Here is a 56,410-nt window from a genome sequence, read left to right as displayed (position 1 = left end):
ACCGACTGGCTGATCTCGAACCGCTCGACCAACGCCTTGCGGTTTTCCAGATCGTCAACCACCTGCGCCTTCACCCAGTCGAGGCCGGCCTTGGCAACCCATTTGTAGGGGCGGTCGAGATAGCGCGCGTGTTCGCGGTAAAGCTGGACAAAGGCGGTGATGATCTCGACCGCCTCATCCTCGGAGGCTGTGGAGGCGAGATGCTCGGTTTCCTTCAGCTCCATGCCAGCGGCGCCAGCGACACTGATCTGATAGCCGCTATCGACGCAGATCACGCCCACATCCTTGCAGGTGGCCTCGGCGCAATTGCGCGGACAACCGGAGATGCCCAGCTTCACCTTGTGGGGCGTCCATGACCCCCAGAGAAGCTTTTCAAGACGGATGCCCAGACCGGTCGAATCCTGCGTGCCAAAGCGGCAGAACTGCGCGCCGACACAGGTCTTTACCGTGCGCAGCCCCTTGGAATAGGCGTGGCCCGAGACGAGGCCAGCCTCGTTCAGATCGGCCCACATTTGCGGCAGGTCTTCCTTTCGGACGCCCAGAAGATCGATGCGCTGCCCGCCGGTCACCTTGACCATGGGCACATTGTACTTCTCGGCCGCATCCGCAATGGCACGCAACTCGGCCGGGGTTGTCACGCCGCCCCACATGCGCGGGACAACCGAATAGGTGCCATCCTTCTGGATATTCGCGTGGTTGCGTTCGTTCACGAAGCGCGACTGCCGATCATCCTTATATTCCAGCGGCCATTCCGCCAGCAGATAGTAGTTCAGCGCAGGGCGGCAGGAATAGCAGCCGCCGACCGACGTCCATCCCAGTTCCTGCTGAACCGCAGGAATGGATTTCAGCCCCATGGCCTTGATCAGGCGCCGGACGTCCTCATGGCTGTGATCGGTGCATTTGCACATGCCCTGCGGCTTGGCCATCACAAAGCCATCGCCCAGCGTGGCTTTCATCACCTGCTCGACCAGCCCTGTGCAGGTGCCGCAGCTGCTGGATGCCTTGGTCTGCGCGCGCACCAGATCGAGTGTCGTGGCACCACCCAGAACTGCATCCACGATCTTGCCCTTGCAGACGCCGTTGCAGCCGCAAATCTCCGCCTCAGGCGGCAATGCTGCAACGGCCGCCATAGGGTCCAGCTTTTGGCCCCCCTGGAATGCCGGGCCAAAGATGAGCGTGTCGCGCATTTCCGACACGTCGGTTTGGTCCTTCATCAGGCCGTAGAACCAGTTGCCGTCGGCAGTATCGCCATACATGACGACGCCAATGATGCGGTCGTCCTTCAGGACGATGCGCTTGTACTGGCCGCGCCCCGGATCGCGAAAGACAATGTCCTCGCGATCTGGCGCGTCGGCGAAATCGCCCGCACTGAAAAGATCGCAACCGGTAACCTTGAGCTTGGTTGCTGTCTGTACTGGGCGGAACACGGCCTCCTCGCCCAGAAGGGTTTTGGCAAGGATCTTGGCCTGATCATAGAGCGGTGCAACCAGGCCGAAGAGCTGGCTGTCGTGTTCGACACATTCGCCCAGCGAGAATATGTTCGGGTCCGAGGTGCGCATCGCATCATCGACAACGATGCCGCGATTGACCTCGAGCCGGGCATCGGTGGCGATGCGGGTTTCCGGGCGGATACCCACGGCCATGCAGACCAGATCGGCCGGGTAGATCGTGCCGTCGTCCAGTAGCACCGCCTCAACCCGTTCCTTGCCGAGGATCGCCTTTGTTGCGCCCTTGCAATGCACGGTGATCCCGCGCTTTTCCAGATCGCGCTGCAGAAGATAGCCGGCCGAGGGGTCAAGCTGGCGTTCCATCAGGTGACCCATAAGATGGATCACCGTGACCTTGGCCCCACGCGCAGCCATTCCGGCCGCGGCCTCAAGCCCCAGAAGGCCGCCGCCGATCACGACGGCATTCTGGCCCGCCACACCGGCCTCGATCATGGCGTTGGTGTCTTCCAGATCGCGGTAGGTCACCACGCCCGGCAGCTCTTTTCCGGCAACCGGGATGATGAAGGGGGCCGATCCGGTGGCGATCACCAGCTTGTTGTAAGGCACGCCGCCATGGTTGGAAAAGACGATCCGGTTTGAGCGGTCGATCTTGACGATCGACTCGCCGAAGCGGCAGTCCACGGCATGTGCGGCGTACCAGTCGTCATCATGGGTGACGATCTGTTCATAGGTCTTTTCGCCCGACAGCACCGGTGACAGCATCAGCCGGTTGTAGTTGCCGCGCGGTTCGGCATTGAACAGCGTCACCTCGAACCGGTCCGGCGCAATTTCGAACAGGTGTTCCAGCAGTCGGCCCGAGGCCATGCCAGCACCAATGACGACGAGTTTCTCTTTCATCTTCGGGACTTTCCTGGTGATGAACGGGTCAGGCCGTCTGCATCGTGGATTGCGCGGCCATGCGGCGAACCGACAGGTGCATCCAGACCAGCGAGACAATGACGATCACGAACAGCGCCATGAAGCAGCTCGACCACATGCCGGTTGCGTCCTTCAGCCAGCCAAAGGCCAGCGGCAGGACAAAGCCGCCAAGCCCGCCGATCATGCCGACGAGACCGCCCACCGCACCCACGTTCTGCGGGTAGTAGACCGGGATGTGCTTGTAGACGGCCGCCTTGCCGAGGCTCATGAAGAAGCCGAGCACGAAGGCCACCCCGATGAAAACGATGGGGGTGATGATCTCGGTCGAGGGGATCGACAGGATGGCTGTGGCCACCGCGCAGACCGCGAAGGTCCAGTACATCACGGTGCGGGCACCAACCTTGTCCGAAAGTACGCCGCCATAGGCGCGGAAGATCGAGCCGGGGATCGAGTAGGCAGCGCCAATCATGCCGGCGGTCTTGATGTCAAAGCCATAGACGCCGATCAGGTAGCGCGGCAGCCAGAGAGACAGCGCGACAAAGGCACCGAAGACGAAGAAGTAGTAGAGGGCGAAGCGCCAGACCCGCAGGTCACGCAGCGGCGCGAATTCGGCGGCGAAGCTGCGGTTCGACACCTGGCCGGCGGCGCGCGCCTTGTGGACCGGATCATCCTCGGTCAGGAACCAGAAGGCGACGGCAATCAGCAACAGGGCCACGGCCCAGGTCTGAGCCAGTGCCTGCCAGCCAAAGGCGACCATCACGAAGGGCGCCACGAACTTGGTGACGGCGGCGCCGACGTTGCCCACGCCGAAGATGCCGAGTGCCGTGCCCTGCCGGCTGGCCGGGAAAAAGCGCGAGACATAGGCCACGCCGACAGCGAACGATCCGCCCGCAATGCCAACCCCAAGGGCGGCAATCAGGAACTGGGTATAGGTTTGGGCGTAGGACAGCAGGAAGGTCGAGATGGCGGCCGCCACCATGGTCGCCACATAGACGACGCGGCCACCCAGACGGTCTGTCCAGATGCCCAGCAGAACACGGATCAGCGATCCGGTCAGGATCGGCATGCCGACGAGCAGGCCGAACTGGGTCTCGGTCAGGCCCAGATCCTCGCGGATCTTCAGGCCGAGGATGGAAAAGATGGTCCACACCGCGAAACAGGTGGTGAAGGCGATGGTGGACATGGCGAGCGCACGATTGGCGGTGCGAGAGTCGGGGGTTGGTACGGCGGACATGGTATCTCCAATGGCAGGGCTATGGGCGTGCTATGGGGAAACGCGTTCGGCAGATGATGCTGTCAGGAACGCGAGGCTCCGGGTTCCCGCGGCTTCGCGGGCATGACGCATCTTTGCGTGCCGGGCAGACGGGCGCCGTTGCCCGCTGATATGTCGATTGTTAGCGCCGCATCCGTCTGCGGCAAGTCGCGCCCTTGTGCTGCGCCGCCGCATCGCTCGCGCAGCACAAAGCTTTTGCCGTTGGCGCCGGATATGCTGCTTTTTTAGTCAGCGATCGAATGGTGGCTCGAACATATGGCCGTCAAAAAAGGCATCCGGGCGAAGAATCATACGCCCATGTTCCGACGCCACCGCATGCGGGTGGGTCAGTGTGCCCTCGACCTTGGCCGAGGCGCCGGGAAGATCAGCCCCGGCCTGGCGCAAATGCTGGCGGTACAGGTCCGTGCGGAAACAGGCCATTGCCTGACGCATCGCCGGATCAACAGGCAGACCATGGCGGAGCGCGATACGGCGCGCGATCAGCGCGGCAAGGCTTTTCCAGGGAAATGTCGCCGCGCCCGAATGAAAGGCGATGAAATCCGGTGCGACACGCAACTCCCCGGCCGGGCTGACGAGCATGCGTCCGGTCAAGCCGCGCTCGGTCAGCTCGGACGAGAGATTGAGGTAGGCGCCCTGCGACAGGATTTCAGCGGCTGTGCCGCGGTTTTCGGCAACATCCAGCCAACGCCCGGCACGCCAGACCGCGCGCATCAACCGCCCCGTTACTTCAGGCTGGTCCTCGGCCATCGATTTGCGCAATACCAGCCCCTTTTCGGGGGGCGAGGCCCAGATCGCGCGGCCGGGTAGCAAAAGTGAAGCGATGCCGCGTTCCACAGCAAATGAGGCCCAGGGCTCACCCACACAAAACGCATCAACCTCGCCCGCCTCCATGGCATCAGCCATCATGGGCGGCGGCACGGTAACAACCTCCACCCCATCGGCAAAGCCGCTGGCGCCCAACCAATGCCAGACCAGCTCGGCCTGGGTGGAGAATGGAAAGGGAACGCCCACGCGCAAACGCCCACCGGTCGCGGCGCATAGTGCCAGTCCGGCCGAATGGGCGTCGGCAAAGTCGAACGCAAAGCCATTGTTGCGCAGCTTTTCCGCAATCGCCTCGGACACTGCGACGGCCTGACCGCCAACCGACAGGAACATCACCAGATCGAACTCAGGCAGTGCAGGACCAAGACCAAGTCGCTGGGCAATCGGCATCGGCACCAGCATATGCGCCGCATCGATCACGCCTGCACCCAGCAGATCGCGGCTCTGTGCCCAGGCACCAACACGGACGAGATCGAGCTCCAACCCCTCTTCAGCGGCGAAACCCAGCTCGTGCGCCACGATCAACGGGGCGGCATCGGTCAGCGGCACATAGCCAAGGCGCAGGCGGACCAGGTTCATGTCAGAAGCCCCGCCGCCAGAACAAGCTGCTGGGCAATATCGGCCACGCGCTTGCCCTGATCCATCGCGGTCTTGCGGAGCAGCGCATAGGCCGCCTCTTCGTCAATGCCGCGTGCCTTCATCAGGATCGCCTTGGCACGATCGATGATCTTTCGCTCTTCCAGCGCGGCCTTGGTTGCAGCAAGCTCGGCGCGCATCCGCTGAAACATGTGGAAACGTGCGATGGCGGCATCGAGTACCGGCTTGATCCGCTCTGGCCGCAATCCGTCGACAACATAGGCCGACACCCCGGCCTCAATCGCCGCGCGCGTAAGCTGCTCATCCGACCGGTCGACAAACATCGCGACCGGGCGCTCGGTCGGTCCGGATGCGACTGCAATCGCTTCAAGGATGTCGCGCGAAGGGTTGGCGAGGTCGATCAGAACGATATCGGGCCGATGCTCGGCAATCCTGCGGGCGAGGCCGGACTCATCGGCAATGACCTGGATGTGATAGTCGCCCGCCTCGCGCAATCCATCAACGATACGGATCGCGCGCTCATGGTCGCGTTCGACAACGATGATCGACAGGCGTTTGTCCATGATTCCCCCGGTGCGACCCTTGGGTTCCCATTCACCGACCGGCCGCAGCAAGGCCGCTTGCCGCAGATCACGACAATCTGGCCAAACACTGCCCGAATATCAGACGAACTTCACAAGTTTGCCCGAAATACAGACACGTCGTGCATGAGTCATGTTGCGGTTTGCATCACATGTGCGGTCACCGCCGCGTAATAGACCGCGCTCGCCGCCAGAACGAAGACGTGCCAAAGCGTGTTGTGAAACGGCAGGCGCTCCATCAAGTAGAAGAGCGTGCCGATGCTATAGATCAGCCCGCCCAACACCACCAAGGCAAACACCGGCGCAGACATCGTAGCAAAGACCTGCCAGCCACCAACCACCCCGGCCCAGCCCATGCAGAAATAGAGCGCAAGTCCCACCCAGCGGAAACGGTAAGGGGCCGCGATCTTGAGCGCTGCGCCGGCCGTCGCGGTGATCCATAGGACAGCCGCCAGAACCAGCCCGGTTCCTGACAACAGGATGAACGCGGTGTAGGTCCCGGCAATCTTGAAGTAGATCGCCGAATGGTCCATCCGCCGAAGCAGTCCGGTCCAGCGGTCGGACCTGTTCATGTTGTAAAGCCCCGAGGCCAGAAGCATTGCAATGAGGGTCACGCCATAGATCGCCGTTCCGGCAATCGCCGAAGGATCGCCGCGCTTCAGCGCGGTCAGGGTGATCAGCACCGGAACCGAAGACAGGGCCGCGACGACCCCCAAGACATGCACGACGCCGTCGCTGACGAGTTCAGGCGTGGAATAGGTGGCACGAGAGGCAAACAAGGATCTCATGGCAAACGCTCAGGGGCGACTCAGGACAATCGGGATCAGTATCCCTGCATCATAGCACTGGTTTCGTCACATTCGCGCGACGCAATCGGAAACCGATTGTTCAGGATGCGGGCTTTGTCAGCCGTTTGACATTGGCGCGGGTCCGCCGCCGTACAGGCTTGAGAGCAGCCATCGCGACCGATGCGGCGCCACCGCCCGACATCATCGCGCGGCTTGCCGCTTTGGAGGCCTGCATCATCGCCTCGGCCTTTTCCTGCACCATTCGCGTGGGCTCTCGTGGTGACATGGGCACAAGACCCGCCATGCCGAACATCCGCATCGCGATCACCATCTGCGCCTCTGCCAGCATCATGCCGGTTTCCTGCGCGAGCCGCGCTGCCTGAAAGGGGGTCAAAAACATCGGCGCGTCCTCAATGGCTTCGATTTAGAACATGTCAAAGCTATCTCTGGAACAAGCATTACCTTAGGTAAGTTCGACTTTAGTCGTAGATCAGTTCAGCGAAAGGCCACCTTCCTGCTGCAGAAAGCCTATGATTTCGGCAATGCCTGCGTTCTGCCGCAACCGGGCCATGACATAGGGCCGCACGCCACGTGCATTGCGTGTATCGGATTCGAGTTGCGCAAGATCGACGCCGACATGGGGCGCGAGATCCGTCTTGTTGACCACCAGAAGATCCGACCGCGTCAGCCCCGGCCCCTTCTTGCGCGGAATGTCCTGCCCGGCGGCGGTATCGATCACGTAGATTGTCAGGTCGGCAAGCTCGGGGCTGAAGGTCGCGGCAAGGTTGTCACCGCCCGATTCGATCAGGATCAGATCCAGATCCGGAAAGCTCGCCCGCAGATCGGCCACAGCGGCAAGGTTGATCGAAGCATCCTCGCGGATCGCCGTATGTGGGCAGCCGCCGGTTTCGACCCCGCGGATGCGGTCAGAGGGCAGAACCTGTGCGCGCGTCAGGTAATCGGCATCCTCGCGCGTGTAGATGTCATTGGTGATGACAGCCATCGAGCAGCGACTCGCCAGTGCCGCGCAGAGCTTTTCGGTCAGCGTTGTCTTTCCGGCGCCCACCGGACCACCAATACCGACACGCAGGGGACCATTGGGGCTCGTCATGTGCGAAAGATCCTGACTTCTAGGGTTTCATGGCGCATCGCGGCAATGTCTGCGCCGGGGGTAAAGGTGCCAAGGTCATCAAGCGTCGCCGCAGCCGCGAACTCGGCAAGCGTGGTGACAAGGGGGGCAAGCCGCGCCAGCATCACTTGCGATTCCGACTGGCCCAGCGGCAGAAACCGCGTTGCAGCCGAGATCATCTGCGCAGCCGCCCCTTGAAGGAACAGCGCAATCACCTCGGTGTCGGGCAGCGACAGCACCCGCGACGCGACGCCAACGGCCACTGGATAGGGGCGGACGGGCACGACCTCGCTCGACATTGCCGCCATCAGCGTGGTGAAGGCGCGCCCCTGTTCCATCAACTCCAGTTCGCGCTCGGCAGAACTTGCATAGGCGAGGATCAGGTCCGAGAGCATCTCAGGCTCATCACCTGCCCTTGCGCGCGCCAGAAAGATCGCGTCCATTCTGGGTGTGCCAAAGGACAGGCAATCGCGCACCCATTCATCAATCTGGTCTGCCGTTCGAACCTGACCCATAGCCATCGGCTGCTCCAGCCCCTGGCTATAGGCAAAGCCGCCGATCGGAAATGCTGGCGAGAGCCAATGGGCCAGCTTGAGCCGGTCTTCAGCCGTGGAAATGGACATGTCCGTGCCCGTGGCTGTGCCCGTGATCATGGGCGTGATCGTGACCCCCGTGATCGTGACCCATGGTACGCCCATGCCCATAGGCACCGCCCTCTGGCCGGAACGGGGCATCACAGATGATGAGTTCGGCACCAAGACCGGTCAGCATCTTTTCCAGCACATGATCGCGCCGGATCACCAGATGGTCGGCCTCGATCTGGCAGGGGGTATGTCGGTTGCCGATGTGCCACGCCAGACGCGGCAGGTCGCCCCGCACCTGCACCACCGGCTCTTTCGCCGCGATGACAACGACGAGGCGCCCGTCCGACAGCTTGAACGCGTCGCCCTGGTCAAGGCTTGTCGTCTCGGTCAGATCGACCAAGAAGCTGCTGCCGTCTTCGGCCACCAGACGCTTGCGGCGCAAGAAGCGCGCATCGTAGCCGAGAGTGACGCGCCCATCAGCCTTCAGCCACTGGCCCGAGCGCAGGATGGCGCGTGCAACGGGTTGGTTCATAGTCGTTTCCCCGGATCTCAGAACAGGAAGTACCGCTGTGCGAGCGGCAGTTCGGTTGCGGGCTCGCAGGTGACAATCTCGCCATCCGCGCGCACCTCATAGGTTTCAGGGTTGACCTCGATCAGGGGCGTGGCCGCATTCAGACGCATATCGGATTTCCCGATATTGCGGGTGTTTTCGGCCGCGTAGAGACGCTTTTGCAACCCCAGCGACGCACCAACCCCACCCGCAAGGGCCGCGCCGGACAGGAAGGTGGCGCAGCTTTCGTGACGCGCACGCCCCAATGCGCCAAACATCGGGCGCGAATACATCGGCTGCACCGGGATCGATCCGTTGGGGTCGCCCATCTGTGCCAGAACGATCATTCCCCCCATCAGCACCATGTCGGCCTTTGCGCCAAAGAAGGCGGGCGTCCACAGCACCAGATCGGCGCGCTTGCCCACTTCGATACTACCGATATGGCGTGACAGTCCGTGGGTAATGGCCGGGTTGATCGTGTATTTGGCAATGTAGCGGCGCACGCGGAAATTGTCGTTGGCGCCGGTTTCCTCAGCTAGCCGGCCCCGTTGAATCTTCATCTTGTGGGCCGTCTGCCAGGTGCGCGTGATCACCTCGCCGACCCGACCCATGGCCTGACTGTCGGAGGAGATGACCGAGAACGCCCCCATGTCATGCAGGATATCCTCGGCCGCGATCGTCTCTTTGCGGATGCGGCTTTCGGCAAAGGCCACATCTTCGGGGATCGAGCGATCCAGGTGATGGCAAACCATCAGCATGTCGAGATGCTCTTCCACCGTGTTCCGAGTATAGGGCATCGTCGGGTTGGTGGACGAGGGGATGACATTCTGGCTGCTGACCACGCGCATGATGTCGGGCGCGTGGCCGCCGCCTGCGCCTTCTGTGTGGAAGGCATGGATCGTCCGACCCTTGATGGCGGCAAGAGTGTTTTCCACAAAGCCGCTTTCGTTCAGCGTGTCGGTGTGGATCATCACCTGCACGTCCATGTCATCGGCGACCGTCAGGCAGCAGTCGATGGCTGCAGGAGTGGTGCCCCAATCCTCATGCAGTTTCATGGCGCAGGCACCGGCCTTGACCATCTCGACAAGCGCCTCGGGCAGGGACGCATTTCCCTTGGCCGAGACCCCGAAGTTCATCGGGATTGCATCCAGCGCCTGCAACATGCGCCCGATGTGCCAGGGCCCCGGTGTGCAGGTGGTGGCGAGCGTGCCATGCGACGGGCCAGTTCCACCACCCAGCATGGTGGTAATGCCCGAATGCAGGGCGTCTTCGGCCTGCTGGGGGCAGATGAAATGGATATGAGCATCCATGCCGCCCGCAGTGATGATGCGCCCCTCACCCGCGATCACATCGGTCGAGGGGCCGATGATGATGGTCACATCAGGTTGGACATCGGGGTTTCCGGCCTTGCCAATCGCGGCAATGATGCCATCGCGCAGGCCGATATCGGCCTTGTAGATGCCAGTATGATCCACGATCAGCGCATTGGTGATAACAGTATCCACCGCGCCGCCTGCGCGGCTGATCTGGCTTTGGCCCATGCCGTCGCGGATGACCTTGCCGCCACCGAACTTGACCTCTTCCCCATAGGTGGTGAGGTCACGTTCAACCTCGATGATCAGGTCGGTATCACCAAGGCGAAGCCGGTCTCCGGTGGTTGGACCGTACATCGCGGCATAGGCGGGGCGGGAAATCCGGGTTGCCATTCAGAGATCCCCCATGACTTTCTGGTTGAAGCCGAAGACGCGCCGAAGACCCCCGAAGGGAACCAGACGCACCTCGCGCGACTGGCCGGGCTCAAACCGCACGGCCGTGCCAGAGGCAATGTCGAGCCGCATGCCATGCGCCGCCACGCGGTCAAAGCTAAGACCCGGATTGGTCTCTGCGAAATGATAATGGCTGCCGACCTGGATCGGGCGGTCGCCGGTATTGGCAACCATCAGCGTGATCGCCTCAAGCCCGGCGTTCAGGGTAATCGTGCCATCGGCGGGGAAGATTTCACCGGGGATCATGGCACCCTCACATCATCGCAAGGGCAAAGCCGGCGACGGCTGTCAGCCCACCGATCACGCGCGGCAGGGCGCCCTGTGCCAGACGGCCAAGCGCGACACCTGCCATATGCAGCCCCATCGTCGTCAGAACAAAGCCCACCGCATAACTGCCAAGCCCGCTGGCGGGGCCCTCGACACCATGTGCGTGGCCGTGAAACAGGCCGAAAAGCGCAACAAAACCCATGGCGGCGGCCAGACCCGGCCGCAGCGCCAGCGCGGTCAACACGCCGAGTGCGACAACCGAGGCGAGGATCATCGGCTCCACCCCCGGCAGCGGCGCGCCCGCCGAGCCCAGCAGGCCACCCAGAAGCATGGCAGAGACAAATGCAGCCGGAAGTGCCCACATCGCACGGCCTCCGATCACGGCCGCCCACAACCCCACCGCAACCATGGCCAGCAGATGGTCCGCGCCAAGCGCGGGGTGGGTCAGGCCCGACAGGAAGGGGTGGTCGCCCGCATGCCCGGTATGGGCAAAGGCCGTACCCGGAACCAGCAGAAGGGGAAGCAGCACGCGTTTCATGTTGGCCTCTTAGCGGATGGGATGGTGGACGGTGACAAGCTTGGTGCCGTCCGGAAAGGTGGCCTCGACCTGAACCGAATGGATCATCTCGGGCACGCCGGGCATGCATTGATCGATGGTGATGACATGCGCGCCCGCCTCCATCAGATCGGCAACGCTGCGCCCGTCGCGGGCACCTTCGACCACGAAATCCGTGATCAGCGCCACGGCCTCGGGGTGGTTCAGCCTGACGCCACGGGCCAGTCGGTTGCGCGCGATCATCGCGGCCAGGCTGACCATCATCTTCTCGCGTTCACGCGGGGTCAGGTTCATGGGATATCTCCGTTCATCTGCCAGGCCCGAGGCACGGGCCGGCCACGCAACTGGGAAAGGATCCGGGCAAGCTGGACCTTCATTGGCCAACTGTCGCGCGCAGTCATGCGCAGGATCAGCCGGCCATTCCATGCCGATAGCGCACCCTCCACGCCATCGGCGGCAAGCAGCGGGCGCAGGGCCCCCGTCGCATCCTCGGCGCCTTGGGCGACAAGCGCGATCACGGCATGACAGCGGGCGTTTCCGAGAATCGCCGCGCTGCCCTGCCGGGCAAGGGCGCCTGCGTCGACCATCAGGCTATCGGCCCAGACAATACGCCCGTCCCGGAACACCCGGCGGCGGTCGCGCAGGCGCAACTGCGCCGGGAACTCTCCCATCGCGTGGCGCCCGAGGACGATCATCTCGCAAAGCAGGGTCGATGCGGTTCCGGCAAGGTCAATCCGGGTGTCGCGCGCCAGTACGCTGCCTTCGTAAAGCAGCGTCTCTTGCGGCAACCAGTCAAGATGCGCCCCCGGGGCGACTTGCATCTGCACCGTAACCTCGGCCATTTGCCCCTGCGATGCATAGGCGCGCTCGGCCGTCTGGGTCGTGGCGGCAAGCCGCAAGTCTGGCGCCAGATCCAGGGCATATTCCAGCCGATCGCCGCCGGTCAGCCCGCCCGAGGTATTCAGGAAAATCGCCGCGTCAGGCATGCGTCCCGGAAGGAACGCCTTGGCCGAGCCGGATTGTCGTAGCCCCCGAACCGCAGGGGCGCCGGCACGCGCGTAGACCTCCAGCCAGGCGAACCCCCGGCTGCGCTGCAAGGTCTGAATGGCCGGCCCGTCGAACATGCTGCCTCCCTGTTTCAGGGCGACTGTGCATCGTCAGAGTGCCGCAACAACCGGCATTGCGGTACAGCTTTGGCGCCCGATCACGCAGACAGATGCAGATGCACAATCTATGACCATCAAGCCTGTTTCTTGTGCACACCCTTTACTGGACGATGAACTCCGCATGCAGGGCGCCCGCCGCATTGATGCTTTTGAGAATGTCGATCATGTCATGAGGTGCCACGCCGAGGGCGTTCAGGCCGGATACGACCTCGGAAAGCGATGTGCTTCCCTGAACCTCGGCCATGCTGGTGCCGGGCGACTTGGCAATGCCCACCGAACTGCGCGGAACGACGACCGTCTCACCCTCACCAAAGGGATTGGGTTGGACGACGACGGGCGCCTCTTCAACTGTCAGAGTCAGGTTACCCTGCGCCACCGCGACACGGCTGATGCGGACATCCGCCCCCATTACGATAGTACCCGACCGCTGATCGACGATCACGCGCGCCCGCGTCTCGGGCTCGACCAGAAGGTTTTCGACGCGCCCCAGGGCATGCGCGGGCGAGGCCATTCCTGTTCGCGCCAGATCGAGCCCAACGGTGCCCGCATCAGTCATCACAGCAACCGCCCGGCCAAATTCGCGGTTGATGACCGACTCAATGCGCCCTGCCGTCGTGAAATCCGGCTGGCGTAGCGCGAGGCGCACCGAGCTGGTGGTGCTGAAATCGAACTCGATCTCGCGCTCAACCCGCGCGCCAGATGGGATTACCCCTGCGGTTGGAACGCCCTGCACGACCTTTGCCGCCTCACCCTCTGCCGAGACGCCTCCGGCGATGATGGTGCCCTGCGCAACAGCATAGATCTGGCCGTCGGCGCCGTTCAGCGGTGTCATGATCAGCGTCCCGCCAAGAAGACTTTTCGCATCCCCAATCGCAGACACGGTGACGTCGATACGCGCACCAGAACGGGCGAAGGGTGGCAGAGTGGCCGTGACGAAGACCGCTGCGACGTTCTTTGGGCGAAACTCCTCACCCGTGACGTTGACGCCCAGGCGTTCCAGCAAGTTCGCCATGATCTCTTCGGTGAAGGGGGCATTGCGAATACCGTCACCGGTTCCGTTCAGGCCGACAACGAGCCCGTAGCCGACAAGATCATTGCCACGAACGCCATCGAACTCGACCAGATCCTTGATGCGGATCGGGCCTGCATGACAGGGCAGGGCGAGGAGCAGCAGCCAAAGCGTGACGATGATCCTCATTTCAGGAAGTTCACCAATGAAAGCTGTGACATGCGCGCCGTGATCGCAAAGATGGTTTCAAGCCGGGTCTGTGCATCGGAAAGCTGAGCCGAGGCCTGATAGGGATCGACCTCGACCAGACCCGCCTGGGCGATTTCAAGGGCGCTCGCCTCTGCACTGTTGCGCGTTTGCGCCTCGGCAATGCGCTGTTCGGTAACCGCCAACTCTGCGGTCAGATCAGCCCGCGCCGTTGACCCCTCAATCAGGGCCGATCCGGCTGCCGAGGCAAGCCGCGCGCCCTCGGCACTGTTCAGCGACAGCGTCCCATCATCCAGCATCGCGGCCAGGGCAAGTGCCTTGAGCGTATCCCGCAAGGCATCCGATCCGGCCGTCACGGAAAGTTCGGCGTATTCGCCCACGGCGATTTCAGCCCGCATCGCTTCAGTCGAGCCCGCAAACGTCGCCGAATACCCCGCAGGGTCGTCAAACCAGCCAGAGACTGCTACCTCGACCTCGGCCGCCGTGGTTGCGCCCGCGACCCGCGCCGACAGGGTTTGCAGCAGGTCGTCGCCACCTGGCAGCGGCGCACGATCTGTGGCCGTACCCGAAAAGATCGCCCGATCCCCAACCCTGGTATTGAGCATGGTCACCGCCGCTTTGAACTTCTCCGCGGCCTCAACGCCCATGGCCTTGATGGTCGAGGATTGGCCGTAGGTTCCGGCCGACATCAGCGGTTCAGCCAGATCGGCGGCGTAAGTAGAAATCCCCTGCACCACCTGCTGCGCCGCGCTGGCGATCAGGCCCATTTCAGTCGTCGCGGTCTTGTAGCCGTCCAGTCGCACCAGTGCGGTCCGCACCGAATGCAAGGCACCAAGATCACCCCGCAGGTGCTGCGGGATATCCCACGCCACGCCCGTCGTCACCTCAGTCGTCAGCGTCTGAATCTGCGCCTTGGTCTGGCCGATGCTGCGACGCAATTGGCCGCTCTGGACCAGATCACCGATCATTGTCGTCATCTCAGATCTCCATGACTGTCTGCAGCATCTGGTCCAGAACCTGCAGGACGCGCGCGTTGGCGGCGTAGGATTTCTCGATCTGCATCAGGTCCTGCAGTTCGGCATCGGTATCAACGCCGAGGGCAGCCTCTTGCTCTGTCACGGCGGTCAGCCGTGCTGCGGAGAATGAGGCGTGTGCCTGGGCGTCGATCCGTCGCGTCGCCACATCTGAAACCAATGCTGAGGCGAAACCGGAAAGGCTGTGCTGACCCGTGGCGAAGCTTGCCCCGCTGGCGGCCACCGTTGCCTGTGTCAGCGCCTCTTTCAGCCGGATCAGCAGGCTGGACTCACCGGCCTCGCCAAGGGCTGCGGCACCAAGCCCGTCGCGAAGACGTGTGAGAAGGCCGCCCGCAGCCGGATCAGCAGCGGAGTTTAGCGCGATGCGCCCGGCAAGACCGCTTTCATTCGCAGGCGCGAAGGCAGCACCGGAATCGGTGAAGAGTCCGGCGTCGCCAGGGCCGAGCGTCGCATCGACATCCGCGTCCTGAAAGCGCTCAACCAGGCTGCGTGCCACGGCATCGAGGTTCGCCTGCATCTGCGGACCAAGCTCGTCGCGGATCGCAAAGTTTGCGGCAAGGCTGCCACCGGCAATCAGGCCCGTACCGATGGCGCGCCCGTTGAGGCTGAGGCCGCCCAGACCGCCATTTTCAACCGTCTGATCCGATGTCACCGCACCGGCCGCCGCGAAGCCAAAGACCGAGGCCCGCCCGTCAACCAGAACAGCACCCCGGGTTGAGAAAAGTGCGATCTCTCCCCCGTCGCGCGCATATTCCCGCACCGGGATGATCGCCGAGATCCCGTTGACCGTTTTCTGGCGTAGATCGATCAGGTCATTTGCATCCGCACCAGAGGCTTTTGCGACGCGAATACGATCATTGAGGCTTGCGACCTGAGCCAAGGCATCGTTCAACGACGTCACCTGCGCCGAAATCTCGGCATCTGCCTGCGCGCGGCTGCTCTGTACGGCAGCGGATACGTCATTCAATTGACCCGCAAGCGCCGATGCCACCGTCCAGACGGACAGTAGTTGGCTTTGCGACTCGGGCCGGCTGGCCGCCGAAATCAGCGCGGATTCGAAGGCGGCAATCCGACCGACCAGCGAATCCTCACTGTCCGCGTCACCCAGGGCCTCTTCCACGGACACGAGAAAGTCCTGCGTGGTATCCGCGGCTGCGGCTGAGGCCTCGCTTTCACGCCGTTCGGCGAGCAAGAGCGGGCTCGCCTCGCGCCGGATTCCGCTGACCGTGACGCCCGTTCCCGCACCGTCCAGAACAATTGATGTGACATCGGCGGCGCGACGGACATAGCCGGGCGTTTCGGCATTCGCGATGTTGTTGGATGCAACCCCGGCCAGCCGGCTTGCTGTCGCAAGCCCCGAAACCGCCGAGAGCATCGCGGAAGACAGGCTCATGGCGCGCCCCTATCGCTTGATATTGGTGGTTTCCTGCAGCATCTCATCCACGGTCTGGATGATCTTCGCGCTGGAGGTATAGGCCCGCTGGGTCTGGATCAGGCTCGTCAGTTCAGCTGCAAGATCCGTGGTCGATTCCTCGCGCGCAAACCCTGCGATCGTGCCGGTGGGCCCTTCACCCGCATCCCAAAGATAGAAGCTGCCCGAGCTGATCGAGGTCTCATAGACCTGATCGTTCAGGGCGGTCAGGCCGTTGATGTTCGGCACATCGACCAGCGGGATCTGATAGAGCGTGCGCGTCAGCCCCGTGTCATAGGTTGCGGTCAGCATGCCCTGATCATCAATCTCGACCGAGGTCAGGTTGCCGACAGCCGAGCCATTCTTTGAAATCGAAGTCGGGCTGAAACTGTCGGAAAGCTGGGTCAGCCCCGAGGTATCCCCCAGCATTCCGATGTTGATTTGCAGCGGGCCGCCCGCGACGGTGAGGTCGAGCGCGCCCGTCGCCGGGTCATAGGCCCCGCCCGAGATGACCGCGACGGACGAAAGCGTTCCAGCATTGGCGCGGCTATTATCGAACGTTAGTTCATATTCCCCGATCACCACCCCGGCCTGTGCGGAATCGCGGATCTGCATCGTCCAGGCGTTGGAGTTCGCCGCCCCCCCGACCGTCGGCGTAAAGGTGAACTCCAGCGTTTCCGAGGTGCCGAGGTTGCCGAAGTATTCGACAGACAGAGGGAAGTCCTCGCCGGTACCGTCAGGCGCGGTTGCCGTCGCGGGGAGGTTTACGCCCAAGGTGATTTCGGTTGTGGCATCGCCTGCCTGCTGGTTTGCGTTGATCACAACCGGCGTCAGGCCCGCGGCGCTGTCGCGTGGAAGCGCCGGGATCGCGCCATCGGTTCCCGCCGGCCATCCCAGCAGCACGAGGCCAGATCCCGTGGTCAGGAACCCGTTCTGGTCGGCACGGAAAGCGCCGGTGCGCGTCATCAGCAAGTTGCTGCCCGCCGCCGCATCGCCGGAGCGGGTCACCGGCAACATCCCGCGACCGCTGACCGCAAGATCGAGCGCATTCGACGTGGTGATCAGAGAACCAGACTGATCGATCAACCGGCTGGCCTGCGACCGCACGCCCCCTGCCGTATAGGTTCCCGCCGAGGCAGAGCCGGTCAGCACAACGCTTTCAAACTCGGTCGTCGTGCGCTTGTAGCCATAGGTCCCCGAGTTGGCGATGTTGTCAGAGATCGCCGCGAGGCGTGAGGAATTGGCATTCAGTCCCGCCACACCGGCGTTCAGGGCAGAAGAGATCGTCATGATGGGTGCCTTTCCAAAGATCGAATCCGGTCTGGAGCCGACCCTGCGCCCGCGGGCTTAAGATCCCCCTAACGACAACAGTCGCGCGACCCGGTCATCGATCCTCACGCAGCAGCACAACTTCAATCCGGTTGTTGCGCGCGGCCATCGGGTCCGCCGTCACCGGGCGCCGATCGGCATGCCCGACAACGCGCTGAACGCGACCGGGTGCCAGACCCCCATCCTGCAGAAGTTGTCGGACCGTTTCTGCCCGCGCCGCCGAGAGTGTCCAGACGGGATTGTCGACCAGAACAACCGGATAGGCGCGGACATGGCCGTTCACCGCGATCTGCGCCTGCGTGATGCCAAGCGCCTCGGCCATCGCATCGGTGATGGTGTGCAGCACGGGCGTGGCCAGTGCACCTTCGGATTGAAAGAGGGGGGCGTCAGGCAGATCGTGAATTTCAAGCACAACCCCCTCGTCCGTCACGCGGGTCACGACATGGCGCAGGGCGCGTTGCATGGTCATGCTCTCTCCACCAAAGGCGGTCAGCAGACGATCGATCTCGGCCTTGACCTCCTTCAGCCGGGCGCCATCGCTCTCGGGGCCGTCGCCCAGCACGCGCCCGCCCGCAACCCCGGTGCCCGAGGTATGCCCGGTCTGCTCCGGCATTGGCGCATCCCCGCCCAGAACGCCCTCACCCCCACCGCTGGTCGAGACAGTGACGGTCGGGTTGAAATAATCAGCAACGCCCTTGCGCTGCTTTTCGGTTGTTGCGCCCAAAAGCCACATCAGCAGGAAGAAGGCCATCATGGCCGTCACGAAATCGGCATAGGCAACTTTCCACGCACCCCCGTGGTGACCCTCGCCCGCGACGATCTTCTTCCGTTTGATGATGACGGGCGCGGCATTGTTGCTGCCGGCCATATCACACCCCTGCATTCACCCGGTCCCAGATTGAAAGGCCTGCGTAAAGAACCGCTTAACGGATAAAATCCCGCGCATTTGCCCTGCGCTTGTGAAGCGGCCACTGGCGCGCCATATAGAATGGAAACGGAGGCACCCATGGCGGAAGACAGATTTCCCGGCTGGCACGGCACTACGATCCTTGCCGTCCGGCGCGGCGGCGAGGTTGTGGTGGCGGGCGACGGGCAGGTGAGCCTGGGACAGACCGTCATCAAGGGCTCGGCGCGCAAGGTTCGCAGGCTATCCCCCGGCGGACGCGATGTTGTCTGTGGTTTTGCGGGATCAACCGCCGATGCCTTTACCCTGCTTGAACGGCTGGAGAAAAAGCTGGAGGCCGCACCCGGCCAGCTCGCGCGCGCCTGTGTCGATCTGGCCAAGGACTGGCGCATGGACAAGTACCTGCGCAACCTTGAAGCCATGTTGATCGTGACGGATGGCACGGACCTCTTCGTGATCACCGGCGCAGGCGATGTGCTGGAGCCTGAGCACGACATCGCCGCCATCGGATCGGGCGGCAATTTTGCCTTGGCCGCTGCGCGCGGCCTGATGCAGACCGACCTTGGAGCCGAAGAGATTGCGCGCAAGGCCATGGCAATCGCGGCTGACATTTGCGTCTACACGAACGGCAACCTGACCGTGGAGACGATCCGTGCCCGCTGAGGCGGCACAAGATCTCGACTTTCGGCCGGTTTCAACGGACGATCTGTCCATGCTTGCCGACTGGCTGGAACGCCCCCACTGGCGCGAATGGTGGGGCACGCCCGAGACCGAACTCGGCTATATCCGCGACATGATCGAAGGGCGCGATGACACACGGCCCTTCATCATCCTGCAGCGGGGCCAGCCCATCGGCTACATTCAGGTCTGGCGGATTGCCTCGAACAGGGTGGAACCCTGGTTGACAGAGGCGCCCTGGCTTGCGTGGCTTGCTGATCATACAGTGGGCGTGGATCTGAGCCTCGCCGAAGCGTCGAGGCTCTCGCAAGGCATTGGCTCTGCCGCCTTGCGTCTGTTCGTGGCGCGCCTTCGCACTGAAGGCGAAACCGTCATCATCATCGACCCCGACCCCGCCAACCTTCGGGCCGTGCGCGCCTATGAAAAGGCAGGGTTCCGGGTGATTGAAGACCTGAAAGACCGCACAGGCGATAGCCTTCTGATGCGGCACGTTCCCGAGGAGCACGCATGACCAACCTGACCCCGCGCGAAATCGTGTCCGAGCTTGATCGCTTCATCATCGGCCAGGCCGAGGCCAAGCGCGCCGTGGCGGTCGCCCTGCGTAACCGCTGGCGGCGCAAGCAACTGGGCGACGACCTGCGGGACGAGGTCTACCCGAAGAACATCTTGATGATCGGCCCGACCGGCGTCGGCAAGACCGAGATCAGCCGCCGCCTGGCGAAACTCGCACGCGCACCCTTCCTCAAGGTCGAGGCGACCAAGTTCACCGAAGTGGGATACGTCGGTCGCGATGTCGACAGCATAATCCGCGATCTGGTTGATGCCGCGATGATCGAGACCCGCGCCCGTATGCGCGAGGACGTCAAGGCCCGCGCGCTCAAGGCCGCCGAGGACCGGGTGATCGAGGCCATCGCGGGGAAGGACGCCCGCGAACAGACGCGCGAGATGTTCCGCCAGAAGCTGAAGAAGGGCGAACTGGATCAGACGGTGATCGAGCTTGAGGTGCAGGATACACCCAGCTTTCCGATGATGATGGGGGGCGGTAATGGAATGGAGATGCAGATGCAGGGTCTGCAGGATCTGTTCAAGGCCTTTGGCGGCCGCGCGACCCGCAAGAAGCTGACGGTGGCCGACAGCTATGAAATCCTGCTGGGGCAAGAGGCCGACAAGCTGCTGGATGACGAGGCCGTGAAAGCGGCGGCGCTGGAGAGTGTTCAGGAAAACGGCATCGTCTTTCTGGATGAGATCGACAAGATCTGCGCACGCGCCGATGCCCGTGGTGCCGACGTCAGCCGCGAAGGCGTGCAGCGCGACCTGCTTCCCTTGATCGAAGGGACGACGGTTTCGACGAAGTACGGGCCGGTCAGGACAGATCATATCCTGTTCATCGCAAGCGGCGCCTTCCATATCGCCAAACCGTCAGACCTGCTGCCGGAACTGCAGGGACGACTGCCGATCCGGGTCGAGTTGCGTCCGCTGACCGAAGGCGACTTTGTCCGCATTCTGACCGAGACCGACAACGCCTTGACGCGCCAGTATGCAGCACTGATGGCGACCGAAGCGGTGGAGATACGCTTTACCGAAGACGGGATCGCCGCCCTTGCCCGTATAGCCGCCGACGTAAACCAGAGTGTCGAGAACATTGGGGCGCGCAGGCTATACACCGTCATGGAGCGGGTTTTCGAGGAGCTGTCGTTCACGGCCCCCGATCGCGGCGGCGAGGCGGTGGTGGTTGACGCGGCCTTCGTGGAAACGAACGTGGGCGCTTTGGCGAAATCCGCCGATCTCAGCCGCTATGTGCTGTAAGGTCTTGTCGCTGATACTCGAATCGGCGACCTTCGCGCGGCTTTAACCCAAGGCAGGAGTGCTGTCGGTGCGTCAGATTGTTATTGGCTGCTGCCTGCTGGTTCTGGTCGGATGCGCGCAGCGCGCCTATGTGCGCCTTGATCCTGCTGCGGCCCAAGTTGGTGCTGTAGAGCAGGTCTTCATCGGCACGATGCGCGACATCAACCCCGAGACCGGAACCTTCGGAAACCAGCGGTCCGAGGTTGAGCGCTTTGCGCGATATGACGTCTCGGTACCACCTGACCGCAAACCGGGCCAGATCGCCTTTCCGGGCTCATCGCAGAAGTCCGATCCAGAGCGGCATTTCCTGATCACAGAGGCGGTTCACTACCCCTCAACACGCGAGTTTCGATCCAATCTTGCCGGGCAGGTACGGGCTCGGCCGCGCAATGAGCGCGACGCCGTGATCTTTGTGCATGGCTTTAACAACACCTTCGCCGATGGGCTGTTCCGCATCGCGCAGCTGGCGCATGACATCGAGACCCCCGGCATAACCATGCACTACAGCTGGCCATCGGCCGCGAACCCGCTAGGCTATGTTGCTGATCGGGATTCGTCGATGTTTGCCCGCGACGGACTGGAGACGCTGCTGCGCGAGACGGCGGCGGCGGGGGTTCAGCGCATCATCATCGTGGCGCATTCGATGGGTGCGGCCCTCACGATGGAAACGCTGCGCCAGATGGCGCTGAGGCAGGATCCGGCGAAGGACCGCATCGCGGGGGTCATTCTGATTTCACCGGATATCGATGTGGATCTGTTCCGCATTCAGGCGCAGTCCTTCGATCAGCTTCCGCAGCCCTTTGTGATCTTCGGGTCTTCACGCGACACGGCGCTCAGCGTCTCGGCGCGCATCACCGGCCAGCCCGAGCGGCTTGGCAACCTGCAGGACATCTCGCGTATTTCCGATCTCGAGGTCACCTATCTTGACACCACGGAGTTCAACAAGGGTGCGGGGCATTTCAACGTCGGCGACAACCCGGCGCTGCTGCAGATCATTGGCCGGGTCGAGGACATCAACACCGCCTTCTCGGGCGATCAGCGCGGCAAGGTGGGCCTGTTGCCGGGCGTCGTGCTGACGGTACAGAATGCGACGCAAGTGATCATGGCGCCGGTGGGCGCCGTCGCGAACGATCTGGCGCAGTAGCGCCTAACCGCCGCGGCGCAGATAGACGTAATAGGCGCCTGCGCCGCCATGGCGCAGATGCGCCTCGGTTACCTGCAGGACGCAAGGTCCAAGCGGCGGCAGGCGCAGCCAGTGCGGCACCTGGTGCTTCAGAACGCCATAGCGCATCGGGATCGGACCGTAATCCGGCCCCGGTTTTCCCTTGCCGGTAATCACCAGCAGAAGCCGAAAGCCAGCATGCCAGCTGTTCATCACAAAGCGGATCAGTTCGGGGTGGGCCTCGGCCACGGTCATGCCGTGCAGGTCGATCCGCGCCTCGGGAACCAGCTTGCCACGGATCATCCGACCATGATGTTTGGCATCCATCAGGACAGGCGCCGATGACAGACGGTCAGCCGTGCCGGGCTGAACGTCGATCACCGGCTTTGCACCGGCCCTTTCGCCCACGCGAAAGCGGTTGAGCCCGGGCTCCGTCGGGGCGGGGGCGATCTGGTCGCGGGTCGGGGTGGGATCAGGCTTCGGGGTCGCACGATGATGGACCTGCCCTGCGTGCATTGGCCGGGCCGTGCGGGCGACCGCCTGCCACAACTCGGCCTCCTCAGGGCGCAGATCACGACGCCGGGCCATGGTCTAGCCGTCGAGGGTTTGCGCAAAGGCCAGGTCGATGGGCAACAGCACGACCATCCGCCCACCATCCTTGACCGTTCCCGCCGCATCACCCGCGCGGTCACCGGTGCCAAAGTAGATATCGGCGCGCTGCGCGCCCTTGATCGCCCCACCGGTATCCTGCGCGACCATCAGCCGCCGCATCGGCTCGCGCCCGTCTTTCTCGATCCAGACCGGCGCACCCAGAGTATGATAGCTCGGATCGACCGCGATCGAGCGCATGTCGACGATTGACCGCCCCATTGCACCGATCGGGCCGCGGTCGGCGGGCAGGTCGGGCAGGCGGCGGAAGAACACGTAAGAGGGGTTGTGATCAAGTAGCGCATTGCCGGGTCCCGGGTTCTGCTTGACCCATCCCCGGATCGTCTGGGCCGATACCTGATCGGCCGAATAGGTGCCCTGTCGCACCAATTCTTGCCCGACCGACCGGTACGGATGGCCATTCTTGCCACCATATCCCACGCGCATCACATGACCATTCGGCATCCGAATGCGGCCAGAGCCCTGAATCTGCAAGAAAAACGCATCGACTGGATCTTCCAGCCACGCAATCTCAAGCCCACGGCCCCGCAGCGCGCCCGCCTCGATGTCGGCGCGCGAGTAGTAGACAGAGCCATCCTGCAATTCAGGCGGGCGGGCATAGATCGGAACGCGGAACCGCGCGGTCTGGCTGGGCGAGCCGTCGAGCTCTGGCTCATAGTAGCCGGTGAAGAGCGCAGGAGGATCGCCGATCAGAACGGGCCGGAAGAACAGCTCGAAATACGCGCGCGCGCTTTCTGGGCTGGCGGCTGCATCGCGGGCCAGGGAACATAGCGGCTGCCAGGCCGCATCCTCCAGTTGGTCGCAGGTGTTCAGAAACGTCCTGAGCGCGGCGCGATGATCGTCCTCGGCCCAGCCGTCAAGCTCTTCGAAAGCCAGCACCTGTGCCTTTGCCGGTGCCGTCATGGCAAGCGCCGCCAGCAGGGCAACAAGGACTGGTCGCGCGCCACCCATCATTCTCCGGTGGCCACCAGCTGCCAGTTCGGGTCGGTGCTGCCCATCTTGCGGCCAAAGGTCCACACGTCGCGCTGGCGCTTGATCTCGGTCGCCGAGCCTTCGACGATCTGGCCCGACGCATTGCGCACCACCGAGGTCAGCTCGCCCACGAAGCGGACAGTCACCTCGGCCTCTTGCGTTGATTCAACGAAATCGGCAGTAACCAGCGAGAGTTCGCGCAGACCGACGAAATTCGCCTCGACGGTCAGCCCCTGATCCTTGCGCGCGGCTATCGCCTCATCAAAGCTTTCGGCAACTTCGGGCGTCAAAAAGGCCCGCACGCCAGAGATGTCGCCACGCTCAAAGGCCATCAGGATCATTTCATAGGCCCCGCGGGCGCCTTGCAGGAAGGTGCCCACCGCAAAGCTGGGCTCAACCTGCTTCATGCGCGCCAAGGCCAAAGCCGCGGGCGAGCCTTCGGGGGCGTGGTCGGTGATGTCGCGGTCATCTGTCGGGTCGGTCGCATCGACCGAGCGCAGCACCGGACGCGACGCAGTTTCATCCACGGGCAACGGCGGCTTCTCAAAGCCTTCGCGCGTTCCAAGGACCGAGCGCAGCTTGATGATGAGAAACACCGCGATCCCTGCCAGGACGAGGAGTTGGATCAAAGCGTTGTTCATGCGGACCTCGGGAACAGATATGGCATCATTGGACTTGCCACACTATGTAGGAAAGGGGGGTGGACAAGTCCACCGTCTGACGGACTGTTGAGAGCAAGAGGACGAAAAATGCGGCTGTTTGGCCTTTTGGTGGCCATCATGTTGATCGAGATCGCGCTGTTTGTCACGGTTGGCGGTCGAATTGGCCTGCTTGCCTCGCTTGCGGTGATCTTTGGGACGGCGCTTCTGGGTGGCGCAGTGATCCGTACCAGCGGTGAGCGCACTGCCGCGCAGTTCCGCGCAACGATGGCGGGCATCGGTGAGCCAAGGGGCGGCACCATCGGCGATCAGGCGCTGTTGATCCTGGCGGGCGGTCTGCTGATCCTGCCCGGATTTCTGGGTGATGCGATCGGGCTTTTGCTGCTGATCCCGCCGGTGCGCAGGCTGATAACCGACGCGATTGCGCGCCGCGTGCAAGTGGCAGAACGCTTCGGGGTTCGCCAGGGGCCAGAAGTGGTCATCGATGGCGAGTTCATCGAGCTTGACCCGAGCGACGGCAGTGAATCGCCGCGCGGGAACGACAGCCGCCCCTCGGGTTGGACGCGGCATTGAGATAAGATCTCGGCGCTGCTAGGAAGGTCGGCGAAAACTGGCAAATGCCAATGCAGCAGGAGAGATCCATGACCGAAGCGAATGGCGCGGCCCCGGAAGCCGCCCCGCAGGTGAAGATGAGCGTTCTGGCGCAGTTCGTCCGCGACCTGTCTTTTGAGAACGTTCTGGCCCAGAAGGGCTTTACCGGCTCTGAGATGCAGCCCGATGTACAGGTTGCCGTCAGCCTTGATGCCCGTAAGCGCGCGGTTGAGCACCAGTACGAAGTGGTCAGCAAGTTCCGCGTATCGTCCAAGAACAAGGCCACGGGCGACACGCTGTTCCTGCTTGAGCTGGAATATGGCGGGGTCTTCCATGTCGAAGGCGTATCGGAAGACCAGCTTCACCCCTTCCTGCTTATCGAATGCCCGCGGCTGCTGTTCCCGTTCATCCGCCGCATCATCTCGGATGTCACGCGCGACGGCGGCTTCCCGGCGCTCAATGTCGATACCGTCGATTTCCTCGCGCTGTACCGGCAGGAACTGGCCCGGCGCGCCCAGGCGCAGGCCAAGCCCGAAGCCCAGCCGGTGCAGTGATCAGCTGCGCTTAAGCCAGATCGCCCCGTCGCCCAGCTTTGCCACAAAGGCAGCATGGGCGGCGGCCTCAGCCTCGGTCAGGCGCGAGGGCAGGGGCGTCGGGCGCGCGCGAGGGCGCCAGACTTCATCTGGCGCGCCCGCCTGACGTGAGGGCGTTGACGCGACCGGGGCGAGTACCAGATCCGGCTGACGCCCGCCAATCAGCTCCAGATAGACCTCTGCCAGAATTTCGCTGTCGAGCAGCGCGCCATGTTTTTCGCGCATCGAATTGTCGATGCCGAAGCGGCGGCACAGCGCATCGAGCGAGGCAGGCGAGCCGGGGAACCGTGACCGCGCGATCATCAGCGTATCGATCGCCCGATCGTTCGGGATCTGCGGGAATCCGTGGGTGCGCAACTCCCAGTTCAGGAACTTCATGTCGAAGCTTGCATTGTGGATGACAAGCTTTGAATCTGCGACGAAATCGAGGAAATTCTGCGCCTCTTGCCGGAAGAGCGGCTTGTCACGCAGGAAATCATCGCCCAGCCCGTGCACCTCGAACGCCTCTTTCGGCATCGACCGTTCAGGGTTCAGGTACACGTGGAAGGTGCGCCCGGTCGGCAGGTGGTTAAACAACTCCACCGCACCAATCTCGACAATGCGATGCCCTTCCGAGGGCTCGAACCCGGTCGTTTCAGTGTCGAGAACGATCTCACGCAAGGCGGGTCTCCCGGATATAGGCGATGAGGGCAACAACGGCGGCTTCAACCGCCGCGAGGCCCAGTGTTTCGATGATATGCGTCGCGCGGGCGCGCTTTTCGGCGTCGGGCATCTGGCGTGACAGGATCAACTGGAACTGCGCCTCGGTGATGCCGGGGCGGGCAAGAACGCGGCGGCGCTGCAACTCGGGCGGCGCAGTCACAAGAAGGGTTGCATCCATCTCGGCCTCGGTGCCCTTCTCAAAGAGCAGCGGAATGTCGAAAACCGCGATGTCAGAGACTGTTTTCTGCAAAAATTCTGCACGATCAGCAGCGACGAGCGGATGCACGATAGCTTCGATCCGGGGCAGAAGTGCCGGATCATGTCCAAGCTGCGCGGATAGCGCCGGCCGCGACACCACGCCGTCGATCACGGCTTCCGGCACCAGCGCCGAGATCGGCGCAACCGCCGCGCCGCCTTGACCGTAAAGGCGGTGCACCGCCGCATCGGCATCCCAGACCGCGACGCCCCGTGCCCGGAAGAAGCCCGCCGTGGTGGACTTTCCCATGCCGATGGAGCCGGTCAGCCCAAGGCGGAACGGATGGTTCATGCCGAAAGCACCGCCTGCCGCGTGGCATCGTCCACTTCGGGGCGACGGCCGAACCAGCGTTCAAACCCCGGCGCCGCCTGATGCAGCAGCATGCCCAAGCCGTCAACGATGGTGGCGCCTGCGGCCTCGGCCTCGATCAGGAATTGGGTGCGCAGCGGGGTATAGACGAGGTCGGTGACCAGCGCGCCACGTTCAAGCGCGTCGAGCGGCACGCGGAAATCCGGCTTTCCGGTCATGCCGAGCGAGGTTGTGTTCACCACCGTCGCCGCCCCTTCGAGCATGTTGGCCGCCTGCGTCCATTCATAGACCGCGATCTTGGCGCCGAAATCAGAGCGGAAAACATCGGCCCTTGGCCTGCTGCGATTGGCAATGCGAATCTCGGGTACGCCAACCTCGATCAGGGCGGCAACGACAGCGCGCGCAGCGCCGCCGGCACCAAAGACCGCGGCCGGGCCGGCGGCCGGATTCCACTGTGGGGCGTTTTGGCGGATATTGGCGATAAAGCCCGCACCATCGGTGTTGTCGGCGTGAATCCGTCCATCCTTGCGGAAGATCAGCGTGTTCGCGGCGCCAATCAGCGCGGCACGGTCGGTGATGATATCCGCCATGCCAAGAATGGCTTCCTTGTGGGGGATCGTCACATTGATGCCCACGAACCCCAGCTTTGGAAGAGTGCGTAGCGCCTCGGCCAGATCAGCCTGCGCGATATCCATCGGAATATAGAAGCCCTTCAACCCATACCGCTTGAGCCAGTACCCATGCAGCGCAGGGGATCGGCTGTGGGCAATGGGAGATCCGATGACGCCAGCGAGGGGAATGCGCGGAAGTTCCGTCATGACTCGATAAAGCCCCTGAGTTCGAGATAGGAGAGAAGCGGCAACATCGGCAGCCCCAGGATGGTAAAGTAGTCACCTTCGATGGCGCTGAAAAGCCGAAGCCCTTCGGCCTCAATCATATAGGCGCCGGCACAGTGGCGGATCTGGTCCCAGTTCCGTTCGATATAGCCAATGAGCCACCGGTCCGAGACGTTGCGCATTGTCAGATCGGCCCGCGACACATGGCGCCAGACCGGCTCTTGCTTGTCATAGAGGACCAGTGCCGAGAGCAAGCGATGGGGGTTTCTGCGCAGCATCTGCAAATGTTCCAGCGCCTGCGACGGCGTTTCCGGCTTTCCCCACACCCGGCGGTCGAATTCGAGCACCTGATCGCAGCCCAGAACAAGCGCGTCAGGATTGCGATCTGAAAGCTTGCGGGCCTTCATTTCGGCCAACGTGTCGGCAATGTCGCGCGGATTTGCGCCCTCGGCCTCAAGCGAGGCGCGGATGGAGGCCTCGTCGATCCGGGCGGGAGTGGCGGTGACCTGCAAGCCCGCGTTGCGGAGCAGGGCAAGTCTGGTGGTCGAGCCCGAGGCCAGAAGAAGCGGTCTGGTCATCTGGGGGCGGACCTGTGGAAAAGCGCGGTTTGTTCCTGCATGCCAGTTCCGGATGAAAGAGGTCTGTGCCGAGAGGTGCCGACGGATGGTGCCACTTGTCAAGACAAGCGAGAGAACTGTCCACCTGTGCAAGGGCGATCCCGCCTTGCGTGGAGGAAGGCGACACTCACAGGCAAGGGACAGACAGGCCGCCTTTTCCCACAGTGCGGCATCTATCTCTTCTCATTGAATTTACGGAATTTTTTCAGACCATACTGTCAAGATCCGGCTGCTTGTCCCAGACTTGTCCACGACAGGGTTCCTGTGGAGAAACTCAGGGACAGTTCACGAAATCCGGTTATCCACGGTCCCTACCACATCATTCCCTTTTTCTATTCTTTCTTTAAGAAGATGCAGAGAAGGAGAGCATGATGATCACCGACCTGCTGGCAAGTGGCTACCCTTGGGTGAAATTCCTGCATGTGATCTCGGTGATCAGCTGGATGGCGGGGCTGTTCTATCTGCCGAGGCTTTTCGTCTATCACGTCGAAAGCGTAGAGGCGGGAAGCAAGACCGATGCGCTGTTCCAGGTGATGGAACGCAGGCTGCTGAGGGCGATCATGAACCCTGCGATGATTGCATCCTGGATCTTTGGGCTTGCGCTGGTGTTCACGCCGGGGATCGTCGACTGGTCGATGATCTGGCCCTGGACGAAGGGAGCCTCGGTGCTGGGGATGACCTGGTTCCACATGTGGCTCTCTGCGCGTCGCAAGGAGTTTCAGGTGCAGGGCAACCGGTTGAGCGGGCGACAGTACCGGATCATGAACGAGGTCCCGACGATTTTGATGATCGTGATCGTGGCCTCGGTGATCGTGAAGTTCTGATTGTGTTGACTCGAGGAAGGTGAGCGCTTATTTCGGCGGGCAAGCGGGGCCGTCCGGCCTTTGGCGTTTCCCTATGACAGCATGATCCCGAACCCCGGCACAGGGGTCGTATTGGACGAGCAGATTCCCATGAACCAAGCAACCAAGATCGAACGCCTCAATCTGGCTGACCTCAAGGCAAAGACGCCGGCAGAGCTTCTTGCCATGGCAGAGGAATGGGAGATTGAAAACGCCCCTTCGATGCGTAAGGGCGAGATGATGTTCTCGATCCTGAAGGAGCATGCCGAGGAAGGCTGGGAAATCGGCGGTGACGGGGTTCTGGAAGTTCTGCAAGACGGCTTTGGCTTCCTGCGCAGCCCTGAGGCCAACTATCTACCCGGCCCCGATGACATCTACGTCAGCCCCGAGATGATCCGCATCTTCAGCCTGCGCACGGGGGATACGATTTCAGGGGTCATTCAGGGCCCGCGTGACAATGAGCGTTACTTCAGTCTGGTCAAGGCAGAGCGCATCAATTTCGACGATCCCGAGCGTGCCAAGCACAAGGTCCACTTTGATAACCTGACGCCGCTTTATCCTGATGAGCGGCTGAAGATGGAAATCGAGGACCCGACCATCAAGGACCGTTCGGCCCGGATCATCGATCTGGTTGCGCCGATCGGGAAGGGCCAGCGCGCCTTGATCGTGGCACCGCCGCGCACCGGCAAGACGGTTCTTCTGCAGAACATCGCCCATTCGATCGAGACCAATCATCCAGAGTGCTATCTGATCGTCCTGCTGATCGACGAACGGCCGGAAGAGGTGACGGACATGCAGCGCAGCGTGAAGGGCGAGGTTGTGTCCTCGACCTTCGACGAGCCCGCGACGCGTCACGTTGCAGTGGCGGAGATGGTCATCGAGAAGGCCAAGCGGCTGGTCGAGCACAAGCGCGACGTGGTGATCCTGCTCGATTCGATCACGCGTCTGGGCCGTGCGTTCAACACGGTGGTGCCGAGCTCGGGCAAGGTGCTGACGGGGGGTGTGGATGCGAATGCGCTGCAACGCCCGAAGCGCTTCTTTGGTGCGGCGCGGAATATCGAGGAAGGTGGATCGCTGACCATCATCGCAACTGCCCTGATCGATACGGGTTCGCGCATGGACGAGGTGATCTTCGAAGAGTTCAAGGGCACCGGCAACAGCGAAATCGTGCTCGACCGCAAGGTGGCCGACAAGCGCGTCTTCCCGGCGATGGACATCCTCAAGTCCGGGACACGGAAAGAAGACCTGTTGGTTGAAAAGGCCGATCTGCAGAAGACCTATGTCCTGCGCCGCATCTTGAATCCGATGGGTACGACCGACGCCATCGAATTCCTGATCGGCAAGCTGCGGCAGACCAAGTCGAATTCCGAATTCTTCGACTCGATGAACACCTGACCTGACGGGGCTGGCCACCGATGGACACGATCTATGCTCTGGCTACGGCTCGGGGCCGGGCGGGCGTTTCGGTCATCCGGTTGTCGGGCCCGCGCGCCCATGCTGTTGTGAGCGATCTCACCGGTCGGCCCTTGCCGGACCTGCGGACTGCCGCCCTGCGGAAGATCGTCTGGCAAGGTGAAGTGCTGGACGAGGCTGTTGTGCTGCTGTTTGGCGCAGGTGCCAGCTTTACCGGCGAGGATGTTGCCGAACTGCAGGCACACGGGTCGATTGCAGTGGTGTCGGCATTGTTGCGTGTGCTGTCGCAGCAGCCTGGACTGAGATTGGCAGAACCCGGAGAGTTTACGCGCCGGGCACTTGAGAATGGCTGTCTCGATCTGGCGCAGGTCGAGGGACTGGCCGATCTGATTGATGCCGAGACCGAGGCGCAGCGCCGCCAAGCGGTACGCGCCATGTCAGGCGAGCTTCGCAAGCGGATCAGCGGCTGGCGACCCCAACTCTTGCGCGCTGCGGCGCTTCTGGAGGCGACGATCGACTTTGTCGACGAGGACGTGCCGGTGGATGTAACGCCGGAAGTCATCGGACTGTTGAGGGGGCTTCTGGTTGAGTTTCGAAGAGAACTGGCCGGTGTTGGAGCTGCAGAGCGCATTCGCGACGGCTTTGAAGTGGCGATCATTGGTGCGCCGAATGTCGGAAAATCTAGCCTTCTCAATGCACTGGCAGGTAGGGATGCTGCGATTACCTCGGAACACGCGGGTACGACACGTGATGTGATTGAGGTACGAATGGAGATCGCCGGGCTCCCCGTAACTTTGCTGGATACCGCAGGTTTGCGTGAGACTGCGGATGAGATCGAGGCGATTGGCATCGAACGTGCGGTGCGCCGTGGGCAAGAGGCCGACCTTCGGGTGGTCATCCTGAGCGATCCGTCAGATCCAGTTCCAGTTGATCTTCAGCCCGATGATCTTGTTCTTGTTGGGAAGGCTGATCTGCGGCGTCACGAGGGCGCTCGCCAGATTTCGGCACTGACGGGCGAGGGTCTTGAGGAACTGGTGGGAGATCTCGGCGCCCGCCTGGCCCGGCGTACGGCGGGCTCAGGTATGTTGGTGCGAGAACGGCATCGAACAGTTGTTGAATCTGCTGTCGAATCGTTGGAAACCGCGCTGGAAGTGATTAACTCCGGACACGGTCTTACTGAGCTTGCGGCGGAGGAAGTGCATCGCGCGATCCGTGCGCTTGATATTCTGATCGGGCGCGTGGGCGTTGAAGACGTATTGGGCGAGATTTTCTCGTCCTTCTGCATAGGAAAGTAGGGAGTGTTTCACGTGAAACATTTCGATGTCATTGTGATCGGCGCTGGCCACGCTGGCTGCGAAGCGGCGGCTGCAGTATCCCGAATGGGTGCGACTGCGGCGCTGGTGACCCTGCGTCTACGTGACATTGGTTCGATGTCCTGCAATCCGGCTATTGGCGGGTTGGGGAAAGGGCATCTGGTTCGCGAGATTGACGCGCTCGACGGCGTGATGGCGGATGTCGCCGACCGTGCGGGTATTCAATTCAGGGTTCTGAACAGGCGGAAGGGCCCTGCCGTTCAGGGGCCGCGCGCGCAGGCGGATCGTGCGCTCTACCGCAAGGCCATGCAGGAGAGGCTGCGGGCTGAACCTCTGCTGACAATCATCGAGGGTGAAGCTGTCGATCTGATGTTCGATGGCGGGCGCGTTTCTGGCATCCGCCTGGCTGACGGGGCTGAGATCGCAGCTGGCGCAGTGATTCTGACCGCTGGAACCTTTTTGAATGGTATCATCCATATTGGTGACGTTCGTCACTCGGCCGGGCGCATGGGCGATAAGCCGTCGATTTCCCTGGCGCAACGACTGGCGGACATGGACATGCCCCGAGGCCGCCTGAAGACGGGGACACCCCCGCGCCTCGATGGGAAGACGATCAATTGGGATATTCTTGGCCGTCAGGACGGTGATGAAGAGCCGGTTCTGTTTTCATTCCTGAACAGTAAGCCCTTTGCGCGACAGGTGAGTTGCGGGATTACCCATACGAACAGCCGGACCCATGAGATAATTCGCGAGAACCTGTCGCGATCCGCCATGTATGGGGGGCATATCGAGGGTGTCGGGCCGCGGTACTGCCCGTCGATTGAAGACAAGGTTGTGCGGTTCGCCGACAAGGACAGCCATCAGGTTTTCCTCGAGCCGGAGGGTTTGGAAGACGATACAGTCTATCCCAACGGTATCTCCAGTTCCCTGCCGGTAGACGTACAGGAATGCTACGTCCGTTCGATTGTCGGGCTTGAAGATGTGCGGATCCTCCAGCCGGCCTACGCTATTGAGTACGACTATTTTGATCCTCGTGCGCTGCGCGATACCCTTGAGTCGAAATCTGTTCCTGGGCTGTTTCTTGCTGGTCAGATCAACGGCACAACAGGATATGAGGAAGCCGCAGCGCAGGGGCTTGTGGCGGCTCTCGGCGCAGTCGCGCATGTCCGTGACCGCGAACCGACAGTGTTTAGTCGGTCGCAAAGCTATATTGGCGTGATGATCGATGACCTGATCAGCTTTGGTGTGACAGAGCCGTATCGCATGTTTACCTCTCGCGCTGAGTATCGGCTGACGATCCGCGCTGACAACGCGGATCAGCGTCTGACCCCGTTGGGTGTGGACATTGGCTGCGTGCGTGAAGCCAGACGACAGGCGTTTGAACAAAAGCTCGAAGACCTGGAGCGCGGATCACTGGCTTTGCAGAATGTCTCACTCACTCCAGGCGAGGCAGCTGGCCTGGGCGTTGAGGTTAGCAAGGACGGCGGTCGGCGTACGGGGCTGGAGTTGCTGTCGTATCCTGACGTAACGCCCGAACAAATGTGCCCGGTCGCGCCAGTGTTTGCAGCATTAAGCCCCGAGACCCGGGTCCAAATTCGCACCGACGCGCTCTATTCGCGTTTTGCTGAGCGGCAGGCGGCTGACGTTTCTGCTTTGCGCCGCGACGAGATGACCCGGATCCCGGATGACTTTGACTATGGTGCGGTCTCGGGGCTATCCGGTGAGCTTGCCAGCAAGCTTGTCCGGCTCCGCCCCTCAACTCTCGCCATGGCAGCAAAGATCGAAGGTATGACACCTGCTGCCTTGGTGCTGCTGTTGGCCAAGATCCGGCGCACGAATGTGAAGGTTGCGTCGTGAGCGCGGGTACCGTTGTCGCGGGGGTAGATGTTTCACGTGAAACACTGGATAGGCTTGAGCAATTCGCCGCTCTGCTCGTCAAGTGGAATCCCGCCATCAACCTGGTTGCCCGATCAACGATCGAGGATTTGTGGGCTCGCCACATCTTGGATTCGGTTCAGCTGGCGCCGTTTCTTGATCGTTTGCCCGGAACCTGGCTCGATCTCGGGTCTGGCGGTGGACTGCCAGGTCTGGTGCTTGCGATCGTTTCGAATGAAGTATCTCCGAACACCAGATTTGAGCTCGTGGATTCTGACCAGAGAAAGTGCACCTTCCTTCGTCAGGCAGCCCGTGAGCTTGAGCTGCGGAATGTCTGCGTTCACAGCGTTCGAATAGAGGAACTCAAACCTATGTCTGCCGATGTGGTCTCTGCTCGGGCGCTGTCCAACCTATCGGTTCTTTGCGGCTATGCGGCGAAGCACCTTTCAAGCGGCGGGTTTGCAGTCTTCCCTAAGGGTGCAGCCTATCTCGATGAGGTGCATGAGGCGAGGAATACGTGGCGGTTTCACATTGAAGAGATAGAGAGTATGACAAACAAGGATGCCCGCCTCCTGAAGTTGTCTGCAATCGAACATGTCTGACCCAACACGCCCGCCTTTGCCCAAGATCATCGCCATCACCAATCAGAAGGGCGGTGTCGGTAAGACAACAACGGCAATCAATCTCGCAGCTGGGTTCGCAGAGCTTGGTGGCAGGGTGCTTGTTGTCGATATTGATCCGCAGGGAAACGCTTCTACCGGCTTGGGCGTTGAGCCTGCCGACCGTACGCTCACAAGCTATGACCTTCTGATCGAGGACGCGCGCATCACGGATGTCATTCGGCCGACGCGTTTTGAGAATCTCTGGATCTGTCCGGCAAACTCTGATCTCGCATCTGCTGACATCGAGATGGTGGCCAATGAAAAACGAAGCTTTCTCCTCAGTGACGCACTGCGCGGGCCGGACATTGACTCGTTGTCCCTGGACTATGTCCTGATAGATTGCCCGCCGTCGCTGAGTCTGCTGACGGTCAATGCGCTCTGCGCCAGCGATTCTGTGCTCATTCCGCTCCAGACCGAGTTCTTCGCGCTGGAGGGACTTTCGAATCTGATGCTTACGATTCGAACGGTTCGGGAATCTGCGAACCCTAATCTTCGGATCGAGGGTGTTATCCTCACGATGTATGACGGCCGGAACAATCTGTCACAACAGGTTGAGAGCGATGTCAGGGCTACGCTGGGGAGCCTGGTCTTTGGAACGGTGGTACCAAGGAATGTCCGGGTCAGCGAGGCGCCGTCATTTGCGATGCCAGTGCTGACCTATGACCCGTCATCGAAGGGCAGTGAGGCCTACAAGGCGCTGGCATTGGAGATTGTTGGTCGAAACGGTTTCCGGTCGCGGGGAAGAGAGAGAGCATGATGGAACGTAAGCCGACACGTGGTCTGGGGCGGGGGCTTTCTGCCCTGATGGCCGACATCAACATCGCGCCGGGACAGGTCGAGGCGAATGGACCACCCACGCGCAGGACCGACATGCTCCCTGTCGACCAGATTCGACCGAACCCGGATCAGCCCCGGCGGAACTTTGTCGAAGAAGACCTCGCCGACCTGGCGGAATCGATCAAGGCCAAGGGAATTCTGCAGCCACTGATTGTTCGTCCGTCGCAGGGTCAATCCGGATACGAAATCGTTGCGGGTGAGCGGCGGTGGCGAGCCGCGCAACTCGCCAAGGTTCATGAAGTTCCAGTGCTGATCCGTGACCTGAGCGACACTGAGGTGCTCGAGATTGCGATCATCGAGAACATTCAGCGCGCCGATCTGAACCCAATCGAAGAGGCACAAGCCTTTCGTCAACTGATGGACCGGTTTGGCCACACTCAGGAGAAACTGGCCGATGCGCTTTCAAAGAGCCGGAGTTACATTGCCAACCTCTTGCGGTTGCTCAACCTGCCAGAGGAAGTCCGGGCGCACGTCATCTCCGGAAAGCTGAGTGCGGGACATGCGCGCGCCCTGATAACCACACCTGATCCGTCCAAACTGGCCCGCGAGGTAATCGACCGGGGACTATCGGTGCGCGAGACCGAGAACCTGGTCAAGCGCGCGGGCAACCCGATTGCTCCGCCGAGACCGACTGGTGAGCGCCCGTCGGCCGCAAAAGATGCTGACACGATTGCGCTGGAGCGGGACCTGATCGCAAACCTCGGAATGCAGGTATCGATTCTGCATGAGCCGGGCGGCGAGCGAGGTGAAGTCCGGATACGCTACAATACGCTGGACGACCTAGATTTTCTCTGCCAGGCACTATCTTTGGCTCGCCGCGACGGCCTCTGATCGACTATTCCCCTGGCATCGCCAGAATGAGCTTGCGGAGGACCGCATTCAGAAGCGGTCTCCCGGATTTGGTCGTGCGAACCTGATCACCATTGACCTCGATCATGCCAAGCTCGACCAGTTCGGTTACGGCTGCTTCGGACAGCGGATGACCGGCGATTGAGGCGAAGCGCGAAGCGCTGATCCCTTCGCGCAGGCGTAGACCCATCAACAAGAATTCGGTCGACTGCTCATCGCGCCTCAAGTGAACCGGACTGTCGTCAACATGCAGAGAAAGCGCCTGCTTTAGCCAGGCTGCAGGATCTTTTGGTGCCGCTGTTGCGTATCGTGCACCACCGATCGAAAGCCTGCCATGCGCGCCTGGACCAACCCCTGCGTAGTCTCCGTAATTCCAATAGACCAGATTGTGGCGCGATTCCTGCCCCGGTCGGGCGTGGTTGGAGACTTCATAGGCGGGCAGACCGCCAGCTTCGCAAAGCTCCTGCGTCAGATCCCAAAAATCAGCTCCCAAATCGTCAGTTGGCAACCCGCGCAGCAGTCCCTGTTGATGCATGCGGCCAAAGACCGTGCCGTCCTCGATCGTTAACTGATAGAGCGAAAGATGACCGGCCTGCATCGACAGCGCTTCCTGCAGTTCGGAACGCCAAGCTTCGAGTGTCTGAAACTGGCGGGCATAGATCAAATCAAACGAAACCCGATCAAAGACGCGTTGCGCCAGTTCAAACGCCGATTTGCCTTCTTGCGCGGAATGCTGGCGGCCGAGACGTCTCAGATCAGCGTCGTTCAGGGCCTGCAGTCCCATCGAAACACGGTTAATGCCGGCGTCGCGAAACGCTGACAGTTTTCCGGCTTCAACGGACGTTGGATTTGCCTCGAGCGTCACCTCGATATCATTGGCAGGTGCCCAATGTGTGAAGGCTTCGGAGAGGACTTCGCCAACCATCTCGGGTGGCATCAAGGAGGGCGTTCCGCCGCCGAAGTACACGCTGTTCAGCACTCTGCCCCTGGTTGCCTCAGCCACCCGCCTGACCTCTGCGCGTAGGGCTTCTGTCCATGCCTGCGTGTCCACCTGGTTTGAGACATGGCTGTTGAAGTCACAGTAAGGGCACTTCGCCAGGCAGTATGGCCAGTGAACATATAGCCCGAAGCCCCCCGAGCGCCAGCTGTCGTTATCTGAAGACGCGCCCGGATTATCCAATCGCTGTTTCACGTGAAACAATCCGCAACGAGCTTCCGCAGCGCAACGGACCGGTGGCTTATCTTGTTCTTTTCATCGGCGGTCATTTCCGCAAAGGTGTGATCGCTGCCTGAGGGGACGAAGATGGGATCATAGCCATGGCCGAGCGCCCCGCGCGGTGGCCAGACCAGATGACCGTCAACACCACCCACGAACACCTCATCATGGCCATCGGGCCAGGCAAGAACCAGCGTGCAGCAGAACCGGGCACGACGAGGGTGAGCCGCGCCCTTTTCTTCAAGTGCCCGCCAGGTCCGGGTCATTGCTTGAAGAAAGTCCCGACCGTTCGGTGTTTCAGCCCAGTCTGCGGTATAGACTCCGGGTGCACCATCCAATGCCTCGACCTCAATGCCGGAGTCATCTGCCAGGGCAGGGGCCTGCGCGGCTTTTGCCGCGGCATGCGCCTTGATGCGGGCGTTTCCGACAAAGGTCGACTCTGTCTCTTCAGGTTCGGGCAGGCCGAGTTCCCCGGCAGAGATGACCTCAAGTTCGAGGTGCGATAGAAGTTGACGCACTTCCTCCAGCTTGCCGGAGTTATGCGTCGCGACCAGGAGACGGGGCTCAGAGAACTTCCGCATGTCAGCCGAGAGCCCGCTTTTGGGCCGCGACGAGCTCTGCAACCCCGTGGTCTGCCAGATCGAGCAGGGATGTCATCTCGGTGCGTGAGAACGCTGTCCCTTCAGCTGACATCTGGACCTCGATCAGGCGGCCGCCACCCAACAAAACGAAGTTGCCGTCCACGCCTGCGGTTGAATCTTCTGGATAATCGAGGTCGAGCACGGGTTGTCCAGCATAGATGCCGCAAGACACGGCCGCGACATGATCGATGATCGGGTCGCTGGAAATGGCGCCAGAAGCAAGCAGCCGGTTCACTGCCAACCGCAAGGCAACCCATCCACCGGTGATCGAGGCACATCGCGTGCCGCCATCAGCCTGCAGAACATCGCAGTCAATGACGATCTGCCGCTCTCCGAGGGCAGACCGATCGACGCCTGCGCGCAGCGAGCGACCGATCAGGCGCTGGATCTCTTGGGTTCGGCCGGATTGCTTTCCAGCAGCAGCCTCACGACGGCTGCGGCTGTTGGTTGCCCGAGGCAGCATACCGTACTCGGCGGTCACCCAGCCCAGCCCGGTGTTCTTCAGGAAGGGGGGGGCCTTTTCCTCGACCGTCGCCGTGCAGAGTACATGGGTATCACCCATTCGGATCAGGCATGATCCTTCCGCGTGCTTCGTGAAGCCGGTTTCAATTTCAACGTGGCGCAGTTGGTCAAGCTTTCGTCCCGAGGGGCGCATATCCGTATCCTTCCTGAGGTCTTGAAGCCTGTTATCTCCCGAACAATATGTGATGCAACCGTTATTGACTGGCTTTGGCTGCCGTCGCTATCTTGGCGGGCAGGTTCTCTTTGGCGATACCGATGAACACTCCCCTACCGCAGCTTTCGGAGCTCAGTGAGCGATCCAGAGAAGTCTTCAGGCGCGTAGTTGAGAGCTATCTGGCGTCTGGGGACCCTGTCGGTTCACGAACCCTGACCCGCGATTTTTCCGAACGCATCAGCGCCGCGACCATTCGAAATGTAATGCAGGACCTGGAGCATCTGGGCCTGCTCGACAGTCCGCATGTCTCGGCGGGGCGCATTCCGACGCATCTTGGTCTGCGGCTGTTCGTGGATGGCCTTCTGGAAATTGGAAGCGTTTCGGTCGAGGACCGTGAGCGCATCGATGCGTCTTCGAGCGAAGGAGAGCGGTCGGACGTTGCGGCGTTGCTCGACAAGGTCGGGACAACGCTGTCGGGTGTGACGCATAGCGCCGCGATCGTCCTTGCGCCCAAACGCGAGCAGGCCTCCATTCGGCATCTCGAGTTTGTCAGCCTCGCAGCAGATCGCGCCCTTGTGGTACTGGTGTTCTCGGACGGTCAGGTGGAGAACCGGATCCTTACGCCGCCCCCTGGCCTCACACCCTCGGCCATGCGCGAGGCGGCGAACTTCCTGAACGCAGTCGCGGCAGGAACGACGCTCTCTGAGCTGCGCGCGAAGGTGAGGCACGAGATCGGTCAGCGCCGGCAAGAGATCGACTCATTGGCTCAGGGTCTTGTCGAGGCCGGGATTGCGGTGTGGGAAAACCCCGGCGACCGTGGAGAGCGTTTGATTGTTCGTGGGCGCGCCAACCTGCTTGAGGAAGCTGCCGAGGTTGATGACCTCTCGCGGATCCGGCGACTTTTTGATGACCTCGAACGGGCCCGCGATATTGCAGATGTCTTGGACCTGACCGAGGGCAGTGATGGCGTTCGAATATTTATCGGCTCCGAGAACAAACTCTTCTCACTTTCCGGTTCCTCTTTGGTGGTCTCTCCCTATATGAACGCTGACCGGAAGGTTGTCGGCGCCATCGGTGTGATCGGGCCGACCCGTCTGAACTACGGTCGGGTCGTACCGATCGTTGACTATACCGCGCAGCTGGTTGGCCGATTGGTATCCGGTCGTACGACTGGCTGAGATGAGAGAGGAATGGAAATGCCGCAGGATCAGACCGAAGCGAAGGATCTGAATCTGGAAGAGCTTGAGCAGTTCATTGAAACCGATGAGCTTGAAGCACTTCGAGCCGAGCGTGACGAATGGAAAGACAAGTTCATGCGCGCGCTCGCGGATGCAGAGAATGCCCGCAAGCGTGGCGAGCGGGATCGGCGCGAGGCCGAGCAATACGGTGGTACGAAACTCGCCCGTGACATGCTGCCAGTCTACGATAACCTGCGCCGTGCGCTCGCCGCCATTACCGATGAGAATCGCACCCATGCGGCGGCACTCATTGAGGGCGTCGAACTGACACTGCGTGAGCTGTCTTCGGTTCTTGGGCGCCATGGGATCACGACGATCGTGCCAAAGGTCGGGGACGTGTTCGACCCGCAGCTTCACCAGGCCATGTTCGAAGCACCTGTTCCCGGAACCACTGCAGGGCAGATCATTCAGGTGATGACAGAAGGCTTTTTGATTCACGACCGCCTGCTCCGGCCCGCTCAGGTTGGGGTCAGCTCAAACACGGGCGCCTGATCAGGTTGCAGTGTTTCACGTGAAACGCTCAAGGCGCTGACGGCTTTGTCAGCGCCTTTTTCATCTCATAGATAAGCTGCAGGGCGCTGATTGGCGACAGTTCGTCAGGGTTTACACCATTCAGCAAAGCGACCAGCGCCGAGTCGCGGGGCTCTGGCTGCGGTGGGGGCGCACTGACCGCCGCACGAAAGAGCGGCAAGTCATCGATCAGTGCCTTCTGACGTTGTCCGCCCTCGCGGTCTCCTGCTTCCAGCGATTGCAGAACAACGCGCGCTCTTTCGATAACCGAGGGTGGCAAGCCTGCAAGTCGCGCAACCTGCACGCCGTATGACCGATCAGCCGCACCACGCCGGACCTCGTGCAGGAACAGAACCTCACCGTCCCACTCCTTGACCGAGACGGTCGCATTTTCGACCCCCGGCAATCTTTCGGCGAGGGCGGTCATTTCGTGGTAGTGCGTCGCAAAAAGCGCGCGGCAGCGGTTGACCGCATGAAGGTGTTCAAGGGTCGCCCAGGCGATGCTCAAGCCGTCATAGGTCGCAGTGCCCCGCCCAATCTCGTCAAGAATGACCAGCGCGCGTGTATCTGCCTGATTGAGGATCGCTGCCGTCTCCACCATCTCGACCATGAAGGTCGAGCGGCCCCGCGCCAGATCGTCGGCGGCACCAACGCGACTGAACAATTGGCTGACAAGCCCAACATGTGCGCTGCGGGCCGGGACAAAAGACCCTGCCTGCGCCAGCAGGGCGATCAGCGCATTCTGTCGCAGGAATGTGGATTTACCCGCCATGTTCGGCCCCGTCAGCAGCCAGATCGCGGGCGTGCCCACTTCGGTCAGCCGACAGTCGTTCGCCACGAATGGTGCGCCGCTCTGTCGGCGCAGGGCGCGCTCGACAACAGGGTGTCGGCCGCCCTCCACGATGAAGGCTTGCGAATCATCGACGCGGGGGCGCACCCAATCTTCTGCTGCGGCAAGGTCCGCAAATGCCGCCGTCACGTCCAGTTCGGCGATGGCCGATGCCGCATCTCCGATCACTCCGGATGCGGCAAGTGCGCGGGCGCGCAGTTCGACAAAATGCGCCTTCTCCAGTTCCAGCGCATGATTGCCGGCATTCAGGATTCGCGTCTCCAGTGCGCTCAGGTCGATGGTGGTAAAGCGCACCTGATTCGCAGTTGTCTGGCGATGGATGAATTCCTCATTCAGAGGCGGGGCAAGCATGCGTTCAGCATGCGTCGAGGTCGTCTCGATGAAGTATCCGAGCACATTATTATGTTTGATCTTCAGGCTCTGGATGCCTGTTCGTGCAATGAACTCGGCCTGCATGCCGGCAATCACGCCACGGCCTTCGTCACGAAGGCGTCTGGTCGCATCCAGATCGGCATCGTAGCCGTCGGCAACAAATCCACCATCACGAACCAGAAGCGGAGGATCCTCGACAAGTGCTTGATCTAAATATGAAATAAGATCGTCATTTCCAATCAGCCGGTCGATGCTCTCCTGCAGCCTGGGGCTCTCGACGCCTGCGATCAGACCTGCAATCAATTGCGCCTGAACCAGCCCATTCCGGATTGCCGCAAGGTCTCTGGGGCCACCCCGGTCCAAAGCAAGACGCGACAGGGCACGTTCCATGTCAGGCACGCGTCGCAGCGAATCGCGCAGGTCTTCGCGCAGGCGTGGCTGGTCGAGCAGGGTCCCGACCGCCTCTTGCCGCAGCGCGATTTCATGAAGGTCGCACGAGGGGGAGGAAAGTCGCCGCTCCAGCAGGCGTGCGCCGCCGGCAGTGACCGTCCGGTCAACTGCGTCGAGCAGCGAGCCGGCGCGACCGCCGGATAGTGCCGACGTGATCTCCAGATTGCGCCGCGTCGCCGCGTCGATCTGCATGGTCCCGCCCGGCGCCTCGCGTTGTGGCTTGCGCAACAGCGGCAGCTTGCCGCGCTGTGTCAGATCCAGATAGTCGACCAGCGCGCCCATGGCGGCGAGCTCGGCTCGCTCAAACCCCCCAAAGGCGTCGAGCGAGGCAACCTGCCAGATCGCTGCAAGCCGTGCCTCTGCCGCGGCCGATTCAAAAGATCCACGCGAAAGGCTGGTCAGTGCGGCGCCCATGTCCTCGACGACATCGCGCAGTTCGGCCTCCAAGACCTCGCTGACCAGAACCTCGCGAGGGGCGAGGCGGGCGAGTTCGGGTGAGAGCCGCGCGCGCGGGCACCGCATCACCCGCAGATCGCCGGTCGAGATATCGGTCCAGGCCAGTGCACCTTCGTCGCGCACCTCGGCGTAGGCGCAGAGAAAGTTGTAGCGTCGCGCCTCCAGCAGGCTGTCTTCGGTCAAGGTTCCCGGCGTTACAAGGCGCACCACGTCGCGCCGGACCACCGATTTCGAGCCCCGCTTCTTGGCCTCGGCCGGGTCCTCCATCTGTTCGGCAATTGCTACGCGAAACCCCTTGCGGATCAGCGTCAGCAAATACCCTTCCGAGGCATGAACGGGCACGCCGCACATCGGAATGGGCTCGCCCAGATGCAGGCCACGCTTGGTCAGAGCGATATCAAGCGCCGCCGCCGCCGCGAGCGCATCGTCAAAGAACATCTCGAAAAAGTCGCCCATCCGGTAAAACAGGATCGCATCGCGGTACTGCGCCTTGATCTCCAGATACTGCGCCATCATCGGCGTCACGTTTTCGTCGCTCACGCGGGGCTCCCTTGATCAGCCTGCTGACCCTACAAAACCGGCTTCGCATCGAAAAGCGGCAAACCGCAATTGGCAGGCGGGCGTATGGGCGATAAGACGGGGAAAACCCAACAGGATGGCCCCCTGATGACCAAGTCGAAGATCACGCCTGAAGAGGCGCTTGCTTATCACCTTGAACCGCGCCCTGGTAAGTATGACATCGTCGCCTCGACGCCGATGGCGACACAGCGCGATCTGAGCCTCGCCTACAGCCCGGGCGTTGCCGTTCCGGTTCAGGCGATCGCCGAGCGCCCGGAAACGGCCTATGACTATACGGTCAAGGGCAATATGGTTGCGGTGATCTCGAACGGCACCGCCATCCTTGGCCTTGGGAACCTTGGGGCCCTGGCGTCGAAGCCGGTGATGGAAGGCAAGGCGGTGCTCTTCAAGCGCTTTGCCGACGTGAACGCCATCGATATCGAACTGGATACCGAAGACCCGGATGAGATCATTCAGGCTGTGCGCCTGATGGGACCAACCTTCGGCGGGATCAACCTTGAGGATATCAAGGCACCCGAGTGCTTCATCATCGAACAGCGCCTCAAGGAAATCATGGACATCCCGGTGTTCCATGATGACCAGCATGGTACGGCCGTGATCTGTGCGGCGGGGCTTCTGAATGCGCTGGAACTGTCTGGAAAGAAAATCGAGGATGTGAGGATTGTCCTCAACGGGGCAGGGGCGGCGGGCATCGCCTGTCTTGAACTGTTGAAGTCGATGGGCGCGCGACACGACAACTGCATCATGTGCGACACCAAAGGTGTGATCTATCAGGGTCGCACCGAGGGGATGAACCAATGGAAGTCTGCCCATGCGGCGAACACCGCCGCCCGCACGCTTGAAGAGGCGATGACCGGCGCGGACGTCTTCCTCGGCGTCTCGGCAAAGGGGGCGGTGACGCCCGAGATGGTCGCCTCGATGGCCGAGAATCCGGTGATCTTTGCCATGGCAAACCCCGACCCGGAGATCACGCCGGAGGAGGCGCATGCCGTAAGGCCCGATGCCATTGTCGCAACTGGCCGCAGTGATTATCCCAACCAGGTCAACAATGTGCTTGGTTTCCCGTATTTGTTCCGCGGGGCGCTGGATATCCACGCCCGCGCGATCAATGACGAAATGAAGATTGCCTGCGCCCGCGCGCTAGCGGCCCTTGCGCGGGAAGATGTGCCCGATGAAGTGGCGATGGCCTATGGCCGAAAGCTCTCGTTCGGGCGGGACTACATCATCCCAACGCCCTTCGACCCGCGCCTGATCCATGTGATCCCGCCCGCCGTGGCGCGCGCCGGTATGGATACAGGGGTGGCCCGTCGTCCGATCATCGATCTCAAAGGCTACGAGGCCAGCCTGAAGGCGCGCATGGACCCGACGGCGTCGATCCTGCAAGGCGTGCATGCGCGTGCGCGTCAGGCGCAGGCGCGGATGATCTTTGCCGAAGGGGACGATCCGCGCGTGCTGCGCGCGGCAGTTGCCTACCAGCGCGCCGGGCTTGGCAAGGCGCTGGTCGTCGGGCGCGAATCCGACGTGCGTGAAAAGCTTGAGCTTGCGGGGCTTCACGATGCCGTCCGCGAGCTTGAGGTGGTGAATGCCGGCAACTCCCGTCATCTCGATCAGTACAAGGAATTCCTCTATCGCCGCCTTCAACGGCAGGGCTTTGACGACCATGACATTCGCCGACTGGCGACCCGTGATCGTCATGTGTTCTCGGCGTTGATGCTGGCACATGGACATGGTGATGGCCTGATCACCGGCGCCACGCGCAAGTCAGCGCATGTTCTGAACCTGATCAATCATGTCTTTGACGCCAAGGCCGCGGACGGTGCGGTGGGTGTGACGGCCCTCTTGCACAAGGGGCGGATCATTCTGATTGGTGACACGCTGGTGCATGAATGGCCCGAGGCCGAGGATCTGGCGCAGATCGCGATCCGCTCGGCGGGCGTTGCGCGCAGTCTGGGTCTTGAACCCCGCGTGGCCTTTGTCAGCTTCTCGACATTCGGGTACCCGGTTTCAGAGCGCGCAACAAAGATGCATGAGGCGCCGCGCGTGCTTGATGCGATGAACGTCGACTTTGAATACGATGGCGAGATGACGGTCGATGTTGCGCTGAACCCGCAGATCATGGCGCAGTATCCATTCTGCCGCCTGTCGGGGCCCGCAAACATCCTTGTCGTGCCGGCACGACATTCAGCCTCAATCTCTGTCAAGCTGATGCAGGAGATGGCGGGGGCGACGGTGATCGGTCCCATCTTGACCGGGGTGAAGAAACCGATCCAGATCTGCTCGACCAATTCGACGGTGAATGACATCCTGAACATGGCGGCGCTTGCCGCCTGCAAGATCGGGTAAAAACGGGGGGCGGCATGACGATCTACAACTTGGGTTCGATCAATATCGACCATGTCTATCGCGTGCCGCACCTTCCCGCTCCGGGTGAGACGCTTTCGGCGCTGAACTATACGCAAGGTCTTGGCGGCAAAGGGGCCAATCAGTCCGTTGCTGCAGCCCGGGCAGGCGCCCACTGCCTGCATATCGGCGCAGTCGGCCCCGCAAGCGACTGGGTGTTGATCGCACTGGAGCGCTATGGCGTTGACCTGAGCTATGTTGCGCAGCTCGAGGTGGCAACGGGGCATGCGATCATCAATGTCGACCCCGGCGCAGAGAATGCAATTGTCATCTATCCGGGGGCAAACCGCGCACTGTCGCCAGCAATGGCCGCGGCTGCGCTGGCGGGTGCTGCGGCAGGGGATACCCTGCTGTTGCAGAACGAAACGACGGCACAGGCCGAGGCTGCGGCCCTGGCGGCCAGCAAGGGACTGCGGGTGATCTATTCGGCGGCACCCTTTGACATCTCGGCCGTGCGGGCGGTTCTGCCTCATGTTTCCCTGCTGGTGATGAACGAGATTGAAGCCGAGCAACTGCGCTCCGAACTCGGTCGCTTGCCGGACTGTGATTGCGTGATTACCCGTGGCGCGCGCGGCGCCGAGTGGATTTCGGCCAATTTAGAGCCGCTTTTTGTGCCCGCATTCGCCGTGACGCCTGTGGATACCACTGGCGCCGGTGACACGTTTATCGGCACACTGGCCGCCGGGCTCGACCGTGGGCTTGACCGCGCGGCGGCGATGCGGAGGGCCTCGGCGGCCTCGGCGATTCAGGTCACACGGCCGGGGGCGGCACCTGCAATTCCGCTTGCGACCGAGGTCGACGAGTTTCTGCAATCCCATTAGGGCGGTTCAGACCGGCACCGCCATCAGCGCCCCGGTTCTGGTCCAGAGAATTGCGCAGTCGATTCGGCGGTCGGGGTAAATCTGGCGCATCGCATCGGCGTAGGCGCGCATCTGGCGAACCAGACCTTCGGGAATTGCGCCGGGATGATCGGGCACCGTGCGGTTTGATTTGAAATCGATGATCAGCACATGATCCGGACGCACAATCAGCCGGTCTATCTTGCCCAGTAGTCGCTTGCCTTCATGCGGGGCCGTAACTTCGACCTCACGCAAAGCGTCAGGCGCGAAGACGTGCCGCAGCGCCGGGTCTGAGAGCAATCGAGTGGCCTCTGCCAACAACTCGGCGCGTGCCACGGGTTCAGCAATCAGACTGCGCGCAATTATGGGCCACAGATCCGAGGCATCAGGCTCCATCAGCTCCAGCAGCGCGTGAAGGGCGGTGCCACGGTCAACACCATGCACATCTCCGCCTTCACCCTCGCCGGGTAGCGCCTTTGCGCCCCCAAGATCGGACGGTGAGACAGGCTTTTCTGGCTGCTGCCCGGCCGGCGCCGGGGTCGCGGTCCAACCGGGAAGCTGGACATCCGGTGCAGCAACAGGCCCAAGGTCGGGTGTGCCATGCTCCCACGTCCCGAACTCGCAGGCGAGGACTCCATCCGGGCGAGGGCTTGCCCCGATCGCCAGCGCACCGTTGCGGACCAGATCATACCAGGCGGGCTCGCCCTCGGTCGCGCCGGCCTTTTGAGAGGCAAGCGCCCCTGCTGCCGCCACGATCAGCCAGCTTTGGGCGCGGGTGAGCGCGACATACAGAAGCCGCATGGATTCGGCCTGCGCGCGCTCTGCGCGCACCCTGCGCACGGCTTCGATCTGGGCGGGGCTCTCGCCCGAGGGCGTCCGCCAGACGGCATGCGGGCCAAGGCGCAGCACCTCATCCCGGTCGTTTGGACGGGTATCGGCGGTGTCGGGCAGGATGACAATCGGGGCCTCAAGCCCCTTGGCGCCATGCACTGTCATCACGCGGATCTTGCGACCCGCGCTTTCCATCTGGCGCTTGATCTGCACGTCGTCGGCCTGAAGCCAGGTCAGGAAACCGGTCAGGCTTGGCACGTCATTGCGTTCGTAAATCAGGGCCTGCGTCAACAACTCGTTGATCCCGTCTTCGGCCTCGGACCCGAGGCGCGCAAGCAGTTTGCGCCTTCCGTCATGCCGGGTCAGGGCGCGTTCGATCAAGTCGAAGGGGCGCAGGTAATCGGCATTGTCGCGCAGATCCTGCAGCACCGCGACAGCATCTGCGCCACGCTCATACTGGCGCAGCGCCTCCCACAGGTATCCACGACGGGGCTGGGCCAGATCATAGAGCTGAGCCTCGGACCAGCCAAAGAGGGGTGAGCGCAGAACTTCGGCAAGGGCGAGATCGTCCTCGGGCAGGGCCAGAAAGGCGAGGAGCGAGGTCAGATCCTTGACCGCCATCTCGCCGCCCAAATGCAGCCGGTCAGCCCCGGCAATCGGCAGACCTGCCTCTTTGCAGGCGCGGATGATCTCGGCAAACAGGGCAGAGCGGCGACGGACCAGAATGAGGAAGTCGCCGGGGTGTACAGGGCGGGCGCCTTTGCCATCCGGGATCAGGATGCCTGACGACAGGATTTGGCCGATCCGTTCGGCAACCTGCCGTCCGAGACTGGCTGCATGATGTTCCGAGGTGACGAGATCGACCGGATTGCTCCAGTCGTCGTCCGCCGGATTTGACGCGGGCGGGATCGGCGGCCAGATCTCGACGCGGCCGGGCATGGAGCTGCGGAACGCAAGGTGCTGTGAGGGTCCTCCGAGCGCGGGGTGCAGCTGCGGCGGAAAGGTCTTGTCGACGAGGTCGAGTATGAGCGGGGATGAACGGAAGGAATGTTCAAGTTCCAGCCGCTGGAACGGCGCGCCGACCGCGTTCAGGCGATCGGCGAAGGCATCGCGCATCGCGGCAAAGGCGGTGACGTCGGCGCCCTGAAACGAGTAGATGGATTGCTTCTGGTCACCTACGACAAAGATGGTGCGTTCGACATCGCGGGCCCCTTTGCCCGATGTGAATTCTTGCGCCAGAAGCTCGATCACATTCCATTGCTGGGGCGAGGTATCCTGCGCCTCATCCACGAGGATGTGGTCGATCCCCCCGTCGAGCCGGAAGAGCACCCACTGCGCCACCGCCGGGTCGGTCAACAGGGCCTTGGCGCGCGAGATCAGATCATCAAAGTCAAGCGCACCGCGCAATGTCTTGCGATGGGCGTAGATCGGCAGAAAGGCCTGCGCGAACCGGTGCAGCACTATGCTGCGCTGCGCGGCCAGCAGGGCAAGCCGGCGGGGGCGCGCGTCCTCGACGCGGCGCATGAGATCATCAAGCTTGACAGTCAGTGGTCCAAGCGCGGTGCGCGCGTCTTTGTTGGGTAGGCTTCCGGCCTTTGCGCCAAACGGGGTTTTGGCCGTTGCCCCGAACAGCATGAAGCTTTCCAGCGCCTCGACCAAATCAAGGTCCGGCTGCGAAAAATCCAGTGCTGCAAGTCGATCTGCAGTTTTCTGATCTGTCGTTGTCCCCTTTGCGATGATTGAAATCGCCTCGGGTAGCCAGAGCACTTCGTCGCCCAGAACCACGGACGCGACGATGGACTCTGCGGTTTCTTGACCCTGCAGGCCAAAGGCTCTGGCCAGATGGTCAGGCCTGTGCTCCGCGGGGAAACCGTCTGCGTTGCGGATCACCTCGGAGGCGAGCTGCATGAAGTCCTGTCCGCTGTGGCATCGGGCCAGATCGGCCATGATCTGCGGCGCCAGCGACTCCGCCATTTCCTCGAGGATCTCTTCCCGCAGGAGACGCGAGGCGCGGTCGTCCATCTCGGTGAACTGCGGCGAGACGCCGGCCTCAAGCGGAAAGCGACGCAGGATCATCGCGCAGAAACTGTGGATCGTCTGAATACGCAGGCCGCCCGGGGTTTCGATGGCCCGCGCGAAGAGCCTCCGCGCTTGGCCGAGTGTTTCACGTGAAACCTCTCCTTCGATCCCAAGCTCGGCCAGTGCGCCCCGAAGATCTGGTTCGGGTGTCATTGCCCAGGCGCCAAGCCGGGCAAAGAGCCGGTTCTGCATCTCGGACGCGGCGGCCTTGGTGTAGGTCAGACACAAGATTCGCGCCGGATCGACGCCCGACAGCAAGAGCCGTGCAACACGATCGGTCAGGACACGGGTTTTTCCTGACCCCGCGTTGGCGGAAAGCCAGGTTGACCTGTCAGGTCGCGCGGCATCGACCTGGCGCTGGCTGGCGGCATCACGCATTCGGCTCTCCGGCAGTTCCTGTCCGGCAAGGCTGGGCTGGGTCGGTCATTTCCCACTCGCCAAACCGCGAGAGGTGGTCATAGTCGCCGGGAAAATTCGTCTCGAACATAGCCCTTCTGGCAGTGTATCCGGTTTGTGGCTGCATGTAGCGCGCGATCAACCGATGCAGGCTATCCCATGTTTCGGCGGTGATTTCGGCTGTGATCGGGGTGGTGACCACTTTGGGCTGTGTGCCAAGCCCGATGTAGGAAATGCGCGCGACTTCCGTTGGCCCAAGCGGATCAAATCCACCGCGTTCTGCCATGCAGGCGGCCAATAGCAACTGCTTGTCAAACTTGTTTTGCTGCTCGCTCGTCGGCGGGGTTCCGGTCTTGTAGTCGATGATATGCAGGCGTCCGTCCGGCAGCAGGTCAATCCGATCCGGTATCCCCCACAGGCTGAAATCCAGATCCGCCAGCCTGAGCCGACCTGCTTCTTCTAGGCTGACCGGGATGCCGCCGTCGGCACCGTCAACCGACAGGAAGAAGTCTGCTGCGCGTTCAAGCCGTGCCCGCCAGAGCATCCGCGCGGCCGGCCAGGACACCTCTTGCTGCAAGACCTCATCCGCAATGGCCAGAAGCCGCTCCTTCTCTGTGCCAGAGGCGATTCCGGATCGGGCGCGTACGAATGTCTCGAGGATCTTGTGCAGCGTTGATCCCCGCAACCGCGCATCTGGCCCGCGATGCAGTGGATCTAGCTTGCGTAGCCGCAAGATGTAGCGCGCGTAGATTTCATAAGGGTTGCGGATCAGGGTGGCGATGCGCGTCAGCGCCAGTTCGCGCGGTCGATGGGCAACGGGGGGTTGGGGCGAGGGACGTCCCGCCGCAGGCAACGCGGCGTCTGGTCTCTCCAGCCGGTTTGCCAACTCCAGCCATTGATTGCCCCGCCCGCGCATGGCGTCGAGCGCCTCGGGGCCACCCTGATCGGGCAAACCGCCCAGAAGGTTGGTCAGCCTGTTCAGCCACCGGGACGGCACGGTTTCGGCATCTGAATCGCGGCGCGCACGGCTCAGGATCACGCGGGGCGCGGCGATGGCTTGCTGGTAGTCATGCGCGGAAAGGCCGATCTGCCGCTCGGGCAGGCTGAGGCCAGCCTCGAGCCGCATCCTGCGATTAAGCCATGGGTCAGGCGGCGGGGATTGTGGCCAGACGCCGTCGTTGAGCCCTCCCAGAACCACAAGATCCGCACCGCCGACACGGGCCTCGAGCGTGCCCCAGAACATGATCTGTGGGTGGACCATGCGGTCCTCCCGCACCTCGCCGCGACCAAGGACGGCGTCGAACAAGGCGCGGTAGTCAAAGGGTAAAAGGTCACCGCCAGCCTCTGCCTCGGCTAGCAATTCATCCACCGCCGCCCGTGCCGCTTCACCCGCCACGCCATTCCAGAGCGCCCCGCTGCCTGTACCCCATGGGCCACGGGCAAGCGCCTCGGTGATCCCAAGATGGTGCTGCAGCCGGGTCTTCAGCGATGCCTCGCCTTGATGCTCAAGGCCGCCGATGGTCGTGATGATCCAGTCTACCCATGCTTCGCATTCGGGCAGTTTGCCTGCCGTCGCCCAGCCCTGCAGGACCGGAGCAGTCGGGAATGGCGGACCTGACCGGCGCAACCAGAGCTCCAGTTCGCGGGTCAGCAAGAGGTGCCGCCCGCGTTCGGAATCACTCGCCGTCAGCGGATGCTTCAGGATGACCAGAAGCGCTTCGGATGTCAGTTTCTGGCCGAACAGAGACGCAACATGGCGCATAAGCCGACCTGGCGGGGTCAGCGGCAGCGGCTTTCCGGCAGAATCGTCTGGCCGGATTCCCCAGCGATCAAGCGCCGCCTCGACACGGCGGGTCAAGCCGCGGTCCGGGGTAATCAGCGCCGTCCGAAGCCCGTGTTCGGCGGCCTCGCGCAGGATCAGCGCCAGGGCCAATGCCTCGTCCCGCGGGCTGTCGGCCTCGATCAATGTCAGGCTTGCGGTCGCGACGTCCAGATCGGTCAGGGCGACACCCTCGGTCAGCCACTGGTCGGTCACTGGCGCCGGTCGCAGCGACAGCGACACCAGCCTGTTCCTTGGCCCATTGGGTGCCGCGCGATCTGTCCAGGGCCGGACATCTTCGGGCGACAGGTCCATCACCTCGAACAATTGGCGAAAGCGGTATTGCGGGTGATCTTCCGAGGTCAAGGCATCGCCAAGCCCGGCCCAGACGGGCAGCGGCATGTCAAAGTCGAAACCCGGCAGGACGACCACACCCTTTTGCCGCGCCAGCACCTTCTGCATCATGCGCAGCGTGGTTCCGCGTGAGCCGGTCGAGCCTGCGATGATCACCGGGTCAGCAGGATCAAGCGTCTGCCAGGCACGCTCGAGCCCTTCGACCACCTGCCGCAGCCTTGTCTGTTGATCGGTCGCCTCATCTGCGGAAAAGAAGGGCTGCAGGATCTGCATGAACTGCTGCACCCGTGCCCAATGGGCCGAATGGTTTGACACATCGAGCCCTGCAATCGCATCCGGTGAGACGCCTTCGCCCTGCATTTCGTCCATCAGCCGCGCCAGACTGTCGGCCAGATCAAAGACAGCGGCACGCGGCGCGAGATCGGGCTGGGCATCCAGCAACCCCCGGACAAGTCGGCTAAGTTCAAGCCGCCGTCGCAGGGGCGAAACGGGCCGCGACAATCCCAGAAGTGCGGCTTCGGGGTCCAGTTCCGTCAGCAGGCGCAAGCGGGGCAGGAAGGCCGCGCCACTTTGGGTGAACTGCATGCGCACGCGACGGCGCATCCGTTCTGTCGAAAGAAAGAGCTGCACCCGCGCCATCGCCTCGGGCGGCTGCCCGTCCAGCCTTGCGCGCAACCCGCGCACAAGCTCTGCCGGAAAGTCGGCGCCCGGGGGCAATCCGAAAACGCGCGTGTCGCCCAGATCATCCATTTGAAAGCAGCTCTTCCGCCAAGGGGATCGCTTCGGGATAGCCGACGTCCGCACATCCGCCGTCGTGAACCATCCCGAAGGCCCGTCCCCGGCCGATCGCGGCGTCCCAGAGCTGGTTCAGCGAGAAGGCACGCTCAACGAAATCGTCCAATTGGTCGGTGCGGCTGATATGCGCACCGATGTAGCTCAGGCCGGGGCGACCGTTGGCACGCTCCAGCCGGCCATCGGCATCCATAAGGAAATCGCCGCGTCCCTTGTGGGCTGTGAACTGCGCGGCGGGCAAAAGCAGCAGCAACACATCCATGCGCGCCGGGTCCCAAGCCTTTGCCAGTTCGCGCAGCGGGTTGACGCCCGTCCAGACACTATCGCTGTTCATCACGAACACGGGCCCCGCGCCAAGCAGAGGCCGGGCCGCGCGTAGCCCGCCGCCGGTTTCAAGAATTTCGGCACTTTCGTCCGAGATTTTCACCTTTGGGCGCTCGGCCAGATGCCGCCTGATCTGGTCACCATGGTAATGCGTGTTCACCACAACACGCGACAAGGCGATCTCATCCGCAAGATCAAGCGCATGGTCAATCAGGGCCTTGCCCCCCACCTCAATCAGCGGCTTTGGCCGGTCCCGCGTCAAGGCTCCCATACGGGTGCCGAACCCGGCGGCAAACAGCATCATCGCGTCAGGTGCTGGCATTGATCTTCCATCCGTTTCAGCCGGGCTTCCGAGGGCGGTGGCAATTCGGCCTCGCAAACCCGCGCGAGCGCGGCCAGCGCTGGGTGGGCAAGGTTTTCCTGCAACTGTGCCCAGACCCGCGGGACAAGACGCAGGTAGCCTGGTTTCGCATCCCGCATGCAAAGCCGGGCAAAGATCCCCAGAATCCGCAAGGCCCGCTGCGCCCCCAAGGCTGCATAGGCGGCTGTGAAATCCGTCTCTGACTGGCCTGTTTCTGCAAGAAAGGCCTGCCTTGCGGCATTGATCGTGTCACGGCCCACATCGCGCCGGGCATCCTGTAGCAGCGAGACGAGGTCATAGGCAGGTTGCCCCATCTGGGCGAGCTGAAAGTCCAGAAGTCCTACGCGGGCAAGACCTTCCCGCCTGGGCAGCCAGAGCAGGTTTTCGGCGTGATAGTCACGCAGGATCAAGACGCGCGGACCATCGGCGAGGGTTTCAAGCGTGTTGCGCAGGACGGACACAAAGCCTGCACGATCTCCCTCATCGCCAGTGATCGCGCGCCGGTACCAGTCCAGCGCCATGGCTGCGGCTTCGGCCCAGTCAGCGGCGGAGAGGTTCGCCATGCCCGGCGGAGGCGCCGCCGCCTGAAGCCGGGTCAGCACGCGCGTGGCGGCCAGGTAACAGGGCTCTTCCATCTGCGCATCGTCTGAGATCACACGGGCATAAAGCGCATCCCCCAGATCCTCGAGCAGCAGAAAGCCCTGCGTCAGGTCTTGAGCGAGGATCGCGGGCGCCGAAAGGCCAAGGTTCAGCAGGTGGTTGGCGATCAGAACAAAGGCCGCAGGATCGTCGGCCTGGCCGGGTGGTGCGTCCATAAGGACAGCAGACTGACCTGCAAGGTGCAGCCGTTCATACCGCCGGTCCGAGGCATCGCCCGCCAGATGCTGCCGCACGGCACGCCCCCAACCAACCCGCTGCAGAAAACCTGTGGCCAAGTCGGCCCGATCCTGCGTCATGGGCGCAACTCCTGCAGCAGGGGGTGATCGGCGGGGCTGAAGGTCACGCGCCGGCCATCTCCATCATACCCAAACTCAAGGTGAAGGGCGTGGTCGGGTGTCAGCTCGCCCAGCCGATCGGGCCATTCCACAAGGCAGATCGCCTCGGCAAATGCCGCCTCAAGCCCCAGTTCAACGACCTCGTCGGGCGTGGACAGCCGGTACAGGTCGGCATGCCAGATGTCGCCGCCGGTGTGGTCATAGGTTTGAACCAGTGTGAACGTGGGCGAGGGAACTTCGGTTTCAGGTCCGAGCAGGGCGCGGATCACCGATCTTGCGAAATGGGTCTTTCCGGCCCCGATCGGACCAGAAAGCAGCAAGACCGATCCCGGACCCAGCACCCGTGCGAAGGCCTCTCCAAGGCGCGTCGTGGCATCGGCATCGGGCAGTTCGACAGAGGCGCGGGTATCCTTCATGCGCGCAGTTTTAACCCGGCCAGCCCCGGCTGCAAGGCCGCCGTCACGCGCGGCGCAAAACGGCCCGTTCCTGCAGAGGGTCGCCAGCCGGACCGCAGAAGCGCACAAGCGTCATTCGGCCGGGCAGGCGGCTCAAGGTGCAGCGCATCTGCGCTCCATTGGCGAGGACGACCTCATGCGAGAGCAGTGGCGCCTCGTCTGGCAAATGCACGAATTGCTCTGCCGCGTCCCAGAATCCGGTGTCTTGCCCAGGCAGTGCCCAGGCATCACGCTGGGCGGCAAAGGTGGCAGGCTCCAGCCGTTCGGTTGGACGATCGCCCATAAGGTCGGCATAGCGGCGGTTGGTCATGATCAGATCGCCGGTGGCAGCAAAGACCGCAATGCTGTCATCCAGTGCGTCAATTACCGCCTGACCCAGCACGATCTCGGCCCGGTACCTGCGGGCGCGCGATGTCTCGCTTGAGATATCCTCGAACATGAGCGCGAGCCCGCCCTCGGCATAGGATCTGCCGGTCAGCCTGTAGGTCTCTCCCGAGGGGAGCGTCCAGATCTCTTCATAGGGGGCGGTGCTGGCTGCGCGTTCGGTCCCGCTCAGCACCTGCTGCCACTGGCGATAGTCCTTGGGTTCGGGGATCATGTTGCGATCCCGCATCGCATCGAGCACCGAGAACAGCGTCGGGCGCGAGAGCAAGAGTTCGGTCGGCAATCGACAGAGATCGACCAGAGCCGGGTTAAAATTCACCAAGAGGTTCTGGCGATCAAAGATGGCAAGTCCAATCGGCAGGTGGGCAAAGGTCTTGGACAGGGTTCGCGTATAATCGCGCCGTGTCGCTTCAGAGATCACGAGCGCATCCGCCGCCGTGGCAAAGCCAAGTTGTCCATCGTGGTTTTCAACGCGGGTGACGTCAAACCAGAGCGGGGCGCCCTGCGCATCGCAGAGCCGATGGCGGCCGGGCGCCTCGGGCGTTGCCGTGCTTTCGCCGAACAGAACCGGAAGTGGCCAGGCAAGATCAGAACCGGGCTCCAGCCGCTCGGCCACGGCCAGAAGATAGGGCCGGTTCGCCCAGATCACCCGACCATCCGCCGCCTCGCGCCAGATCAGGACCGGGGCAAAATTCACCGCATCGCGCAGAACGCGCGCCTCTTGCTGTTGCGCGTGCACGGTCAGCAGATCAACAGCCGAACCATCGCCCTTGCCCGACAGCCGCGAGAGCTCGATCCGGGTCAGGCCACCGCGCAATTCGGCAGTCAGCGTGACAGAAGGCTGCGCCGGATCGTCAGAGACCAGCGTCAGGGTTCCCAGCGTTTCAAGGTGGGAAAGGCGTGCCTCGATATCCGGAAAGCTGCGCGCCATGATGGACAACAGAGCCGACCAGGCCGTGCCGCCGACCCCGTGTGCCAAAAGCGCCCGCGCGCTGGGTGTGGCATCAAGCAGGGTGTCGCCGTCGAACAGATAGCGGGTGCCGCCATCGGTCTCCGCAAAGATCCGCCCGTCCATCTCGCGCTCACGTCGCTGGACAGCGGCCAGTATGAAGATGCTGCCCAAGGCCGAAAGGGACGTGGTCAGCAACAGCGCCAAGGCCGGGGCCCATCCGAGCACCATTGAGGATCTCCGAAGGAACACTTTCCTTCGGGCATCCTTGGCAAGTGAAGGTTAACGGAACATTAACATCGCGCCAGAGATCGCCCTGTCCTGGCGCAAAAGCCTCAGGTATTCAGGGGGTTGTCACCAAGGGCTCCGCGAGGTGCCGAGATCCGTTCCATCGGCCAGACCACTTCGACGATGGCGCCGCGTTG

The 56,410-nt window shown here is 62.4% G+C and carries 54 protein-coding genes (2 of these 54 only partly in view); 17 read left to right on the top strand and 37 right to left on the bottom strand.

The window, feature by feature from the left end; genetic code table 11:
- From nirB to FQU74_RS13515, 19 genes are all read right to left on the bottom strand, one after another.
- A protein-coding gene (gene nirB, locus FQU74_RS13605) for a nitrite reductase large subunit NirB (protein WP_146287018.1) crosses the window boundary here: on the bottom strand, window positions 1–2,345 show its 5' portion. 94 nt of this gene lie to the left of the window's left edge; only the first 2,345 of its 2,439 coding nucleotides appear in the window; the start codon lies at window positions 2,343–2,345; its stop codon lies beyond the left edge, outside the window.
- A gap of 28 nt (window positions 2,346–2,373) precedes the next feature.
- Window positions 2,374–3,600: an MFS transporter gene (locus tag FQU74_RS13600; protein WP_206665031.1), complete on the bottom strand. Its 1,227-nt coding sequence runs from the start codon at window positions 3,598–3,600 to the stop codon at window positions 2,374–2,376.
- A 267-nt stretch (window positions 3,601–3,867) separates the two neighbouring features.
- Window positions 3,868–5,040, bottom strand: a complete 1,173-nt coding sequence (locus FQU74_RS13595; protein WP_146287017.1) for an ABC transporter substrate-binding protein — start codon at window positions 5,038–5,040, stop codon at window positions 3,868–3,870.
- Window positions 5,037–5,621 carry an ANTAR domain-containing response regulator gene (locus FQU74_RS13590; RefSeq protein WP_146287016.1) on the bottom strand — a complete coding sequence of 195 codons (585 nt, stop codon included), beginning with the start codon at window positions 5,619–5,621 and terminating at the stop codon, window positions 5,037–5,039. The genes FQU74_RS13595 and FQU74_RS13590 overlap by 4 nt, the downstream gene beginning before the upstream one ends.
- 149 nt (window positions 5,622–5,770) lie before the next feature.
- Window positions 5,771–6,427, bottom strand: coding sequence for a PAQR family membrane homeostasis protein TrhA (gene trhA / locus FQU74_RS13585; protein WP_146287015.1), 657 nt, complete (start codon window positions 6,425–6,427; stop codon window positions 5,771–5,773).
- A 100-nt stretch (window positions 6,428–6,527) separates the two neighbouring features.
- Window positions 6,528–6,827, bottom strand: a complete 300-nt coding sequence (locus FQU74_RS13580; protein WP_146287014.1) for a hypothetical protein — start codon at window positions 6,825–6,827, stop codon at window positions 6,528–6,530.
- A gap of 90 nt (window positions 6,828–6,917) precedes the next feature.
- A complete protein-coding gene (gene ureG, locus FQU74_RS13575; RefSeq protein WP_146287013.1) occupies window positions 6,918–7,538 on the bottom strand; it encodes an urease accessory protein UreG in 621 nt (206 codons plus the stop codon).
- Window positions 7,535–8,179 carry an urease accessory protein UreF gene (locus tag FQU74_RS13570; protein WP_146287012.1) on the bottom strand — a complete coding sequence of 215 codons (645 nt, stop codon included), beginning with the start codon at window positions 8,177–8,179 and terminating at the stop codon, window positions 7,535–7,537. The genes ureG and FQU74_RS13570 overlap by 4 nt, the downstream gene beginning before the upstream one ends.
- Window positions 8,160–8,672, bottom strand: coding sequence for an urease accessory protein UreE (gene ureE / locus FQU74_RS13565; protein WP_146287011.1), 513 nt, complete (start codon window positions 8,670–8,672; stop codon window positions 8,160–8,162). The genes FQU74_RS13570 and ureE overlap by 20 nt, the downstream gene beginning before the upstream one ends.
- 17 nt (window positions 8,673–8,689) lie before the next feature.
- Window positions 8,690–10,396 (bottom strand): urease subunit alpha, encoded by a 1,707-nt coding sequence (gene ureC, locus FQU74_RS13560; RefSeq protein WP_146287010.1) that lies wholly within the window; start codon window positions 10,394–10,396, stop codon window positions 8,690–8,692.
- A complete protein-coding gene (locus FQU74_RS13555; protein ID WP_146287009.1) occupies window positions 10,397–10,702 on the bottom strand; it encodes an urease subunit beta in 306 nt (101 codons plus the stop codon).
- 7 nt (window positions 10,703–10,709) lie between these two features.
- Window positions 10,710–11,261 carry a HupE/UreJ family protein gene (locus tag FQU74_RS13550; RefSeq protein WP_146287008.1) on the bottom strand — a complete coding sequence of 184 codons (552 nt, stop codon included), beginning with the start codon at window positions 11,259–11,261 and terminating at the stop codon, window positions 10,710–10,712.
- Between the two features lie 9 nt (window positions 11,262–11,270).
- On the bottom strand, window positions 11,271–11,573 hold the full coding sequence (locus FQU74_RS13545; protein WP_146287007.1) for an urease subunit gamma: 303 nt from the start codon (window positions 11,571–11,573) through the stop codon (window positions 11,271–11,273).
- Window positions 11,570–12,403, bottom strand: coding sequence for an urease accessory protein UreD (locus tag FQU74_RS13540; RefSeq protein WP_146287006.1), 834 nt, complete (start codon window positions 12,401–12,403; stop codon window positions 11,570–11,572). The genes FQU74_RS13545 and FQU74_RS13540 overlap by 4 nt, the downstream gene beginning before the upstream one ends.
- 142 nt (window positions 12,404–12,545) lie before the next feature.
- The gene (locus FQU74_RS13535) at window positions 12,546–13,643 is read right to left on the bottom strand and encodes a flagellar basal body P-ring protein FlgI (RefSeq protein ID WP_146287005.1); all 1,098 of its coding nucleotides are present in this window, start codon (window positions 13,641–13,643) and stop codon (window positions 12,546–12,548) included.
- Complete coding sequence (locus FQU74_RS13530) at window positions 13,640–14,638, bottom strand: flagellin (protein WP_146287004.1); 999 nt, start codon at window positions 14,636–14,638, stop codon at window positions 13,640–13,642. The genes FQU74_RS13535 and FQU74_RS13530 overlap by 4 nt, the downstream gene beginning before the upstream one ends.
- A 1-nt stretch (window position 14,639) precedes the next feature.
- Complete coding sequence (gene flgK / locus FQU74_RS13525; RefSeq protein WP_146287003.1) at window positions 14,640–16,088, bottom strand: flagellar hook-associated protein FlgK; 1,449 nt, start codon at window positions 16,086–16,088, stop codon at window positions 14,640–14,642.
- A 9-nt stretch (window positions 16,089–16,097) separates the two neighbouring features.
- Complete coding sequence (locus FQU74_RS13520; RefSeq protein WP_146287002.1) at window positions 16,098–17,396, bottom strand: flagellar hook protein FlgE; 1,299 nt, start codon at window positions 17,394–17,396, stop codon at window positions 16,098–16,100.
- A gap of 94 nt (window positions 17,397–17,490) precedes the next feature.
- Window positions 17,491–18,303, bottom strand: coding sequence for a flagellar motor protein MotB (locus tag FQU74_RS13515; protein WP_146287001.1), 813 nt, complete (start codon window positions 18,301–18,303; stop codon window positions 17,491–17,493).
- A 138-nt stretch (window positions 18,304–18,441) separates the two neighbouring features.
- On the opposite strand from FQU74_RS13515, the gene hslV reads away from it, so the two are divergent.
- The 4 genes from hslV (at window position 18,442) to FQU74_RS13495 (ending at window position 22,006) form a co-directional block, all read left to right on the top strand.
- Entirely contained in the window at window positions 18,442–19,002 is a 561-nt protein-coding gene (gene hslV, locus FQU74_RS13510; protein WP_146287000.1) for an ATP-dependent protease subunit HslV, read from the top strand.
- The gene (locus FQU74_RS13505; RefSeq protein ID WP_146286999.1) at window positions 18,992–19,528 is read left to right on the top strand and encodes a GNAT family N-acetyltransferase; all 537 of its coding nucleotides are present in this window, start codon (window positions 18,992–18,994) and stop codon (window positions 19,526–19,528) included. Before hslV ends, FQU74_RS13505 begins: the two co-directional genes overlap by 11 nt.
- Window positions 19,525–20,823, top strand: a complete 1,299-nt coding sequence (hslU, locus tag FQU74_RS13500) for an ATP-dependent protease ATPase subunit HslU (protein WP_146286998.1) — start codon at window positions 19,525–19,527, stop codon at window positions 20,821–20,823. The genes FQU74_RS13505 and hslU overlap by 4 nt, the downstream gene beginning before the upstream one ends.
- A 67-nt stretch (window positions 20,824–20,890) precedes the next feature.
- The gene (locus FQU74_RS13495; protein ID WP_146286997.1) at window positions 20,891–22,006 is read left to right on the top strand and encodes an alpha/beta hydrolase; all 1,116 of its coding nucleotides are present in this window, start codon (window positions 20,891–20,893) and stop codon (window positions 22,004–22,006) included.
- A gap of 3 nt (window positions 22,007–22,009) precedes the next feature.
- On the opposite strand, the gene FQU74_RS13490 is transcribed toward FQU74_RS13495, so the two are convergent.
- Genes FQU74_RS13490 through FQU74_RS13480 form a run of 3 tightly spaced genes read right to left on the bottom strand, consistent with a single transcriptional unit; the run spans window position 22,010 to window position 24,306 of the window.
- On the bottom strand, window positions 22,010–22,612 hold the full coding sequence (locus FQU74_RS13490; protein WP_146286996.1) for a Smr/MutS family protein: 603 nt from the start codon (window positions 22,610–22,612) through the stop codon (window positions 22,010–22,012).
- Between the two features lie 3 nt (window positions 22,613–22,615).
- A complete protein-coding gene (mltA, locus tag FQU74_RS13485) occupies window positions 22,616–23,647 on the bottom strand; it encodes a murein transglycosylase A (protein WP_146286995.1) in 1,032 nt (343 codons plus the stop codon).
- Window positions 23,644–24,306, bottom strand: coding sequence for a Tim44/TimA family putative adaptor protein (locus FQU74_RS13480; protein WP_146286994.1), 663 nt, complete (start codon window positions 24,304–24,306; stop codon window positions 23,644–23,646). Before FQU74_RS13480 ends, mltA begins: the two co-directional genes overlap by 4 nt.
- Before the next feature lie 108 nt (window positions 24,307–24,414).
- Here FQU74_RS13480 and FQU74_RS13475 point away from each other — a divergent pair, with 108 nt between their 5' ends.
- The gene (locus FQU74_RS13475; RefSeq protein WP_146286993.1) at window positions 24,415–24,897 is read left to right on the top strand and encodes an FxsA family protein; all 483 of its coding nucleotides are present in this window, start codon (window positions 24,415–24,417) and stop codon (window positions 24,895–24,897) included.
- Between the two features lie 68 nt (window positions 24,898–24,965).
- The gene (secB, locus tag FQU74_RS13470) at window positions 24,966–25,469 is read left to right on the top strand and encodes a protein-export chaperone SecB (protein ID WP_146286992.1); all 504 of its coding nucleotides are present in this window, start codon (window positions 24,966–24,968) and stop codon (window positions 25,467–25,469) included.
- Here the strand turns inward: secB and dnaQ are convergent, their stop codons facing one another.
- The 4 genes from dnaQ to FQU74_RS13450 are packed head-to-tail and all read right to left on the bottom strand — an operon-like array spanning window position 25,470 to window position 28,189.
- Window positions 25,470–26,168, bottom strand: a complete 699-nt coding sequence (dnaQ, locus tag FQU74_RS13465) for a DNA polymerase III subunit epsilon (RefSeq protein WP_146286991.1) — start codon at window positions 26,166–26,168, stop codon at window positions 25,470–25,472.
- The gene (gene coaE, locus FQU74_RS13460; RefSeq protein ID WP_146286990.1) at window positions 26,161–26,757 is read right to left on the bottom strand and encodes a dephospho-CoA kinase; all 597 of its coding nucleotides are present in this window, start codon (window positions 26,755–26,757) and stop codon (window positions 26,161–26,163) included. Before coaE ends, dnaQ begins: the two co-directional genes overlap by 8 nt.
- Entirely contained in the window at window positions 26,754–27,593 is an 840-nt protein-coding gene (locus FQU74_RS13455; RefSeq protein WP_146286989.1) for a shikimate dehydrogenase, read from the bottom strand. Before FQU74_RS13455 ends, coaE begins: the two co-directional genes overlap by 4 nt.
- A complete protein-coding gene (locus FQU74_RS13450; RefSeq protein ID WP_146286988.1) occupies window positions 27,590–28,189 on the bottom strand; it encodes a Maf family protein in 600 nt (199 codons plus the stop codon). The genes FQU74_RS13455 and FQU74_RS13450 overlap by 4 nt, the downstream gene beginning before the upstream one ends.
- Window positions 28,190–28,599: 410 nt before the next feature.
- On the opposite strand from FQU74_RS13450, the gene hemJ reads away from it, so the two are divergent.
- The 7 genes from hemJ (at window position 28,600) to FQU74_RS13415 (ending at window position 36,001) form a co-directional block, all read left to right on the top strand.
- A complete protein-coding gene (hemJ, locus tag FQU74_RS13445) occupies window positions 28,600–29,052 on the top strand; it encodes a protoporphyrinogen oxidase HemJ (protein ID WP_146286987.1) in 453 nt (150 codons plus the stop codon).
- Between the two features lie 129 nt (window positions 29,053–29,181).
- Complete coding sequence (gene rho / locus FQU74_RS13440; protein WP_146286986.1) at window positions 29,182–30,465, top strand: transcription termination factor Rho; 1,284 nt, start codon at window positions 29,182–29,184, stop codon at window positions 30,463–30,465.
- A gap of 20 nt (window positions 30,466–30,485) precedes the next feature.
- Window positions 30,486–31,778 (top strand): tRNA uridine-5-carboxymethylaminomethyl(34) synthesis GTPase MnmE, encoded by a 1,293-nt coding sequence (mnmE, locus tag FQU74_RS13435; protein ID WP_146286985.1) that lies wholly within the window; start codon window positions 30,486–30,488, stop codon window positions 31,776–31,778.
- A 12-nt stretch (window positions 31,779–31,790) separates the two neighbouring features.
- Window positions 31,791–33,653, top strand: coding sequence for a tRNA uridine-5-carboxymethylaminomethyl(34) synthesis enzyme MnmG (mnmG, locus tag FQU74_RS13430; protein WP_146286984.1), 1,863 nt, complete (start codon window positions 31,791–31,793; stop codon window positions 33,651–33,653).
- Window positions 33,650–34,273 (top strand): 16S rRNA (guanine(527)-N(7))-methyltransferase RsmG, encoded by a 624-nt coding sequence (rsmG, locus tag FQU74_RS13425; protein WP_146286983.1) that lies wholly within the window; start codon window positions 33,650–33,652, stop codon window positions 34,271–34,273. Before mnmG ends, rsmG begins: the two co-directional genes overlap by 4 nt.
- Window positions 34,266–35,090, top strand: coding sequence for a ParA family protein (locus FQU74_RS13420; RefSeq protein WP_146286982.1), 825 nt, complete (start codon window positions 34,266–34,268; stop codon window positions 35,088–35,090). The genes rsmG and FQU74_RS13420 overlap by 8 nt, the downstream gene beginning before the upstream one ends.
- A complete protein-coding gene (locus FQU74_RS13415) occupies window positions 35,087–36,001 on the top strand; it encodes a ParB/RepB/Spo0J family partition protein (protein ID WP_146286981.1) in 915 nt (304 codons plus the stop codon). Before FQU74_RS13420 ends, FQU74_RS13415 begins: the two co-directional genes overlap by 4 nt.
- A gap of 4 nt (window positions 36,002–36,005) precedes the next feature.
- Here FQU74_RS13415 and hemW read toward each other — a convergent pair whose 3' ends face one another.
- From hemW to rph, 3 genes are read right to left on the bottom strand one after another with little or no spacing between them, the layout of a single operon-like run.
- Complete coding sequence (gene hemW, locus FQU74_RS13410) at window positions 36,006–37,199, bottom strand: radical SAM family heme chaperone HemW (protein ID WP_146287177.1); 1,194 nt, start codon at window positions 37,197–37,199, stop codon at window positions 36,006–36,008.
- An 8-nt stretch (window positions 37,200–37,207) separates the two neighbouring features.
- Window positions 37,208–37,816, bottom strand: coding sequence for an RdgB/HAM1 family non-canonical purine NTP pyrophosphatase (gene rdgB / locus FQU74_RS13405; protein WP_146286980.1), 609 nt, complete (start codon window positions 37,814–37,816; stop codon window positions 37,208–37,210).
- Between the two features lies 1 nt (window position 37,817).
- Entirely contained in the window at window positions 37,818–38,531 is a 714-nt protein-coding gene (gene rph / locus FQU74_RS13400) for a ribonuclease PH (RefSeq protein WP_146286979.1), read from the bottom strand.
- 122 nt (window positions 38,532–38,653) lie between these two features.
- On the opposite strand from rph, the gene hrcA reads away from it, so the two are divergent.
- Both hrcA and FQU74_RS13390 read left to right on the top strand, forming a co-directional pair.
- Entirely contained in the window at window positions 38,654–39,730 is a 1,077-nt protein-coding gene (gene hrcA / locus FQU74_RS13395; RefSeq protein WP_146286978.1) for a heat-inducible transcriptional repressor HrcA, read from the top strand.
- A gap of 12 nt (window positions 39,731–39,742) precedes the next feature.
- The gene (locus FQU74_RS13390) at window positions 39,743–40,282 is read left to right on the top strand and encodes a nucleotide exchange factor GrpE (RefSeq protein WP_229704395.1); all 540 of its coding nucleotides are present in this window, start codon (window positions 39,743–39,745) and stop codon (window positions 40,280–40,282) included.
- A 28-nt stretch (window positions 40,283–40,310) separates the two neighbouring features.
- Here the strand turns inward: FQU74_RS13390 and mutS are convergent, their stop codons facing one another.
- Complete coding sequence (mutS, locus tag FQU74_RS13385) at window positions 40,311–42,968, bottom strand: DNA mismatch repair protein MutS (RefSeq protein WP_146286977.1); 2,658 nt, start codon at window positions 42,966–42,968, stop codon at window positions 40,311–40,313.
- A gap of 126 nt (window positions 42,969–43,094) precedes the next feature.
- Here mutS and FQU74_RS13380 point away from each other — a divergent pair, with 126 nt between their 5' ends.
- Both FQU74_RS13380 and FQU74_RS13375 read left to right on the top strand, forming a co-directional pair.
- A complete protein-coding gene (locus tag FQU74_RS13380; RefSeq protein WP_146286976.1) occupies window positions 43,095–45,350 on the top strand; it encodes an NADP-dependent malic enzyme in 2,256 nt (751 codons plus the stop codon).
- A gap of 14 nt (window positions 45,351–45,364) precedes the next feature.
- Entirely contained in the window at window positions 45,365–46,228 is an 864-nt protein-coding gene (locus FQU74_RS13375) for a ribokinase (protein ID WP_146286975.1), read from the top strand.
- A 6-nt stretch (window positions 46,229–46,234) separates the two neighbouring features.
- Here the strand turns inward: FQU74_RS13375 and addA are convergent, their stop codons facing one another.
- The 7 genes from addA to regB form a co-directional block, all read right to left on the bottom strand.
- Window positions 46,235–49,534: a double-strand break repair helicase AddA gene (gene addA / locus FQU74_RS13370; protein ID WP_146286974.1), complete on the bottom strand. Its 3,300-nt coding sequence runs from the start codon at window positions 49,532–49,534 to the stop codon at window positions 46,235–46,237.
- Window positions 49,527–52,475, bottom strand: a complete 2,949-nt coding sequence (locus FQU74_RS13365) for a PD-(D/E)XK nuclease family protein (RefSeq protein WP_146286973.1) — start codon at window positions 52,473–52,475, stop codon at window positions 49,527–49,529. The genes addA and FQU74_RS13365 overlap by 8 nt, the downstream gene beginning before the upstream one ends.
- The gene (locus FQU74_RS13360; RefSeq protein ID WP_146286972.1) at window positions 52,468–53,163 is read right to left on the bottom strand and encodes a nucleotidyltransferase family protein; all 696 of its coding nucleotides are present in this window, start codon (window positions 53,161–53,163) and stop codon (window positions 52,468–52,470) included. The genes FQU74_RS13365 and FQU74_RS13360 overlap by 8 nt, the downstream gene beginning before the upstream one ends.
- Window positions 53,142–54,158: an aminoglycoside phosphotransferase family protein gene (locus FQU74_RS13355; RefSeq protein ID WP_146286971.1), complete on the bottom strand. Its 1,017-nt coding sequence runs from the start codon at window positions 54,156–54,158 to the stop codon at window positions 53,142–53,144. Before FQU74_RS13355 ends, FQU74_RS13360 begins: the two co-directional genes overlap by 22 nt.
- Window positions 54,155–54,613 (bottom strand): tRNA (adenosine(37)-N6)-threonylcarbamoyltransferase complex ATPase subunit type 1 TsaE, encoded by a 459-nt coding sequence (gene tsaE / locus FQU74_RS13350; protein ID WP_146286970.1) that lies wholly within the window; start codon window positions 54,611–54,613, stop codon window positions 54,155–54,157. Before tsaE ends, FQU74_RS13355 begins: the two co-directional genes overlap by 4 nt.
- 43 nt (window positions 54,614–54,656) lie before the next feature.
- Complete coding sequence (locus FQU74_RS13345; protein WP_146286969.1) at window positions 54,657–56,216, bottom strand: PAS-domain containing protein; 1,560 nt, start codon at window positions 56,214–56,216, stop codon at window positions 54,657–54,659.
- Between the two features lie 104 nt (window positions 56,217–56,320).
- On the bottom strand, window positions 56,321–56,410 hold the final stretch of the coding sequence (gene regB, locus FQU74_RS13340) for a sensor histidine kinase RegB (protein ID WP_373289027.1). The gene runs 1,287 nt beyond the window's last position; only the last 90 of its 1,377 coding nucleotides appear in the window; the start codon falls outside the window, past its right edge; its stop codon occupies window positions 56,321–56,323.

The sequence above is a fragment of the Gemmobacter aquaticus genome (assembly GCF_007859075.1).
GTDB lineage: Bacteria > Pseudomonadota > Alphaproteobacteria > Rhodobacterales > Rhodobacteraceae > Gemmobacter > Gemmobacter aquaticus.
Note: the sequence above shows the minus strand (reverse complement) of the source record. Positions and strands in the feature narration are given on the sequence as shown.

Coding starts and splice junctions, on each gene's coding strand:
- FQU74_RS13600 (WP_206665031.1), bottom strand. CDS start 3,600: ATGTCCGCCGTACCAACCCCCGACTCTCGCACCGCCAATCGTGCGCTC.
- FQU74_RS13595 (WP_146287017.1), bottom strand. CDS start 5,040: ATGAACCTGGTCCGCCTGCGCCTTGGCTATGTGCCGCTGACCGATGCC.
- FQU74_RS13590 (WP_146287016.1), bottom strand. CDS start 5,621: ATGGACAAACGCCTGTCGATCATCGTTGTCGAACGCGACCATGAGCGC.
- trhA (WP_146287015.1), bottom strand. CDS start 6,427: ATGAGATCCTTGTTTGCCTCTCGTGCCACCTATTCCACGCCTGAACTC.
- FQU74_RS13580 (WP_146287014.1), bottom strand. CDS start 6,827: ATGTTTTTGACCCCCTTTCAGGCAGCGCGGCTCGCGCAGGAAACCGGC.
- ureG (WP_146287013.1), bottom strand. CDS start 7,538: ATGACGAGCCCCAATGGTCCCCTGCGTGTCGGTATTGGTGGTCCGGTG.
- FQU74_RS13570 (WP_146287012.1), bottom strand. CDS start 8,179: ATGTCCATTTCCACGGCTGAAGACCGGCTCAAGCTGGCCCATTGGCTC.
- ureE (WP_146287011.1), bottom strand. CDS start 8,672: ATGAACCAACCCGTTGCACGCGCCATCCTGCGCTCGGGCCAGTGGCTG.
- ureC (WP_146287010.1), bottom strand. CDS start 10,396: ATGGCAACCCGGATTTCCCGCCCCGCCTATGCCGCGATGTACGGTCCA.
- FQU74_RS13555 (WP_146287009.1), bottom strand. CDS start 10,702: ATGATCCCCGGTGAAATCTTCCCCGCCGATGGCACGATTACCCTGAAC.
- FQU74_RS13550 (WP_146287008.1), bottom strand. CDS start 11,261: ATGAAACGCGTGCTGCTTCCCCTTCTGCTGGTTCCGGGTACGGCCTTT.
- FQU74_RS13545 (WP_146287007.1), bottom strand. CDS start 11,573: ATGAACCTGACCCCGCGTGAACGCGAGAAGATGATGGTCAGCCTGGCC.
- FQU74_RS13540 (WP_146287006.1), bottom strand. CDS start 12,403: ATGTTCGACGGGCCGGCCATTCAGACCTTGCAGCGCAGCCGGGGGTTC.
- FQU74_RS13535 (WP_146287005.1), bottom strand. CDS start 13,643: ATGAGGATCATCGTCACGCTTTGGCTGCTGCTCCTCGCCCTGCCCTGT.
- FQU74_RS13530 (WP_146287004.1), bottom strand. CDS start 14,638: ATGACGACAATGATCGGTGATCTGGTCCAGAGCGGCCAATTGCGTCGC.
- flgK (WP_146287003.1), bottom strand. CDS start 16,088: ATGAGCCTGTCTTCCGCGATGCTCTCGGCGGTTTCGGGGCTTGCGACA.
- FQU74_RS13520 (WP_146287002.1), bottom strand. CDS start 17,396: ATGACGATCTCTTCTGCCCTGAACGCCGGTGTGGCGGGACTGAATGCC.
- FQU74_RS13515 (WP_146287001.1), bottom strand. CDS start 18,303: ATGGCCGGCAGCAACAATGCCGCGCCCGTCATCATCAAACGGAAGAAG.
- hslV (WP_146287000.1), top strand. CDS start 18,442: ATGGCGGAAGACAGATTTCCCGGCTGGCACGGCACTACGATCCTTGCC.
- hslU (WP_146286998.1), top strand. CDS start 19,525: ATGACCAACCTGACCCCGCGCGAAATCGTGTCCGAGCTTGATCGCTTC.
- FQU74_RS13490 (WP_146286996.1), bottom strand. CDS start 22,612: ATGGCCCGGCGTCGTGATCTGCGCCCTGAGGAGGCCGAGTTGTGGCAG.
- mltA (WP_146286995.1), bottom strand. CDS start 23,647: ATGATGGGTGGCGCGCGACCAGTCCTTGTTGCCCTGCTGGCGGCGCTT.
- FQU74_RS13480 (WP_146286994.1), bottom strand. CDS start 24,306: ATGAACAACGCTTTGATCCAACTCCTCGTCCTGGCAGGGATCGCGGTG.
- FQU74_RS13475 (WP_146286993.1), top strand. CDS start 24,415: ATGCGGCTGTTTGGCCTTTTGGTGGCCATCATGTTGATCGAGATCGCG.
- secB (WP_146286992.1), top strand. CDS start 24,966: ATGACCGAAGCGAATGGCGCGGCCCCGGAAGCCGCCCCGCAGGTGAAG.
- coaE (WP_146286990.1), bottom strand. CDS start 26,757: ATGAACCATCCGTTCCGCCTTGGGCTGACCGGCTCCATCGGCATGGGA.
- FQU74_RS13455 (WP_146286989.1), bottom strand. CDS start 27,593: ATGACGGAACTTCCGCGCATTCCCCTCGCTGGCGTCATCGGATCTCCC.
- FQU74_RS13450 (WP_146286988.1), bottom strand. CDS start 28,189: ATGACCAGACCGCTTCTTCTGGCCTCGGGCTCGACCACCAGACTTGCC.
- hemJ (WP_146286987.1), top strand. CDS start 28,600: ATGATCACCGACCTGCTGGCAAGTGGCTACCCTTGGGTGAAATTCCTG.
- rho (WP_146286986.1), top strand. CDS start 29,182: ATGAACCAAGCAACCAAGATCGAACGCCTCAATCTGGCTGACCTCAAG.
- mnmE (WP_146286985.1), top strand. CDS start 30,486: ATGGACACGATCTATGCTCTGGCTACGGCTCGGGGCCGGGCGGGCGTT.
- FQU74_RS13420 (WP_146286982.1), top strand. CDS start 34,266: ATGTCTGACCCAACACGCCCGCCTTTGCCCAAGATCATCGCCATCACC.
- FQU74_RS13415 (WP_146286981.1), top strand. CDS start 35,087: ATGATGGAACGTAAGCCGACACGTGGTCTGGGGCGGGGGCTTTCTGCC.
- rdgB (WP_146286980.1), bottom strand. CDS start 37,816: ATGCGGAAGTTCTCTGAGCCCCGTCTCCTGGTCGCGACGCATAACTCC.
- rph (WP_146286979.1), bottom strand. CDS start 38,531: ATGCGCCCCTCGGGACGAAAGCTTGACCAACTGCGCCACGTTGAAATT.
- hrcA (WP_146286978.1), top strand. CDS start 38,654: ATGAACACTCCCCTACCGCAGCTTTCGGAGCTCAGTGAGCGATCCAGA.
- FQU74_RS13390 (WP_229704395.1), top strand. CDS start 39,743: ATGGAAATGCCGCAGGATCAGACCGAAGCGAAGGATCTGAATCTGGAA.
- FQU74_RS13380 (WP_146286976.1), top strand. CDS start 43,095: ATGACCAAGTCGAAGATCACGCCTGAAGAGGCGCTTGCTTATCACCTT.
- FQU74_RS13375 (WP_146286975.1), top strand. CDS start 45,365: ATGACGATCTACAACTTGGGTTCGATCAATATCGACCATGTCTATCGC.
- addA (WP_146286974.1), bottom strand. CDS start 49,534: ATGCGTGATGCCGCCAGCCAGCGCCAGGTCGATGCCGCGCGACCTGAC.
- FQU74_RS13365 (WP_146286973.1), bottom strand. CDS start 52,475: ATGGATGATCTGGGCGACACGCGCGTTTTCGGATTGCCCCCGGGCGCC.
- FQU74_RS13360 (WP_146286972.1), bottom strand. CDS start 53,163: ATGCCAGCACCTGACGCGATGATGCTGTTTGCCGCCGGGTTCGGCACC.
- FQU74_RS13355 (WP_146286971.1), bottom strand. CDS start 54,158: ATGACGCAGGATCGGGCCGACTTGGCCACAGGTTTTCTGCAGCGGGTT.
- tsaE (WP_146286970.1), bottom strand. CDS start 54,613: ATGAAGGATACCCGCGCCTCTGTCGAACTGCCCGATGCCGATGCCACG.
- FQU74_RS13345 (WP_146286969.1), bottom strand. CDS start 56,216: ATGGTGCTCGGATGGGCCCCGGCCTTGGCGCTGTTGCTGACCACGTCC.